Origin of the sequence: Bordetella flabilis (genome assembly GCF_001676725.1) — a bacterium.
GTDB lineage: Bacteria > Pseudomonadota > Gammaproteobacteria > Burkholderiales > Burkholderiaceae_B > Bordetella_C > Bordetella_C flabilis.
In genome coordinates this window covers 1,826,737-1,884,407 of sequence record NZ_CP016172.1, presented here as the reverse complement: position 1 = coordinate 1,884,407, position 57,671 = coordinate 1,826,737, and the positions used below count along the sequence as shown (strand labels likewise).

Annotated in this window: 45 protein-coding genes (2 of these 45 only partly in view); 24 read left to right on the top strand and 21 right to left on the bottom strand. The window is 66.7% G+C overall.

The window, feature by feature from the left end; genetic code table 11:
* The 7 genes from BAU07_RS08225 to BAU07_RS08195 all read left to right on the top strand — a co-directional run.
* Positions 1-608 carry the 3' portion of a 3-deoxy-7-phosphoheptulonate synthase gene (locus BAU07_RS08225; protein WP_066655900.1) on the top strand. 508 nt of this gene lie to the left of the window's left edge, so the window shows 608 of its 1,116 coding nt (coding positions 509-1,116); its start codon lies off the left edge, out of view; the stop codon is at positions 606-608.
* Positions 609-708: 100 nt separating this feature from the next.
* Complete coding sequence (locus tag BAU07_RS08220) at positions 709-1,227, top strand: DinB family protein (protein WP_066655899.1); 519 nt, start codon at positions 709-711, stop codon at positions 1,225-1,227.
* Between the two features lie 159 nt (positions 1,228-1,386).
* On the top strand, positions 1,387-1,668 hold the full coding sequence (locus BAU07_RS08215) for a UxaA family hydrolase (protein WP_066665063.1): 282 nt from the start codon (positions 1,387-1,389) through the stop codon (positions 1,666-1,668).
* A 40-nt stretch (positions 1,669-1,708) separates the two neighbouring features.
* Positions 1,709-2,884, top strand: coding sequence for a UxaA family hydrolase (locus BAU07_RS08210; RefSeq protein WP_066655897.1), 1,176 nt, complete (start codon positions 1,709-1,711; stop codon positions 2,882-2,884).
* A 109-nt stretch (positions 2,885-2,993) separates the two neighbouring features.
* Complete coding sequence (locus BAU07_RS08205) at positions 2,994-4,013, top strand: Bug family tripartite tricarboxylate transporter substrate binding protein (RefSeq protein WP_066655895.1); 1,020 nt, start codon at positions 2,994-2,996, stop codon at positions 4,011-4,013.
* A gap of 118 nt (positions 4,014-4,131) precedes the next feature.
* Positions 4,132-5,061, top strand: a complete 930-nt coding sequence (locus BAU07_RS08200; RefSeq protein WP_066655893.1) for a hydroxyacid dehydrogenase — start codon at positions 4,132-4,134, stop codon at positions 5,059-5,061.
* A 22-nt stretch (positions 5,062-5,083) separates the two neighbouring features.
* Positions 5,084-6,091, top strand: a complete 1,008-nt coding sequence (locus BAU07_RS08195) for an Ldh family oxidoreductase (RefSeq protein WP_066655883.1) — start codon at positions 5,084-5,086, stop codon at positions 6,089-6,091.
* 46 nt (positions 6,092-6,137) lie between these two features.
* Here the strand turns inward: BAU07_RS08195 and BAU07_RS08190 are convergent, their stop codons facing one another.
* Positions 6,138-6,971, bottom strand: coding sequence for a ferritin-like domain-containing protein (locus tag BAU07_RS08190; RefSeq protein WP_066665061.1), 834 nt, complete (start codon positions 6,969-6,971; stop codon positions 6,138-6,140).
* 58 nt (positions 6,972-7,029) lie between these two features.
* On the opposite strand from BAU07_RS08190, the gene BAU07_RS08185 reads away from it, so the two are divergent.
* The 8 genes from BAU07_RS08185 to BAU07_RS08150 all read left to right on the top strand — a co-directional run bounded on the left by BAU07_RS08185 (position 7,030) and on the right by BAU07_RS08150 (position 16,885).
* Entirely contained in the window at positions 7,030-8,169 is a 1,140-nt protein-coding gene (locus BAU07_RS08185; protein WP_066655880.1) for a GNAT family N-acetyltransferase, read from the top strand.
* Positions 8,170-8,289: 120 nt separating this feature from the next.
* Positions 8,290-9,921, top strand: a complete 1,632-nt coding sequence (locus BAU07_RS08180) for a methyl-accepting chemotaxis protein (RefSeq protein ID WP_066665060.1) — start codon at positions 8,290-8,292, stop codon at positions 9,919-9,921.
* An 11-nt stretch (positions 9,922-9,932) separates the two neighbouring features.
* Positions 9,933-10,457: a chemotaxis protein CheW gene (locus tag BAU07_RS08175; protein WP_066665059.1), complete on the top strand. Its 525-nt coding sequence runs from the start codon at positions 9,933-9,935 to the stop codon at positions 10,455-10,457.
* On the top strand, positions 10,454-11,752 hold the full coding sequence (locus BAU07_RS08170; RefSeq protein WP_066655877.1) for a CheR family methyltransferase: 1,299 nt from the start codon (positions 10,454-10,456) through the stop codon (positions 11,750-11,752). The genes BAU07_RS08175 and BAU07_RS08170 overlap by 4 nt, the downstream gene beginning before the upstream one ends.
* Positions 11,745-12,401: a chemotaxis protein CheW gene (locus BAU07_RS08165; RefSeq protein ID WP_066655874.1), complete on the top strand. Its 657-nt coding sequence runs from the start codon at positions 11,745-11,747 to the stop codon at positions 12,399-12,401. The genes BAU07_RS08170 and BAU07_RS08165 overlap by 8 nt, the downstream gene beginning before the upstream one ends.
* Positions 12,402-12,432: 31 nt before the next feature.
* Positions 12,433-14,820, top strand: coding sequence for a hybrid sensor histidine kinase/response regulator (locus BAU07_RS08160; protein WP_066655871.1), 2,388 nt, complete (start codon positions 12,433-12,435; stop codon positions 14,818-14,820).
* Positions 14,817-15,842: a chemotaxis response regulator protein-glutamate methylesterase gene (cheB, locus tag BAU07_RS08155; protein ID WP_066655868.1), complete on the top strand. Its 1,026-nt coding sequence runs from the start codon at positions 14,817-14,819 to the stop codon at positions 15,840-15,842. Before BAU07_RS08160 ends, cheB begins: the two co-directional genes overlap by 4 nt.
* 17 nt (positions 15,843-15,859) lie before the next feature.
* Positions 15,860-16,885, top strand: a complete 1,026-nt coding sequence (locus BAU07_RS08150; RefSeq protein WP_066655865.1) for a response regulator — start codon at positions 15,860-15,862, stop codon at positions 16,883-16,885.
* Between the two features lie 20 nt (positions 16,886-16,905).
* On the opposite strand, the gene BAU07_RS08145 is transcribed toward BAU07_RS08150, so the two are convergent.
* From BAU07_RS08145 to manD, 3 genes are all read right to left on the bottom strand, one after another.
* The gene (locus tag BAU07_RS08145) at positions 16,906-17,634 is read right to left on the bottom strand and encodes a GntR family transcriptional regulator (protein ID WP_066655863.1); all 729 of its coding nucleotides are present in this window, start codon (positions 17,632-17,634) and stop codon (positions 16,906-16,908) included.
* A 61-nt stretch (positions 17,635-17,695) separates the two neighbouring features.
* Positions 17,696-19,045, bottom strand: coding sequence for an MFS transporter (locus BAU07_RS08140; RefSeq protein WP_066655861.1), 1,350 nt, complete (start codon positions 19,043-19,045; stop codon positions 17,696-17,698).
* Positions 19,046-19,091: 46 nt separating this feature from the next.
* The gene (manD, locus tag BAU07_RS08135) at positions 19,092-20,300 is read right to left on the bottom strand and encodes a D-mannonate dehydratase ManD (RefSeq protein WP_066655852.1); all 1,209 of its coding nucleotides are present in this window, start codon (positions 20,298-20,300) and stop codon (positions 19,092-19,094) included.
* A gap of 188 nt (positions 20,301-20,488) precedes the next feature.
* Here manD and BAU07_RS08130 point away from each other — a divergent pair, with 188 nt between their 5' ends.
* Positions 20,489-21,955 carry a mannitol dehydrogenase family protein gene (locus BAU07_RS08130; protein WP_066655840.1) on the top strand — a complete coding sequence of 489 codons (1,467 nt, stop codon included), beginning with the start codon at positions 20,489-20,491 and terminating at the stop codon, positions 21,953-21,955.
* A 5-nt stretch (positions 21,956-21,960) separates the two neighbouring features.
* Here BAU07_RS08130 and BAU07_RS08125 read toward each other — a convergent pair whose 3' ends face one another.
* Together BAU07_RS08125 and BAU07_RS08120 are read right to left on the bottom strand one after the other, a co-directional pair.
* Positions 21,961-22,440: a cyanophycin metabolism-associated DUF1854 family protein gene (locus BAU07_RS08125; RefSeq protein WP_066655838.1), complete on the bottom strand. Its 480-nt coding sequence runs from the start codon at positions 22,438-22,440 to the stop codon at positions 21,961-21,963.
* Positions 22,441-22,491: 51 nt separating this feature from the next.
* Positions 22,492-24,798 carry a cyanophycin metabolism-associated ABC transporter gene (locus BAU07_RS08120; RefSeq protein ID WP_066655837.1) on the bottom strand — a complete coding sequence of 769 codons (2,307 nt, stop codon included), beginning with the start codon at positions 24,796-24,798 and terminating at the stop codon, positions 22,492-22,494.
* Positions 24,799-25,069: 271 nt separating this feature from the next.
* On the opposite strand from BAU07_RS08120, the gene cphA (BAU07_RS08115) reads away from it, so the two are divergent.
* The 4 genes from cphA (BAU07_RS08115) to BAU07_RS08100 all read left to right on the top strand — a co-directional run bounded on the left by cphA (BAU07_RS08115) (position 25,070) and on the right by BAU07_RS08100 (position 31,114).
* Positions 25,070-27,685: a cyanophycin synthetase gene (cphA, locus tag BAU07_RS08115; protein ID WP_066655836.1), complete on the top strand. Its 2,616-nt coding sequence runs from the start codon at positions 25,070-25,072 to the stop codon at positions 27,683-27,685.
* A 57-nt stretch (positions 27,686-27,742) separates the two neighbouring features.
* Positions 27,743-30,331 carry a cyanophycin synthetase gene (cphA, locus tag BAU07_RS08110; protein WP_066655835.1) on the top strand — a complete coding sequence of 863 codons (2,589 nt, stop codon included), beginning with the start codon at positions 27,743-27,745 and terminating at the stop codon, positions 30,329-30,331.
* 223 nt (positions 30,332-30,554) lie between these two features.
* The gene (locus BAU07_RS08105) at positions 30,555-30,716 is read left to right on the top strand and encodes a DUF1328 domain-containing protein (RefSeq protein ID WP_066655834.1); all 162 of its coding nucleotides are present in this window, start codon (positions 30,555-30,557) and stop codon (positions 30,714-30,716) included.
* Positions 30,717-30,763: 47 nt separating this feature from the next.
* Positions 30,764-31,114: a BON domain-containing protein gene (locus BAU07_RS08100; protein ID WP_066655827.1), complete on the top strand. Its 351-nt coding sequence runs from the start codon at positions 30,764-30,766 to the stop codon at positions 31,112-31,114.
* A 53-nt stretch (positions 31,115-31,167) separates the two neighbouring features.
* Here the strand turns inward: BAU07_RS08100 and BAU07_RS08095 are convergent, their stop codons facing one another.
* From BAU07_RS08095 to BAU07_RS08050, 10 genes are all read right to left on the bottom strand, one after another.
* Complete coding sequence (locus BAU07_RS08095) at positions 31,168-32,040, bottom strand: PhzF family phenazine biosynthesis protein (RefSeq protein ID WP_066655820.1); 873 nt, start codon at positions 32,038-32,040, stop codon at positions 31,168-31,170.
* Between the two features lie 17 nt (positions 32,041-32,057).
* A complete protein-coding gene (locus BAU07_RS08090; protein WP_066655819.1) occupies positions 32,058-33,449 on the bottom strand; it encodes a 4Fe-4S binding protein in 1,392 nt (463 codons plus the stop codon).
* 30 nt (positions 33,450-33,479) lie between these two features.
* Positions 33,480-34,361: an FTR1 family iron permease gene (locus tag BAU07_RS08085; RefSeq protein ID WP_066655817.1), complete on the bottom strand. Its 882-nt coding sequence runs from the start codon at positions 34,359-34,361 to the stop codon at positions 33,480-33,482.
* Between the two features lie 24 nt (positions 34,362-34,385).
* The gene (locus BAU07_RS08080; RefSeq protein WP_066655811.1) at positions 34,386-34,733 is read right to left on the bottom strand and encodes a cupredoxin domain-containing protein; all 348 of its coding nucleotides are present in this window, start codon (positions 34,731-34,733) and stop codon (positions 34,386-34,388) included.
* A complete protein-coding gene (locus BAU07_RS08075; RefSeq protein ID WP_066655804.1) occupies positions 34,733-35,269 on the bottom strand; it encodes an iron transporter in 537 nt (178 codons plus the stop codon). Before BAU07_RS08075 ends, BAU07_RS08080 begins: the two co-directional genes overlap by 1 nt.
* A 303-nt stretch (positions 35,270-35,572) precedes the next feature.
* Positions 35,573-36,133 carry a polyhydroxyalkanoate synthesis repressor PhaR gene (gene phaR / locus BAU07_RS08070; protein ID WP_066655802.1) on the bottom strand — a complete coding sequence of 187 codons (561 nt, stop codon included), beginning with the start codon at positions 36,131-36,133 and terminating at the stop codon, positions 35,573-35,575.
* A 133-nt stretch (positions 36,134-36,266) separates the two neighbouring features.
* Complete coding sequence (gene phbB / locus BAU07_RS08065; RefSeq protein ID WP_066655800.1) at positions 36,267-37,004, bottom strand: acetoacetyl-CoA reductase; 738 nt, start codon at positions 37,002-37,004, stop codon at positions 36,267-36,269.
* A 109-nt stretch (positions 37,005-37,113) separates the two neighbouring features.
* A complete protein-coding gene (gene phaC, locus BAU07_RS08060) occupies positions 37,114-38,754 on the bottom strand; it encodes a class I poly(R)-hydroxyalkanoic acid synthase (protein WP_066655798.1) in 1,641 nt (546 codons plus the stop codon).
* 113 nt (positions 38,755-38,867) lie between these two features.
* The gene (gene pgeF / locus BAU07_RS08055; RefSeq protein ID WP_066655796.1) at positions 38,868-39,641 is read right to left on the bottom strand and encodes a peptidoglycan editing factor PgeF; all 774 of its coding nucleotides are present in this window, start codon (positions 39,639-39,641) and stop codon (positions 38,868-38,870) included.
* Between the two features lie 22 nt (positions 39,642-39,663).
* On the bottom strand, positions 39,664-40,620 hold the full coding sequence (locus BAU07_RS08050) for an RluA family pseudouridine synthase (protein WP_066655784.1): 957 nt from the start codon (positions 40,618-40,620) through the stop codon (positions 39,664-39,666).
* Between the two features lie 114 nt (positions 40,621-40,734).
* Here BAU07_RS08050 and BAU07_RS08045 point away from each other — a divergent pair, with 114 nt between their 5' ends.
* Positions 40,735-41,523: an outer membrane protein assembly factor BamD gene (locus tag BAU07_RS08045; protein ID WP_066665057.1), complete on the top strand. Its 789-nt coding sequence runs from the start codon at positions 40,735-40,737 to the stop codon at positions 41,521-41,523.
* Positions 41,524-41,632: 109 nt separating this feature from the next.
* Here the strand turns inward: BAU07_RS08045 and BAU07_RS08040 are convergent, their stop codons facing one another.
* Positions 41,633-43,741 carry an ATP-dependent DNA helicase gene (locus BAU07_RS08040; RefSeq protein ID WP_066655773.1) on the bottom strand — a complete coding sequence of 703 codons (2,109 nt, stop codon included), beginning with the start codon at positions 43,739-43,741 and terminating at the stop codon, positions 41,633-41,635.
* Between the two features lie 155 nt (positions 43,742-43,896).
* Between BAU07_RS08040 and tex the strand changes: the two genes are divergently transcribed.
* Positions 43,897-46,293 carry an RNA-binding transcriptional accessory protein Tex gene (tex, locus tag BAU07_RS08035; RefSeq protein WP_066655770.1) on the top strand — a complete coding sequence of 799 codons (2,397 nt, stop codon included), beginning with the start codon at positions 43,897-43,899 and terminating at the stop codon, positions 46,291-46,293.
* A gap of 40 nt (positions 46,294-46,333) precedes the next feature.
* Here tex and BAU07_RS08030 read toward each other — a convergent pair whose 3' ends face one another.
* Positions 46,334-51,142, bottom strand: coding sequence for an NEL-type E3 ubiquitin ligase domain-containing protein (locus tag BAU07_RS08030; protein WP_157122112.1), 4,809 nt, complete (start codon positions 51,140-51,142; stop codon positions 46,334-46,336).
* Between the two features lie 346 nt (positions 51,143-51,488).
* On the opposite strand from BAU07_RS08030, the gene BAU07_RS08025 reads away from it, so the two are divergent.
* On the top strand, positions 51,489-51,965 hold the full coding sequence (locus BAU07_RS08025) for a (2Fe-2S)-binding protein (protein WP_066655765.1): 477 nt from the start codon (positions 51,489-51,491) through the stop codon (positions 51,963-51,965).
* A gap of 2 nt (positions 51,966-51,967) precedes the next feature.
* The gene (locus BAU07_RS08020) at positions 51,968-54,208 is read left to right on the top strand and encodes a xanthine dehydrogenase family protein molybdopterin-binding subunit (RefSeq protein ID WP_066655763.1); all 2,241 of its coding nucleotides are present in this window, start codon (positions 51,968-51,970) and stop codon (positions 54,206-54,208) included.
* 295 nt (positions 54,209-54,503) lie between these two features.
* Here BAU07_RS08020 and BAU07_RS08015 read toward each other — a convergent pair whose 3' ends face one another.
* The 3 genes from BAU07_RS08015 to lpdA all read right to left on the bottom strand — a co-directional run.
* Entirely contained in the window at positions 54,504-55,847 is a 1,344-nt protein-coding gene (locus tag BAU07_RS08015; RefSeq protein WP_066655758.1) for a tryptophan--tRNA ligase, read from the bottom strand.
* 131 nt (positions 55,848-55,978) lie between these two features.
* The gene (gene zapE, locus BAU07_RS08010; protein ID WP_066655755.1) at positions 55,979-57,070 is read right to left on the bottom strand and encodes a cell division protein ZapE; all 1,092 of its coding nucleotides are present in this window, start codon (positions 57,068-57,070) and stop codon (positions 55,979-55,981) included.
* A gap of 144 nt (positions 57,071-57,214) precedes the next feature.
* Positions 57,215-57,671: the 3' end of a dihydrolipoyl dehydrogenase gene (gene lpdA, locus BAU07_RS08005; protein ID WP_066655753.1), read on the bottom strand. 971 nt of this gene lie beyond the right edge of the window; the window shows 457 of its 1,428 coding nt (coding positions 972-1,428); its start codon lies off the right edge, out of view; its stop codon occupies positions 57,215-57,217.

Below are 57,671 nucleotides of genomic sequence, written 5' to 3'. Positions count from 1 at the left end.
CCCAGTTCATCGCCGACCTTATCGCCTGGGGCGCCATAGGCGCCCGCACCACGGAAAGCCAGAGCCATCGGCAACTGTCTTCGGGCCTGAGCTGTCCGCTGGGCTTCAAGAACGGCACGGACGGCGGCGTGCAGATCGCCGCCGACGCCATCGTCGCCGCACGCGCTCCGCATGCCTTCATGGGAATGACGAAGATGGGCATGGCCGCCATTTTCGAGACGCGTGGAAACGACGATACGCACGTGATCCTGCGCGGCGGCAAGCAAGGTCCCAACTACGATGCCGCCAGCATCGATGCATGCGCGACGATCCTTGCCCGCGCGGGGCTGCGCCAACAGGTCATGGTGGATTGCTCGCACGCCAATTCGAACAAGTCGCACAGCCGGCAGGCCGATGTGGCGGCCGATCTGGCAAGCCAGATCGCCGGCGGCGACCGTCGCATCATCGGCGTGATGATAGAAAGCCATCTGGAAGAAGGCCGGCAGGACCTGACCCCCGGCGCGCCCTTGCGCCGCGGCGTCTCCATTACGGATGCCTGCCTGGGTTGGGCGCAGACGGAACCTGTGCTGCGTCAGCTGGCGCAGGCGGTGCGAACCCGGCGCGGCTGACAGTTTTTCTACAGCTTGGCGGCGTATGCTGGCTGGCAGGTGGTGCGCCGGCCGACGCAGGCCGCGCGTCACCGGATGCCATCATTCAGGAATGACCGCCATGCTGCCTCCCGCCGCCGCCCGCACGCTCGCCGACTATAAAAAGTGGGCAAACCAGGAAACCTTCGCGATCGTGACGGCATTGCCGCCCGAAGAGATATACAAGGAACGTCCGACGCTGTTCAAGAATATCGCGCACACCCTGAACCACACCTATGTGGTCGATTGCATCTGGCAGGCTCATATCGAAGGCCGCCCGCATGGCCTGCCGGCCCTGAATGTGGTCACGCATCCGGAAATCGAGGCGTTGTGGGCCGCCCAGCAGGAAATGGACGAATGGTATGTCGCCTGGGCCGGGGCGCAGACCGACGCCACGCTGGCGCGGGAACAGGACTTCGCGCTGATCGGCGGTAACGCCGGCCGCATGTCCCTGGGCGAAATGCTGCTGCACGTCGTGAACCACGGCACCTACCACCGCGGCTTCGTGGCCGACCTGCTGACGCAGATACCGGCGCGCCGCCCCAGCGTCGACCTGCCCGTCTACAAGCGGGTCCGCGGCCAGGCGCCGGTCCGTCCCTGAAGGAACGCCGCTTCCCAGCGCGGCCAAAGTGCAATCAACGCAGTCATATATATGATTTGGTTGACATGGATGAAATTCGAAAATAAGATGGCGCGTAAGTTCAACAGCGGGCACGGCGACAGGACGCATCCGGCCATGCCGCCCACCAGGAGGAAACAGATGATTCATGCCGTATTGCACGACGCAAAGGACACGGTTGCCGTGGCCGTGGTGGAAGGCATCACAGCCGGCACAGACCTGAACGCCTGGATCATGGATGAAGACAAGATCATCCAGGTCAAGGCCAAGCAGGACATACCGATCGGGCACAAGGTCGCGATGAAGGACATGAAAACCGGCGACACCGTTTTCAAGTACGGCGTCGACATCGGCAAGGTGGTGGCCGATATCCAGGCCGGCCAGCACGCCCACGTCCACAACATCAAGACCAAGCGCTGGTAAGCGCTCCTCTTCCCCTATTCACGCGCCCAAGGAAAAATTCATGGCTGTCGTTTCCGCATCCACCACCTTCCGCGGCTATCGCCGCGACAACGGCCGCGTCGGCGTACGCAATCACGTCATCGTGCTGCCCGTGGACGATATCTCGAACGCCGCGGCCGAAGCGGTCGCCAACAATATCAAGGGCACCATGGCCCTGCCCCACCCCTATGGCCGACTGCAGTTCGGTGAAGACCTGGAACTGCATTTCCGCACGCTGATCGGCACCGGTTGCAATCCCAATGTCGCCGCCGTCGTTGTGATCGGCATCGAGGAAGGCTGGACCAAGCGGATCGTCGACGCCATTGCGACCACGGGCAAGCCGGTCGCCGGGTTCTCGATCGAACTGCACGGCGACCTGGACACCATCATGCGCGCGTCCAAGGCGGCGAAGGAATTCGTCCACTACGCCACCGCGCTGGAGCGCACGGAATGCCCCATCAGCGACCTGTGGGTATCCACCAAGTGCGGCGAGTCGGACACGACCTCCGGCTGTGGCGCCAACCCGACCGTGGGCAATGCCTTTGACAAGCTGTATCCGCTGGGCACCACGCTGGTGTTCGGCGAGACGTCCGAGATCACGGGCGGCGAGGACATCGTGGCGGCGCGCTGCGCCAACGATGCCGTGCGCGAACGCTTCATGTTCATGTTCGATCGCTACCAGAAGATGATCGACCGCTGGAAAACCAGCGATCTCTCGGAGTCCCAGCCCACCAAGGGGAATATTGCCGGCGGCCTGACCACCATCGAAGAAAAGGCCATGGGCAACATCCAGAAGATCGGCAAGAAGTGCAAGGTCGATGGCGTCATCGACAAAGCCGAAACACCCGATCATCCGGGACTGTGGTTCATGGACTCGTCTTCGGCAGCGGCCGAAATGGTCACGCTGTGCGCGGCTTCCGGCTATGTCGTCCACTTCTTCCCCACGGGACAGGGCAACGTCATCGGCAACCCCATCCTTCCGGTCATCAAGATTTGCGCCAACCCGCGCACGGTACGGACGATGTCTGAACACATCGACGTCGATACCTGCGGACTGCTGCAGCGCGACATGGACCTGGACCAGGCCGGCGATAAGCTGCTCGAATGCATGCTCGCCACGGCCAACGGACGCTGGACTTCGGCCGAGGCCCTGGGCCATCGCGAATTCGTGCTGACCCGGCTGTTCGAAAGCGCCTGACACCCCACGCTCGCGATACCTGGCGCACCGGCCCATAGATGGCCGGGCGCCATCCCGACACCGCCGCCAAGCGCGGCAGTGTCGATCACGCATTGGAGGAGACACCCCCATGAAGCGCATATCCACGGATCTGCCGATTTCGGCCGGCCGCCGTTCCACGCTGGGCGCCCTGGGCGCGGCCAGTATCGCCATGTTGACGCCCATGTCGCGGGCGCTCGCGCAGGGCGGCAAATGGCCCGACAAGCCCATCAACTACGTGGTTCCCTTCCCGCCCGGCGGCCTGACCGACGTCGCGGCCAGGCAAGTCGCGAAGTCGGTGACGTCCGCCGAGGGCTGGAACATCGTCGTGGAGAACAAGCCTGGCGGCAGCGCCAACATCGGCGCGGCCTACGTCGCACGCGCGGCGGCGGACGGCTATACCTGGCTGGCGATCACCATGTCGCACGCCGCGAACGCCACCTTGTTCAAGGGCAAGGCGGGATACGACCTGATGACAGACCTGGTGCCGCTGGCCGGGCTGGCGTCTTCGTCGATGATGATCGTCGTCAACGCCAAGAGCGATATCAAGACGCTGGACGATCTGACCCGCGCGGCCAAGGCCAAGCCAGGCTCCCTGTCGGCGGGTTCTAGCGGCAACGGGACGCCGCCGCACCTCACGCTGGCCCTGTACCAGCAGCTGACGGATACCAAGCTCCTGCATGTCCCTTACAAGGGCGGCGCGCCCTCGCTCACCGACCTGATCGGCGGCCAGCTGGACGTAATTTTCTCCAACTACCCCGAATCGCTTGCGTATGTGAAGAGCGGGCAGTTGCGCGCCCTGGCCGTGACCACCAAGCAGCGCAGTTCGGACCTGCCCGACGTGCCGACCGTGGCGGAGGCCGGCTTGCCGGGCCTGATCGTGGAAAACTTCACCGGTGTCATGGCGCCCGCGGATACGCCGCCCGAGCTGGTCGCGCGCATCGGCCAGGCCATCGAAAAGCAGATGAGCCAGCCCGAGATGCAGAAAACCCTCAGCCAGTTGGGCTTCACTGCCCAACCCCGTGGACCTGCCGAGTTCAAGAAATACCTGGCGGGAGAAGTCTCGCGCTGGGCCAAAACCATACAGCAGGCCAACATACAGGTCGGCTGAAGACAAGCACGTCACCTGAAGCCTGGCGAAGTAGAGCCAGGACGAGTACAGCTAGCGCAGTACGGGTCGGCGAAGTCGCCGACCAGTCCCACCTTGCCCAGACCAGCGAGCCGCACCGATGCACATCGTCATTTCAGAATTCATGGACACCGCCGCCGTTGACCTTCTGCGGCGGGATTTCGAAGTGCGCTACGAGCCGGACCTGGTGGACCGGCGCGCCGAATTGCTGCAGGCCGTCGCCGGAGCGGATGCGCTCATCGTGCGCAATCGGACCCGCGTGGATGCCGACGTGCTGGCGGCAGGGCCGATGCTGAAGGCGGTCGGCAGGCTAGGCGTGGGATTGGACAACATCGATGTCGCGGGGTGCAAGGCGCGGGGCATTCATGTGCTCCCCGCCACGGGCGCCAATGCCCGGGCCGTCGCCGAATACGTGGTGGCCACCGTCCTCATGTTGACACGCGGCGCGTATCACAGCAGCAACTCGGTCGCCGACGGCGACTGGCCCCGAACGGCGCTTTCCAATGGCCGCGAGGTCAACGCCCGGACATTGGGTATCGTCGGCTACGGCGGCATCGGGCGGTTGACGGCGCGACTGGCGCGCGGCCTGGACATGCGTGTCGTGGCTTATGATCCCATGCTTGCCGACGACGATCCGGTATGGCGCGAAACCGGCGTCGAGCCCGCCCCGATGGAGCGTTTGCTCGCGCAGTCGGACGCCGTCACACTCCATATTCCCTTGACAGAGGGTACGCGCAATCTGTTCGATGCCAGCCGCATCGGGGCCATGAAAGATGGCGCCGTACTGGTCAACACGGCGCGCGGCGGCATCGTGGATGAAGCGGCCCTGGCCCAGGCGTTGCGCAGCGGCAAGCTGGGCGGCGCGGCCCTGGACGTCTTCGGCGAAGAACCGCTGCCCGCCGGCAGTCCGCTGGCAGGCGCGCCGAACCTGATTTTGACGCCGCACGTCGCGGGACTGAGCCAGGAGGCCAATACCAGGGTCTCGGACATGGTCGCGCAACGGGTGGCGGAAACACTGAAGCAAGGCTGACCAGCCGACACCGGGAACAAAGATGGCGATTATCCAACTCGATGCTCTGTATGAATTGGCAGTGGCCGCGCTGCAAGGCGCGGGTGCCAGCCCCGACATGGCCCGCGACACCGCGCGGGCATTGATCCATGCCGAAGGCCAGGGCATCGCTTCGCATGGCGTCTCGCGCGTGCCCTTCTATGCCACGCATCTGCGCAACGGACGCGCCGACGGCAGGGCCGTGCCGCGTGTGGCGCGTGAACGCGGCGGCGCCGTGCTGGTGGACGCCAACGACGGACTGGCATTCTCGGCGTGCGCGCTGGCGATCGAGCAAGCGATGACGCGTGCCCGCACGCACGGCGTGGCCTTCGCCGGCGTGTGCAACAGCCATCATTTCGGCGTCGCGGCCTATCACCTGGACGCCGTGGCGCGCGCCGGCATGGTGGGATTGGCCATGGGCAACTCGCCGGCCGCCATGCCCGCCTGGGGCGGCAAGCGCGCACTGTTCGGCACCAATCCCATCGCTGCCGCGTTTCCGCGTCGCGACGGACTGCCCCTGGTCATCGACCTGTCGCTGTCGGAAGTCGCGCGCGGCAAACTCATGGTGGCGGCCCGCGAAGGCAAGGACATTCCCTTGGGCTGGGCGCTGGATGCCGACGGCCAACCCACCACGGATCCCAAGGCCGGGCTGGCGGGCAGCATGCTGCCCATGGGTGGCGCCAAGGGCGCCATGCTGGCGCTGGTCGTCGAACTACTGGCGTGCGCACTGACTGGTGCGCACTTCGGCTTCGAAGCGGATTCGTTCTTCACCGAGGAAGGCAACCGCGCGCGCATCGGACAAGCCTTCCTGGTGCTGGATCCGGACGCGGTCGCGGGACGCGATGTCTACCTGGAACGCGTGGAAACGCTGGTGGCCGCCATGCTGGCCGATACCGGCGTGCGCCTGCCGGGGCAACGCCGTGCGGGGCTGGAGGAAAAAGCCCGGGCACAAGGGGTGAATGTGCCCGACGCCCTGCTCGCGGAAATGAACCAATTGGCCAAACGGACGTAGGGACGGGCCGCGGGGCGTTGTTATAGGGGCGAGCGGGCTACCTTCGTCACGGCCGGGGCGGCGCCACCAGCGCCGCCAGTTCGTCCTCATCGAAGCCTGCGGCACGCCGTGCCTCCAGATTGAACGGCCCGCGCTGGCGCGGCGCAGCGTATTGCGCCGCGAGTTCGGCATGCCAGGCCACGCCCTCCTTGCCGCGCATATCACACAGGTGACGCCACCAGCGATTGCCGATGGCCACGTGCCCGATCTCATCGCGCAGGATGATGTCCAGGATGGCCGCGCCGGCGTCGTCGCCCACGGCGGCGAGCTTATTGCGGATCTGCGGCGACGCATCGAGGCCCCGCGCCTCCAGGATGCGGGGGACCAGCGTCAAGCGGGCTGGCAGGTCGTCCTGGGTTTTTTCCGCCATCTCCCACAGCCCGTTGTGTGCCGGGAAATCGCCATAGGCGTACCCCAGCGTCGCCAGGTGCGCGTTCAGCAGGGCGAAATGACCGGCCTCTTCCCGGGCGACGCGCACCCAGTCGCGATAGAAAGCCTGAGGCATGCCGGCGAATCGCCAGACGATGTCCAGGGCCAGGTTGATGGCATTGAATTCGATGTGCGCCAGCGCATGGATCAGGGCCGCCCGGCCGGCCGGCGTGCCGACCGGCCGGGGCTTGAGCCCGGCGGGCGACACCAGATCGGGGCGTACGGGCCGGCCGGGAAGCCCGGGCGGCGCGTCGAGGGCTGCATCGCCGTCCACGGCGATGTCCGGCGACAGTGCCTCGACGGCGAGCAGCTTGTCGGACCAGGACGTGAGCGCCAATGCCCGCAGGGCCTGGCGTCGCAGTTCGAGGGTTTCGGCCGCAGGGGCCGAAACGCGTGGCGCAGCATCGTTCATCGCGCAAGCGTACTTGAAAACCGCCTCGCCTATACTGCATGCCTCCGCACCGATCACCATGACCGCCGCCCCACGCCTGCAAGTCCTCGAATCGCTGAGCGAACTGGATCCGGCCCGCTGGAACGCACTGGCCGGCAACCAGCCCTTCCTGCAGCATTCCTTTTTGTCCGCGCTGCACGATACCGGCTGTGCTGCGCCCGGCACGGGTTGGGCGCCGTATTTCCTCAGCCTGTGGCGCGGCGATGCCCTGGCCGGCGCAATGCCGCTCTACGTGAAGTCGCATTCGCGCGGCGAATACGTGTTCGACTACATCTGGGCGGACGCCTTCGAGCGACATGGCCTGCACTACTACCCGAAGCTGCTGTCCGCGGTGCCCTTCACGCCGGTCACCGGGCCGCGCCTGTTGGCCGCCTCCCATGAAGACCGCGTCGTGCTGGCGCGCGGCGCCATCGAGCTCACGCGGCGCCTGAAGCTGTCCTCGCTGCACGTCCTGTTCCCTTCGGCCGACGATATGCCCGCCCTGCAGGAAGCGGGCTATATGGTCAGGCATGGCGTCCAGTTCCATTGGGAGAACCAGGGATATCGCGATTTCGAAGCCTTCCTGGGCGCGCTGAACCACGACAAACGCAAGAAATTGCGCCAAGACCGCAAGCGCGTGGCCGCCGCCGGCATCAGCTTTCGATGGCTGCGCGGCCCGGACATCGACGACGAGGCGTTGCGTTTCTTCCACGATTGCTATGTGGACACCTATCGCAATCACGGGTCGGCGCCCTACCTGAACCTGGATTTCTTCCGGCGTGCGCACGGGGCCCAGCCGGATGCCTTCGTGCTGATTCTTGCCGGCCGCCAGGACGAGCCCATTGCGGCCGCGCTGAACGTGACGGACGGCACGGCGCTGTACGGACGTCACTGGGGCGCGCGCGTCTTCGTGCCGGGGCTGCATTTCGAGACCTGCTATGTGCAAGGCATCGAGTACTGCCTCGCCCATGGGCTGTCCCGCTTCGAAGGCGGCGCGCAGGGGGAACACAAGATGGCTCGCGGCCTGTTGCCCACGCCGACCTGCTCGGCACACTGGATCGCCGACCGCCGCTTTGCCGGCGCCATCGCCGATTTCCTCGACCGGGAAGGCGCGGCGGTTGGCGATTATCGCGAGGAATTGGCGACCCATACGCCCTTCAAGGCGGACGGCCACGACTGAGGCGCGGGCGCCACGCCAGGCACCCGTACCGTGGTTCCGGGCACGCACTGCTTGAAAAGCGGCATGGCGGCAGCGTATTGTGTCGGCTCCCCATCCATCCGACATCGTCCCATCGCCAAAATGAAGAACCAGTCCTTGAAGCGGCGGATTCATGCCAGTTTCGCGGCCGTGCTGGCCATCATGCTGCTTATGGTGATCGTCGATTATGTGCGGCTGCTGGCGATCGAGCGCGACGCGCAGAGCATGAGAGCCGATTCCCTGCCCGGCCTGCGCTACAGCAACGACATGCGGGAGGCCTGGCGCGATGCCTACCAGGCGCTCGAAGATGGACTAATGGGGCAATCACAGCGGCCTGGCGGCGACAGCGCGGCGACGCTGCGTTCCATCGTGGGGCGCGCGCAGGCCCAGCTCGACACCCAGATGCGCGGCTATGAGGCCACTGCCTTCATCCACGACGACCAGGCCACGTACGATGACTTCAAGCGCCAACTGGCGACCTACCGCCAGATCGAGGACACCGTGCTCACGGCAAGCCAGAACGGCGACGTGCCCCGGGCGCTGTCCATCGTACGCGACCAGTTGGCGCCGGTGTTCCAGGCAGGCCGCGCGATCACCGACAAGATGGTCATGGAGAACCGCCAGCGTGCCGATGCGGCGATCGACAGGATTCTGCAGGCACTGCGACACGCGGAAGGCATCATGCTGACCGGGCTGGTCTTTGCGCTGCTGGCCGCGGTGTTGTGCGGCTACCTGCTCATGCGCGCCATCACACGGCCCATGCGAGGCATCGTGGACGGTTTGGCGGCGTTCGGCGCGGGCGATTTCTCCCAGCGGCTGGACCTGGGCAGGCGCGACGAGTTCAATGCCATCGAGGCGGGCTTCAACCGCATGGCCGACGAATTGACGGACCTGGTCGGCAAATCGCAGCGCTCGGCCATCCAGGTCGCCACGTCGGTCACGCAGATCGCCGCGACCTCCAAGGAACAGCAGGCCACCGCATCCGAAGTGGCCGCGACCACCACCGAGATCGGTGCGACCTCCCGCGAAATCGCGGCCACTTCGCGCGACCTGGTGCGCACCATGAACGAGGTCTCCGGAGCGGCGGACCAGACGGCTGCCCTGGCCGACGAAGGCCACCACGACCTGGCGCGCATGGAAAGCACCATGCGCACCGTCGTGGACGCGGCCGGCTCGGTCAATGCAAAACTGGCGGTCTTGAACGAAAAGGCCGGCAACATCAACCAGGTCGTGACGACCATCAACAAGGTCGCCGACCAGACCAACCTCCTGTCGCTGAACGCCGCCATCGAGGCGGAGAAAGCCGGCGAATATGGACGCGGATTCGTCGTGGTCGCCACCGAGATACGCCGCCTGGCGGACCAGACCGCGGTGGCCACCTACGATATCGAGCAGATCGTGCGCGAGATCCAGTCCTCCGTGGCGGCCGGCGTCATGGGCATGGACAAGTTCTCCGAAGAGGTTCGGCGTGGCATGTCGGAGATGCAGCAGGTCGGTGAGCAACTGGCCCAGATCATCGAGCACGTGCAGACCCTGGCGCCGCGCGTGCAAATGGTCAACGAGGGCATGCAGGCGCAGGCCACCGGCGCCGAACAGATCAACCAGGCGCTGACGCAGTTGGCCGACGCGACGCAGCAGACGGTGGAATCGCTGCGCCAGTCCAGCGTGGCCATCGACGACCTGAACGCGGTCGCCGGGGAGCTGCGCGGCAGCGTGAGCCGTTTCCGCGTGTGATGGGCGACGCCATGGCCTCGCCCGGGCCGCGGGCGCGCACCTCGGGCACACGCACTCGCCGGCTGTTCCTGCGTTTCGATATCGGCACGGAGCGCTATGCCCTGGCGGCGTCCGACATCGTACGGATCCTGCCGCTGATGCCCCTGAAGCGCCTTCCGGCCGCGCCTGCCTGGGTGGCCGGCATTCTCCTGTATGGGGGCGAGCCGGTTCCGGTGGTCGACTTATCGGCGCTGGCCACCGCCCAGGCGGCGGCTGTACAGGCAAGTACGCGGCTTGCGGTAGTCGCCTACCGACCGACGCCTGGTGCCGCGGGACGGCATCTGGGCTTGCTGCTGGAGCACGCCACGGAAACCGTGCATTACGATACCGAAGAGTTCCAGTCCTATGGGCTCGACAACCGCGATGCGCCTTACCTGGGCCCGGTGCTTGCCGACGCCCGCGGGATGGTGCAATGCGTGCGCATCGCGGACCTGTTGCCCGCATCGGTGCGCGAGCGCTTGTTCCAGGATGCCGAGCAGGCGGGGGCTGCGCCATGACGGCAACGGACTTCAGCGGGCTGCTCAAGCGAACGATGGGGCTGGATGCGGATTCCATCGGTGCGGCCGCGGTCGCGCGGGCGGTGCGCCAGCGCGCCATGGCGTGCACCCGGGGCGATGAGGCGGCCTATTGGGAACTCCTGGCAGGCTCGGCGCGCGAACAGCAGGAATTGATCGAGACCGTCGTCGTACCGGAAACGTCCTTCTTCCGGCATGCGGAATCCATGGACACCCTGGCGCAGTTGGCGCGCCAGCGCGTGGCGCAGGGCAAGGCGCTGCGCATTCTCAGCCTGCCCTGTTCCAGCGGCGAAGAGCCCTACACGATCGCCATGGCCTTGCTCGACGCCGGTGTCGACCCGGAACGCTACACCGTGCTGGGCCTGGACATCAGCGCACGCTTGGTGGCCCGCGCCGAACAGGGCGTCTACGGCCGCAATGCCTTTCGCGGCGACGAGCTGGGATTCCGGGCGCGGCATTTCACCGAGACGCCGCAGGGCTATTCTGTCGCGCCGCGCGTGCGGGCCCATGTGCGGTTCCAGACTGGCAACCTTCTGGACCCGGCGCTTGCGTTGCCCTCGGATGCACATGATTTCGTGTTCTGCCGGAATCTGCTTATCTACTTCGACGATCCCACGCAGCAAGCAGCGGTGCGGGTGCTGCGGCGGCTTTGCCGCGCCGACGGAGTGATCTTCGTCGGACCCGCCGAGGCCAGCCTGTTGACGCGCCTGGGCATGCGTCAGATCGACGCGCCGCGCGCCTTCGCCTTCCATAACGCTACGGTGGAATCGGTCGAACCGGCTGCCGCGCCGGGCCGGGCGCCCGGCGGCCCCGCCAAGGCCAGGGCGGACAGGGCCGGGCCGCCGTCCAGCCGCCGGCCCTTCATGGTGGTGGACCGCGGCAACGCCCCGCGCGCCACTGCCTCCGCGGCGCCGCGCGCGCCCGCCCGTGCGGGGCCGCCTGCTGCTCCGCCTGCGGCAAGCGAGACCTCGCAGGCGTTCGCAGCGATACAGTCGCTGGCGGATGCAGGGCGCCTGGACGAAGCGCGCGTCGCGGCCGAGGCGCACATCCAGGCGCACGGCGCATCGGCCGACGCCTATTATCTGTTGGCCCTGCTCGACGATGCCGCCGGCCTGCCGGCAGCCGCGGAAGCCGCCTACCGCAAGACCCTGTACCTGGACCCCGGGCACCGGCAGGCCCTGCTGCATCTGGCCTCGCTGCTGGAGACGCGCGGCGACAGCGCCTACGCCGGACAACTGAGAGCGCGCGCGGCGCGCCGCGAGAACAGCGATGCATGAGCCCGCTCCCGCGCCCATCGACGACTGCTGGAATCGCATCGGCATCCGGGGGGACCGCTCCTGTGAGCGCCTGCAGACTCACATCCATTGCCGGCACTGCCCGGTGTATGCCGCATCGGCCAGAACCCTGCTGACCCGGGTCGCTCCCACCCTGCAGCAGGCCGCCTCCATTGCCGACCCGGCGGCCACGCCGGAGCCGGAAGCGACCTTGCCCGTGCTGGTGTTCCGCCTGCATGCGGAGTGGCTGGCCCTGCCCACCGCAGCGCTTGCGGAAGTCACGCCCTTGCGTCCGGTGCACGCGCTGCCGCGCCGCGCGGGCATGGTGCTGGGCGTATGCAATGTCCGCGGGCGCCTGCTTCCCTGCGTCTCCCTGGCGGTCCTGCTGGACCTCCCGCCCGCCACCCCGGATGACCCGCGCGACAAACCAACGCCCCGCATGCTCGTCATGGGCGGAGGCAGTGGCGCCCTGGTCGTCCCGGTGGACGACATCGACGGTATCCGGGCCGTGTCCCTGTCGGGCATCGGGCCGCTGCCCCGCACCGTGTCGGGAACGCATTACGTGCGCGGTGTCATCCGGCACGCCGAACGCACCGTCGGCCTGCTGGACGACGCCCGCCTCGTGCAGGCGATCGAAGGGAGACTGGGATGAAAGCCCGTCGGCAAGCACAGGAGGCGGCGACATGACTCCGGACAACATGCGTGACGCGTCGCTGGTCGACCTGTACAAGATGGAGGTACGCGGCCAGGTGCAGGTGCTCGACAGCGGCTTGCTGGCCCTGGAACGCGATCCCACGGAGGCAGCGCATCTCGCGGCCTGCATGCGCGCCGCGCATTCGCTCAAGGGCGCCGCCCGCATTGTCGGCCTGGAAGCGCCGGTACGGGTCGCGCATGCCATGGAAGACCGCCTGGTCGAGGCCCAGGCCGGCCGCACCCTGGATGCCGGCGCCGTCGACATGCTGTTGCGCGGCACCGATCTGTTGCGCAACATGCCGGGGGAAGACCCGCAGGCGGACGCTGCCGCCGCCGAGGCCTTCGTGGCCTCGCTTGCCGTGCCGGCTCATGGCTCCCCTGCGCCGCGGCCGGACACACCCGCCGCGCCGGTTCCCCCTGCCACATCCCGGGCGGCCGCATCGCCTGGCCCAGCGGCCGCCCGGGAAGGCCCGCATCCCGAGGCCGCCGCATCGCCGTTCACCGGGGTCCCGGAGCAGCCGCCCGCGCCGCGCCATGCGATATCCGCCGAGACCCCGGAGCCCGCGCGCCTTGCGCGCGCCACGGACGCGCCAGGCAACGTGTCCGACGCCGCGTCAGCGCGCGCGCAAGGAGCCGGCGAGGCCCGTGCGCTGCGCGTCACGGCACGCACGCTGGACGAACTGCTGGGGCTGTCCAGCGAAACCCTGGTAGAAGCCCATCGGCTCACACCCTTCGCCAACTCCCTGCTGCCGCTCAAGCGCATGCATGACCATCTGGCGGCGCTGCTGGAGAGCCTGCAGCACCGGGCGGCCGGCACGGCACTGGAAGACGGCATCGCCCAGGCGCGCCAGCAGGCCGGCGCGTGCCAGCGGATACTGGCGGACCGCATGGCCCAGGCCGACCAGTTCGGCTGGCGCATCGGGGACCTGGGCCAGCGCCTGTACGACACGGCGCTGGCCTGCCGCATGCGCCCTTTCGGCGACGCCGTGTCGAGCCTGCCGCGCATGGTGCGCGACCTTGCACGCACCCTGGGCAAGCAGGCGCACCTCGATATCCAGGGCACGGCCACGCGGGTCGACCGTGACATCCTGGAGCGCCTGGATGCCCCGCTGACCCACCTGCTGCGCAACGCCCTGGACCACGGCATCGAGACGCCCGCTGAACGGCGGGCGGCGGGCAAGCCGGAACAAGGCACCATCACCCTGGAAGCGCGCCATAGCGCCGGCATGTTGCGCGTGGAGGTCAGCGACGATGGCCGTGGCATCGACCAGGTGCGCTTGCGGAACGAGATTGTCCAGCGTGGCCTGGCCGCGCAGCAGACCGTGGAGACGCTCAGCGAAACCGAGGTGCTGGCCTTCCTGTTTCTGCCCGGCTTCACCACGCGGGCCGCCGTCACGGAAATTTCCGGACGCGGGGTCGGGCTGGATGTGGTCCACGACATGGCGCGCCAGCTGCGCGGCGCGGTCCGCGTGCACCAGCGCAGCGGCGCGGGCACGCGGTTCACGCTGGAGCTGCCGCTGTCGCTGTCCGTGGTGCGCAGCCTCATCGTCGACATCGGCGGCGAGCGCTACGCCTTTCCACTGGCCTATGTATCGCGCGCGCTGCGCCTGCCGCGCACAGCCATCGAGCAGTTGGAAGGGCGCCAGCATTTCCCGCACGACGGCCGGCAGGTCGGTCTGGTCGGCGCCAGCCAGGTACTGCAGTATGCGAACCCGGCCGCCTTGGCCGACCCGGTTCCGGTCGTGTTGCTGGACGATCACCAGGGGCGCAATTACGGCGTCGCGGTGGACCGCTTCGTCGCCGAGCAGACCCTGGTGGTGCAGCCGCTGGATCCCCGTCTGGGCAAGCTGCAGGACGTACAGGCCGGCGCGATCATGGAGGACGGCACGCCCGTGCTGATCCTGGACGTCGAGGATATGATCCGCACCATCGAAAAACTGGTGGCCAGCGGAGGCCTGCAGCGCGTCGGCGCCGATGCGGCCCCCATGGCACCGGCACGGCGCAAACGCGTCCTGGTGGTCGACGACTCCCTGACGGTGCGCGAGCTGGAACGCAAGCTGCTCGTCAACCGCGGCTATGACGTGGCCGTGGCGGTCGACGGCATGGACGGGTGGAACATGGTGCGTGCCCAGGATTTCGACCTGATCGTCACCGACGTGGACATGCCGCGCATGGACGGCATCGAGCTGGTCACGCTCATCCGCAAGGACCCCCGCTTGCAATCCATGCATGTCATGGTAGTGTCCTACAAGGACAGGCCGGAAGACCGCCAGCGCGGGCTGGATGCCGGCGCGGACTATTATCTGGGCAAAAGCAGCTTCCACGACGATGCGCTGCTGGAGGCCGTCGCGGATCTCATCGGGCAGGCAGGTACGTGAAAATAGGCATCGTCAACGATAAACCCGCCGCAGTGGAAGCGCTGCGCAAGGTCCTGGCGCTGGACGCGGATCTCAGCGTGGCTTGGGTCGCCTCCAATGGCGCGGAAGCGGTGGAGCGATGCGCCGCCGCGCGGCCCGATGTAGTGCTCATGGAGCTGGCCATGCCAGTCATGGACGGCGCGGAAGCGACGCGTCGCATCATGGCGGCCTCACCATGCGCCATCATCATCGCCGCCACCGACGTCGACGGCCAGACCGCCCATGTGTTCGATGCGATGGGCTACGGCGCACTCGATGCCATCGAAGTTCCCGCGCCCACGGGGGCCGACCTGGCCGCGCACGCCGCGCCGCTGTTGCGCAAGATCCGCAATGCGGGCTGGCTGATCGGCGCCTACGACCGGCCCCGGCGCACGCCCCGGCAGGGTCGCGCGCCGGCTGGCGTGACGTCGCACAAGCAGTTGGTCGTCATCGGGGCCAGCGCCGGCGGCCCCCCTTCCCTGGCCCTGCTGCTCAAGGGCCTGCCCCTGGACTTCCCGGCCGGCATCGTCCTGGTACAGCATGTGGACGCCAGCTTTGCGCAGGACATGGCGCGCTGGCTGGACGAACAGGTCGCCATGCCGGTGCGGCTGGCCATGCCCGGGGACACGCCGCTCGGCGGCACCGTGCTGCTGGCGGGCACCGATGACCATCTCGTCATGCAGGGCGACGGCACGCTGACCTACACGCGGGAGCCGCTTGAAGGCCTGTACCGGCCCTCGATCGACGTGTTCTTCAAGAGCGTGGCCGAATTCTGGCGCGGGGACGCCGTGGGCGTCCTGTTGACAGGCATGGGCAGGGATGGCGCCCAGGGCTTGAAAACCATGCGCGAGCGCGGCTTCCTGACCATCGCGCAGGACCGCGCCAGCAGTGCGGTTTATGGCATGCCGAAAGCGGCTGCCGAACTGGACGCGGCCGTCGAAATCACGCCGTTGGAACGCATCGCGGAGCGACTGGCGATACGATTCGCGCATATGCCGACTTGACGGCCAAAGGAAACAGCATGGAACCTGTCATCGACTATACGGCGGGCCTCGACAACAAGCCGCAGAACGCGATGGTGCTGCTGGTCGACGACCAGGTCATGGTCGGCGAAGCCATACGTCGTGCATTGGCCCATGAGCCGAACCTGGACTTTCACTTCTGCCCCGACCCGCAGGAGGCGCTGAACGTCGCCACGCAGACGCGGCCCACCGTCATCCTGCAGGACCTGGTGCTCCCCGGCGTGGACGGATTGACGCTGGTGCGCGCCTATCGCGCCAACCCCGCCACGCGCGACATTCCGATCATCGTGCTGTCCTCCAAGGAAGATGCAGCCGTCAAGAGCGCCGCCTTCAGCGCCGGCGCCAACGACTACCTGGTGAAGCTGCCCGACACCATCGAACTGGTCGCGCGCATCCGCTATCACTCCCGCTCCTACCAGGCCATGCAGCAGCGCGACGAAGCGTACCGGGCGCTGCGCGAGAGCCAGCAGCAATTGATGGAAATCAACCTGGAGCTGCGCCGGCTCACCAATTCCGACGGACTGACGGGCCTGGCCAACCGCCGCTACTTCGACAGCTACCTGAGCGCCGAATGGAAACGCGCCATGCGCGAGCAGACCGAGATCAGCATGCTGATGATCGACGTGGACCATTTCAAGAGCTACAACGACGCCTACGGCCACATGGCGGGCGACGAGGTACTCAAGAAGGTGGCCCATACCATCGGCAGCTGCTGCGACAGGTCCACCGACTTGTCGGCGCGCTTCGGCGGGGAGGAGTTCACCGTCGTCCTGCCTGGCACCTCGTCGGCGGGCACCCGGCTGGTGGCGGAGAAGATACGTCGCTCCATCGAAGGACTGCACATCCCTCACCGCGATTCATCGACATCCGAGTGGCTGACGGTCAGCGTGGGGATCGCCACCCTGGTGCCGGACCGGCTGGACCGGTACACGCAGATCATCGACGCGGCGGACCGCGGCCTCTACAACGCCAAGCGCCACGGTCGCAATCGCGTCATGGGACAGAACGATCCCGATCCCGCCTGAAGCGTCGTTCGTGCGGCGCCTTACACGTCCTCCGCGCCGAACCAATCCGGATTGCGCGCGCGTATCGGCGCGTACGACATGGTCAGTTCCCGCAGATGGTGCTGCATGGCGGCTTGCGCGGCCTGCGGATCGCCGGCATGCAGGGCCTGGAATATCGCCTCGTGCTGCGCGATCAACATCGGCAGGGGCGAGACCTCGCCCAGGCTAAGATAACGCACCCTGTCCATATTCGCCTTGATGTTCTCGATGGTCTGCCATACCGAGGGACAGTCCGCGGCGCCGGCGATCGCCTGGTGAAACGCGTCGTCCAGGTCGAGGAAGGCGGCCGTATCGTTGTCCCGCGCGGCGCGGCGCTGCAGCGCCAGCTGCTCGGCCATGGCGTCGAGCTGCGCAGCCGTGACGTGTTGCGCCGCGCGCGCCGCCACGGCGACTTCGACCGCTTCGCGGATGAAACGCCCATCCTCCACGCGCTTGGGCGAAATGCGCATCACGAAGGTGCCGCGCTGCGGCAACACCTGCACCAGGCCGGCCTCGCCCAATTTGATGAAGGCTTCGCGCACCGGTTGGCGCGATACACCGAATCGCTCGGAGATGTCCTTTTCCGACAGCGGCGACCCGGGCGGGAAGATGCCCTTGACGATGGCTTCGCGCAACGCGCGGTAGATCTGCTGGTTGACCGGCGCGAGGGTCCCGGCCAAGGCGGGCAGCAAAGCCAGCCCGCCGTTCGATGTCTTGCGCGCGGTCACCATGTCACTGTCCCATCCACCTGTACCGTGGCGGAGTATATCGTTGCGCTTGCGCCAGCCCTCTTCAGCGCTGGCCCCAGTCATGCAGGTCGGTGCCGCCGCGGCCTACCGGGGCCGTCTCCGGCAGCAGGCGCAATGCCAGCAGCGATGCCACCCCGAGCACCAGCATATAGACCGCCAGCCCCGCGTAGTGGCCGCCGCTCAGTTGGATGATCTTGACCGCCAACAGGCCGAGGATGCCGCTGCCGATCAACGAGCCGATCTGCCATATCAGGGCGATGCCGCTGCATCGCACGCGCGTCGGAAACAGCTCCGGGAACATCGAGGCCTGGGGTGAATAGGACAAGGCGTGGCCCACCGACAGGACCAGGATCATGGCCAGGTGGGTCAACAGCCGGCTGCCCGAATCCAGCATCAGGAAGAACGGCACCACCATGATGATCTGCACGACCGCGCCTGCCATATACACCGGGCGGCGGCCGAATTTGTCCGAAAGCCAGCCGGCCAACGGGATGGTGCACAGCTCGATGCCGACGGCCAGCAGGATGCTTTGCAGCAGCCACGCATCGTTGAGGTGGTTGGCCTTGCCGTAGGCCAGCACGATGGTGCTGTACATGGCGAAGGCGCATGCCTCGACCAGCTTGGCGAACACGCCCTTGGTGATGATGCCGGGGTAGGCCCGCAGGACTTCCACCACCGGCCGCGACTCCACCGCGCGGGTCTTGCGGATCTCGTCGAACACCGGCGATTCGTCGATGCGCAAGCGCACATACAGGCCGATGATGACCAGCAGCAGGCTAAGCAGGAAGGGGATGCGCCACCCCCATGCCAGCATCTGGGTTTCCGTGAGCGTGGAGGTCAGCAGCGCGAACAGGCCCGCCGGGAGCAGGAACCCCGCCGGGGCGCCCAATTGCACCCAGCTCGCGTAGAAACCGCGGCGCTGGCGCGGCGCATACTCGGCCGTCATCAGCACGGCCCCGGCCTGTTCGCCGCCCACGCCGAAACCCTGCAGGATGCGGATCAGGACCAGGGCCAGCGGCGCCCAGAAGCCGATCTCGTCATACGTCGGCATCAGGCCGATGACGAAAGTGCCCAACCCGACGATCAGGATGGTCACGACCAGCGCCTTCTTGCGGCCCAGCCGGTCACCGAAGTGCCCGAACACCACGCCGCCAATCGGCCGCGCGAGAAAGCCCACCGCATAGGTGGCGAATGCCGCGAACGTCCCCACCATGGGGTCCGAACTCGGAAAGAACAGCTTGCCGAAGAACAACACCGCCGCCGTGGCATAGACGAAAAAGTCGTAGTACTCGGCCGCGGTGCCGATGGTCGACGCCACGGCGGCACGCCGCAGCATGGTGGTCGGCGCGTTCGTAGGCGCGGGCTGGACGGCCGCGCTGCGTAGGGTGCTCATGTCTGCTCCACTGGATAGATCGTTATGGGTCAGGGCCGCAGCCCACCTACCAATTCCACAGCGTGCCGTCTTCCAGCCGCGCCACCGGCAGATAGGCCGGCTCATAGGGGTAGCGGGCCGCCAGTTTTTCGTCGATATCCACGCCCAGTCCGGGCGCATCGCCCGGGTGCATGCTGCCTTGCCGGAATTCCCAGGCATGGGGAAATACATCCAGGGCGGCCTGCGGGTAGCCCATGTATTCCTGCACCCCGAAATTGGGCACCCACAGGTCGAAGTGCAGCGCCGCGCCCATGCAGACCGGCGACAGGTCCGACGGCCCGTGGGCGCCCGTCCTCACCTGGTACATCGAGGCGAAATCGGCGATGCGGCGCATATGCGTGATGCCGCCGGCATGGGTGACCGTGGTGCGGATGTAGTCGATCAGTTGTTCCTCTATCAACTGCTTGCAGTCCCAGATACTGTTGAAAATCTCCCCCACCGCGATGGGCGTCACGGTGTGCTGGCGGATCAGGCGAAAAGCCTCCTGGTTCTCCGCTGGCGTGGGATCTTCCATCCAGAACAGGCGATAAGGCTCCAGGGCCTTGCCCAGCCGGGCGGCCTCGATAGGCGTGAGCCGATGATGCACGTCATGCAGCAGGTGGGTTTCGAAGCCGAACCGGTCGCGCACCGCCTCGAACAGCCGTGGGATGAAGTCCAGGTACTTTTCGCTGGACCAGGACTCCTCTTGGGGCCAACCCTTGGTCGCGGGTTCGTACGCCCCTCCACCCTTGGTGACCCCATAGACCGATTGCATGCCGGGCACGCCGCACTGGATGCGTATGGCCTGGAAACCTTGGTCGATATGCTCCGCATACTTGTCCAGCGCTTCCGGCAGATCGCGGCCCGTGGCGTGGCCATAGACCATCACACGCTCGCGCGAAGCGCCGCCCAGCAGTTGGTAGAGCGGCATGCCCGCCATCTTTCCCTTGATGTCCCACAGCGCCATGTCGACCGCCGCGATGGCCGACATCGTCACGGGCCCGCGTCGCCAGTACGCCCCCTTGTAGAGGTACTGCCACGTGTCTTCGATGTTGCGCGGGTCACGTCCGATCAGGACTGGGCAGACATGATCCTTCAGGTACGACGCGACGGCGAGTTCGCGCCCGTTCAGCGTGGCATCGCCGATGCCGTACACGCCCTGGTCCGTGACCACTTTCAAGGTAACGAAATTGCGGCCGGGGCACGTGACGATGACCTCGGCATGGATAATTTTCATAGGCGCTCCGCTGGGCACCGGCGCGGATACGACTTGCCGCACCGAGGGCCTGGATACTACCATACCAGTTCAACGCCCACACTGGGACGGGACAATCCGCGCCCAGCAGGGCACGAGCCGATATAGTGTTGTATCGCCGGGCTCCGCCTGGTCCCTGATCGCCGTACCCGCCGAACCTTACCCGCCAAATGAACGCTCCCCTGCCCCGCCTGAACCTGGAACGACTGCCACACCTGCGCGATCACCTGCCCGCACTGCCGTGGAAGGAGCCCGGCATCGGCATCGTGCACCTGGGGCTGGGCAATTTCCACCGGGCCCACCAGGCCATGTACACGGAGGACGCCATGCTGGCCGCCGGCGGCGACTGGGGCATATGCGGCGTATCGCTGCGCCGCGCCGACACGCGCGACGCGCTGGCGCCGCAGGATTTCCTCTACAGCGTGCTGGTCCGCGACACGGACGGCGAGCGAGTCCGCGTCGCCCGCGCGCTGCGCGGCATCCTGGTCGCTCCGGAAGAACCGCAGGCCGTGCTCGCCGCCATGCGCGATCCCAAGGTAAGGATCGTCTCTCTTACCGTGACGGAGAAAGGCTATTGCCTGGACCCGAAGACCGGCGGACTGGATTTTTCGCATCCGCTCATCGCGCGCGACCTGAAGGACCCGGATCATCCGCAAAGCGTGCCGGGTTATCTGGTGGCGGCGCTGCGCACGCGCCGCGAGCATCCCTTTACGGTACTGTCCTGCGACAACCTGGCGCACAACGGCGTGGCCCTGCGCCGTGCGGTCGTGGATTACGCGCGCGCCCTTGATCCGGCGCTCGGCGCATGGATCGACAGCGAAGTGGCTTTTCCCTCCACCATGGTCGATCGCATCGTACCGGCCACCTCGGAGGCCGACCGCAAGGCCGCCGCCGCGGCGTTGGGATGCGCGGACGCCTGGCCCGTGCCCAGCGAGAGCTTCCGGCAGTGGGTCATCGAGGACAATTTCCCGGCGGGACGCCCGGCCTGGGAACAGGCCGGCGCCCTGCTGGTGAGCGACGTCACGCCCTATGAGGTCGGCAAGCTGCGCATGCTGAACGGCTGCCATTCCACCTTGGCCTACCTGGCGCTGCTGGCGGACATCGACACGGTCGACGCCGCCATCGCCAACGCGGACTTGCGCGCCCTGCTGCACCGCATGATGACCGACGACATCGCGCCCACGCTGACCGTGCCGGCGACCTTCGACCGGCTGTCCTATCGCGACCAATTGCTGACCCGCCTTGCCAACCCGGCGCTCAAGCATCGCTGCATACAGATCGCCATGGACGGCAGCCAGAAGCTGCCTCCCCGGCTGCTGGGCACGGTGTCCGACCGCTTGCGGGACGGTTATGCCGTGCACCGCCTGGCGCTCGCCGTGGCCGCATGGATGCGGTTCCTCGGCGGCCGTTCCGAACGAGGCACGGCCTTGGAACTGAACGACCCCATGGCCGATCACCTGCGCGCACTGGTCAGCCAGGGTGAAGATGGACTCGTGGAGCGCCTGCTCGGCGTGCGGGAAATCTTTCCCCCGGCGCTGGCGGCGGACCTGCGCTTTGTCGCCAGCGTGCGATCGGCCTTCGCCGCGCTGGCGAAGGACGGGGCACTGGCGACGGCGCGTCGCTACGCCACGCGCTGAGGCCCCTACAGGAAACGGTCCAGCAGCTTGCGGCTGTGCTTGTCCAGCGCGCGCATGTCCGGCAACAGGTAGTGCACGCCGTGGTTGTCGGCGATCAACAGCGCGTGGGCCGCGAGCCGGCGAATATCTTCCTCGCCGCGCAGCAGGAAGGCCGTGGCGCCGCGATCCGTCTGTACTGTCCAGGTGCTCGGGGTGGCATAGCCCGACACCGACACGATGCGCTGGATGCGAGGCATGAAATCACGCGCGTTCAGCGCTTCCTGCAGCAAGCCGCGCATGGCCTGGGGCAAGTCGTCCATGCGGGCGATCCAGGTCACCTCGTGCCCGGACGGATCCACCAGCGAGCATCCGCCGTCGGGTGCTGAAATCGGAAACGCGCGCACCGGCGTGACGCCTTCGATGGCATGGCCGTCCGGGCCTACGTAGACCAGCCGTCCATAAGCGTTGCGATGCAACTGGAAGTCGGGCGCGGTAATCAAGGACATACGTCTCGGGATAGTCTTTGCGTTTCGGGACTCGTCGCCATCGCCGTGGACTCAGTTGCCGGCCAGCAGATCGTCGTCGCCGGCCGGGGCATCTTCGTCGCGTTCGGCGCTGTCGGCCTCGGCCTGCCTGGCCTGCGCCTGGTAAAGCTCATGATAGTGCCCGCCGGCGGCCATGAGCTGCTCGTGGTTGCCCTGTTCGACGATACGGCCACGGTCCAGCACCACCAGGCGGTCGGCCTTGCGCAGCGTGCTGAGCCGGTGCGCGATGGCGATGGTGGTGCGCCCGCGGACCAGATTGTCCAGTGCTTTCTGGATTTCCTTCTCCGTGGCGGTATCCACCGACGAGGTCGCCTCGTCCAGGATAAGAATGCGCGGGTCGATCAACAGGGCGCGCGCGATGGAGATGCGCTGGCGTTCGCCACCGGAAAGGGCCTGGCCGCGTTCGCCCACCAGGGAATCGTAGCCATGCGGCAGGCGGAGTATGAACTCATGGGCGTGCGCGGCACGCGCGGCCGCGACGATCTCGTCGCGGCTGGCTTCGGGTTTGCCATAGGCGATGTTCTCGGCGATGGTGCCGAAGAACAGGAAAGGCTCCTGCAGCACAAGGCCGATATTGCGCCGGTATTGCGCGATGGCCATTGACCGGATGTCGACGCCGTCCACCAGTATCGCCCCTTCCGACACATCGTAGAAGCGGCAGATCAGGTTGATCAACGTGCTCTTGCCCGACCCGCTGTGGCCAACCAGGCCTATCATCGTACCGGGTTCGATATCCAGGTCCAGTCCATGCATCACCGACCGGTTGCCATAGCGAAACCCCACATCGCGCAGGTGGATGCGGCCTTGCACGCGGTCCATGGCAACCGGCTTGCGCGGCTCCGGCACGCTCGATACATGGTCCAGAATATCGAAGATCCGCTTGGCGCCGGCGGCCGCCTTCTGGGTCACCGATACAATGCGGCTCATGGAATCCAGGCGCGTGTAGAAGCGCCCGATATACGACAGGAACGCGGCCAGCACGCCTACCGTGATCTCGCGGTGCGATACCTGCCAGATGCCGTAGACCCACACCACCAGCAAGCCGACCTCCGTCAACAAGGTCACCGTAGGCGAAAACAGCGCCCACACCTTGTTGACGCGGTCGTTGACGTCGAGGTTGCGCTGGTTGGCCTCGCGGAAGCGGCGCACCTCGCGCTTTTCCTGCGCGAAGGCCTTGACCACGCGGATACCGGGGATGGTATCGGCCAGCACATTGGTGATTTCCGACCATACCCGGTCCACTTTCTCGAAACCATGTCGCAGGTGATCGCGCACCGCATGGATCATCCAGCCGATGAAAGGCAGCGGCAACAGCGTGACCAGCGCCAGCCAAGGATTGATGGAGATCAGGATCGCGGCCGTCATCACGATCATCAGCACATCGGTGGCGAAGTCCAACAGATGCACCGACAGGAAAACGCAGATCCTGTCGGTCTCGCTGCCGATACGGGCAATCAGGTCCCCGGTGCGCTTGCCGCCGAAGTAGGCCAGCGACAGGTGCTGCATATGCTCATAGGTCGTGGTGCGCAGGTCCGCGCCGATGCGCTCGCTGACCCAGGCGAGGATATAGGTACGGCCCCACCCCAGCACCCAGGCCAGCAACGCCGAACCGAGCAGGCCCGACAGGTACAGCAGTACCTTGCTCTCGTCGATCGGCACGCCGTTCTGGAACGGGATCAGGACCTCGTCCATTAAGGGCATTGTCAGGTAAGGCGCCACCAGCGTCGCGGCCGTGGCCAGGACAGTCAGGATAAACCCCAGGGTCAACGGTACCTGGTACGGCACCGCGAAGCGCCACAGCCGCAGCAGGGCCCATGTGGAGGGCGGCTCCACGGGCGCCGGCACGCAACCTGGGCAGTGGTCCTGCTCTGGCGTAAGCGCGGCCAGGCAGTTGCCGCATACGCGCGCGGGCGCCGTTCCCGCGGGCGACAAGCCCAGCAGCACGTCCCGCTGGCGGTTATAGGCGTCGCGCAAGCGCAGCGCGGCGGGATTGCGGCCCAGGGTGTAGCGCCACAGCGCCAGCCGCCCTTGCGGGCCATGCAGCTCGAGCGCGCCCACTCCTGCATGGTCGGAGATCGCCATGCCCGTGCTGGCGTCGTACGGCCAGCGCCGCCATTGTTCATCGCCCGGTTCGCGCGCGACAATGGCCCGATCGGTCAGGAAAACAGCGCCATTGCGGAACTTCAGGGCGGCGTCCAGGTCTAGTGCCAGCGACGCAATGAGGGTTTCCCCGTCGGCCAGCTGGGCAAGCATATCGGCTCGCCACTCAGGCGGCAGCGCGCTTCCATCGGAAGCAGGGACTATGACGGGTTTCTTCATGGAAAACGTATTCAAAGCCGCGGCGGAACCGACAGGCCGGGTACCCGATTTCGGCGCGAGGCTGAAAACGTGTTCCTTCCTTACAACACAAGAGAGGCTATGGGTAGAATCCGCGTCGCCGCCCGCGGGTCGATATTTCTATAATCGGCGGCGTTCACAGAGCACCAGTGGCATTGGCGATACGCGCACCCGTGCCTGCGCACGGAATAACGACAACCGCACCGGCCCAGGAATATCTCCGTCCGCCATCGGATTTTCAGCAAATTAGAACATGAAAAAGAAAGACATTGAATTTCTCGATGTCGTGGCTTTGCGCGGCCCGAACATCTGGACGTATCGCCCGGTACTGCAGGCCTGGGTCGATATCGGGGAGCTGGAAGACTTCCCGTCCAATACCATCCCGGGATTCTACGAGCGGCTGTCGACGTGGCTGCCTACGCTGATCGAGCACCGCTGCAGCCCCGGCGTGCGCGGCGGTTTCCTGCAGCGCCTGCGCGAAGGCACATGGCCCGCGCATATCCTGGAACATGTCACCCTGGAACTGCAGAACCTGGCCGGGCTGCCGGGCGGCTTCGGCAAAGCACGCGAAACCGCCACGCGCGGCGTCTACAAGGTCATCGTTCGGGCCTGGCAGGAAGACGTCACGCGTGCTGCCCTCGCGGCGGGACGCGACCTGGTGATGGCCGCCATGGAAGACCGGCCGTACGACGTGGAAGACACCGTGGCGCGGCTGCGGCGCATGGTCGACCGGCACTGCCTGGGTCCCAGCACCGCATGCATCGTCGATGCCGCGGACGACCGCGATATCCCGGCCATCCGGCTCTTCGAGGGGAATCTGGTGCAGCTGGGCTATGGCGCCCGCCAGCGCCGCATCTGGACGGCGGAAACCGACCGCACCAGCGCCATCGCCGAGGGAATCTCGCGCGACAAGGACCTGACCAAGCGCCTGCTGGCCGAATGTGGCGTGCCGGTTCCCGAGGGACGTCTCGTCGAGTCGCCCGAAGAGGCCTGGGAAGTCGCGCAGGACATCGGCGTGCCGGTTGTGGTCAAGCCTTACGACGGCAATCATGGCCGCGGCGTCTTCACCAACCTGAACAGCCAGGAAGAGATCGCCTCGGCATATGCCGTGGCCGAGGAAGAAGGCAGCGGTGTCCTGGTGGAACGCTTCGTGGTGGGCAACGAGCATCGGCTGCTGGTGGTGGGCGGCCGCATGGTCGCCGCCGCACGCGGCGAGCCGGCATGGGTGGTCGGCGACGGCGAACACAGCATCGAAGACCTGATCGACCTGCAGATCAATACCGATCCGCGCCGGGGCCGGGGCGAGGACTGCCCCTTGAATCCCGTTCGGCTGGATTCGGCCGCACGGCTTGAAATCGCGCGGCAGGGCTATGAGGCCGCTTCCGTACCGGCCGCCGGACGCCGCGTGCTCATCCAGCGCAACGGCAACGTCGCGTTCGACGTGACCGACCGGGTGCATCCCGAAGTGTCCCATGCCGTGACGCTCGCTGCTCGCGTCGTCGGGCTGGACGTGGCTGGTGTGGATGTCGTGGCGGAGGACATCTCGCGTCCGCTGCAGGCGCAGCGCGGCGCCATCGTGGAGGTGAACGCCGGCCCCGGCCTGCTGATGCACCTGAAGCCGGCCGACGGCGAACCGCGTCCCGTGGGCCGCGCCATTGTCGACCATCTATTTCCCGAAGGCGAAGACGGCCGCATTCCCGTGGTCGGCGTCACGGGCACCAATGGCAAGACGGTGGTGGCGCGCCTGACCGCGCGCCTGCTGCGCCTGTGGGGCAAGCATGTCGGCCTGGCCTGCAGCGAAGGGCTGTACTTCAACGAGCGGCAGGTGCAACGCGGCGATTGCGCGGACTGGGCGAGCGGCCGGCGCGTCCTGATAAACCGTTCCGTGGACGCGGCGGTCATCGAGAACAGCACCGCCGTCATACTGGGCCAGGGCCTGGCCTACGATCGCTGCCAGGTTGGCGTGGTCACCAACCTCGACGATGGCGATCATCTGGGCGAATACGACATCCGCGATCTGGACGGCATGTACAACGTGCTGCGCACGCAGGTCGATGTGGTCCTGCCCACCGGCGCTGCCGTGCTCAATGCCCGCGACCAGCGCCTGGTCGAAATGGCCGGCCTGTGCGACGGCGATGTGGTCTTCTTCGGCCTGGACCCGCACCTGAGCGCCATCGCCTCGCATGTCGCGCTGGGCAAGCGCGCGGTGTACATCCAGGACGGCCATGTCGTGCTGGCGCACGGCAGCCGCCAGGAACGCCTGAGCGAGGTGGCCGCCATTCCGCTGACTCTGCAGGGCCGCGTCGATTTCCAGATCGAGAACGTGCTGGCCGCCGTAGGCGCCGCATGGGCGCTGGGTGTGCCGGCCGACATCATCCGCGTCGGCATCGAGACTTTCGACGTCGAACGCGCCGACGCGCCCTGGCAGTTCACCTTGGTCGAGCGCGGCCGGGCGACCGTGGTGGTGGACGGCGCGCACAATGCCGCCGCGCTGCGCGCGCTGATCGCGGCGGCGGAGCGCTTTCCCGCCAGCCGGCGCAGGGTCGTGTACGGCGCCGGCAAGGACCGGCGCGATGAAGATCTGTTGGAACAGGGACGCCTGCTCGGAGATGCCTTCGACCAGGTCGTACTGTACGACGATGCCACCGTGACGTCGCGCCGCCCTGCCGGCCAGGCGCGCGCGCTCTTGCGCGGCGGCGCGCAGGCGGGCGCCCGCGCCACGGCCATCGCCGACGAACCCGATCACGCCCTGGCCATCCAGACCATGCTGGACAGCATCCAGCCCGGCGACTTCGTCGTCGTGCAATGCGACGAAGGCAACACCGAGACCACCCTGCACTTGCTGCACCGGTGGATCGAGCAGAACTGACGATAACGCCCGCCACCCCGTTCCCGAACGGCATACGCGGCTGACAGGAATACCCGCATGGAAGTCTCCCGCATACGCGCACTGCGCGGCCCGAACCTGTGGAGCCGCAACACCGCCATCGAAGCCATCGTCGCCTGCGACGATGTCGAATGCGCCATCGAACGTATGCCCGAGCTGGAGCCGCGCCTGCGCCAGCGCTTTCCGCAATTGGGGTTGCTGCGTCCCGAGGGGCACCAGGCCACCTTGTCGACGGCCCACGTGCTGGAGCAGGTGGCTCTGGCCCTGCAGGCGCACGCCGGCTGCCCGGTCGCATTCAGCCGGACCGCAGCGACGGTAGAGCCGGGTATCTTCCAGGTCGTCGTGGAATACAGCGAAGAATCCGTAGGCAGGCTGGCGCTGGACCTGGCCGGAGCGTTGTGCCAGGCGGCTCGCGACGATACGCCATTCGACCTGGCCGACGCCCTGCACCGGCTGCGCGAACTCGACGAAGACCTGCGGCTCGGTCCCAGCACCGGCTCCATCGTCCATGCCGCTGTCGCGCGCAATATCCCGTATCGCCGGCTGACAGAAGGCAGCATGGTGCAGTTCGGCTGGGGCTCGCGGCAGCGCCGCATCCAGGCCGCCGAAACCGACATGACCGGGGCCATCGCCGAATCCATCGCGCAGGACAAGGACCTGACCAAAATGCTGCTGGACGCGGCAGGCGTGCCGGTGCCGCGCGGCCGTACCGCGGACACCGCCGAGGACGCCTGGGCAGCGGCCCAGGAACTGGGCGGCCCCGTCGTCGTCAAGCCGCGCGACGGCAGCCAGGGGCGCGGGGTGGCCGTCAACATCGAGACCCGTGAACGCATTGTCGCCGCGTATGCCGCGGCGGCCGACATCAGTCGCGATGTCATCGTGGAGCGGTATATCCCCGGGCACGACTTCCGCCTGCTGGTGGTGGGCGACACCCTCGTTGCCGCGGCACGCCGGGACCCGCCCCAGATATCCGGCGACGGCGTCCATACCGTGCGCGAACTGGTGGAGCAGGTCAACGCGGATCCCCTGCGCGGCGACGGCCATGCCACCGCCCTCACCAAGATCCGGATCGACGACATCGCGCTCGCCACGCTCGGCAAGCAAGGCTTGCAAGTGGACTCGGTGCCACCGGCCGGCGCGCGCGTGGTTCTACGCAACAACGCCAACCTCAGCACCGGCGGCTCGGCCACGGACGTCACGGACGAGGTCCACCCCGAACTGGCGGCCCGCGCAGTGACCGCTGCGCGCATGATCGGGCTGGACTTGTGCGGCGTGGACGTCGTCGCCGAGACCGTGCACCTGCCCCTGGAGGAACAACACGGCGCCATCGTCGAGGTCAACGCCGCCCCCGGCCTGCGCATGCACCTGAACCCGTCGTTCGGCAAAGGGCGCGCCGTGGGCGAGGCCATCATCGCCAACATGTTCGCCGAAGGCGAGGACGGCCGCATTCCGCTGGTGGCCGTGGCCGGCACAAACGGCAAGACCACAACAGTGCGCCTGATCGCACATATCCTGGGACAGGACGGCAAGCGCGTCGGCATGACGAATTCGGACGGCGTCTATATCGGTGCGCGCCGAATCGACACGGGCGATTGCAGCGGCCCGCGCAGCGCGCGCAGCGTGCTGCTGCACCCGGACGTCGACGCGGCCGTGCTGGAAACCGCGCGCGGCGGCATCCTGCGCGAAGGCCTTGCGTTCGACCGCTGCAACGTCGCCGTCGTGACCAATATCGGCATGGGCGACCACCTGGGCCTGGGCTACATCAGCACGGTCGAGGACCTCGCCGTCGTCAAGCGCGTCATCGTGCAGTACGTGCATCCCAGCGGCGCCGCGGTCCTGAACGCGGCCGACCCCATCGTCGCCGATATGGCGGCCAGTTGCCCCGGCGACATCGTGTTCTTCGCTCAGGACGGCCACCATCCCCGCATGACGACGCATCGGGCGCAGGGCAACCGGGTCGTGTACCGCGACGGGGACAGGATCGTGGCGGCACGCCGCGGCCGAACCCATACCATCGCGCTGGCCGATATCCCGCTCACGCGCGAAGGCCACATCGGCTTCCAGGTGGAAAACGCCATGGCGGCGATCGGCGCCGCGTGGGCCCTGAACATCCCCTGGCCCCTCATCCGGCAGGGCCTGAAAACCTTCGTCAGCGACGCGGCGACCGCGCCCGGACGCTTCAACGTATTCGACTACGGCGGCGCGACCGTTATCGCGGACTATGGCCACAACCCGGACGCCATCACGGCGCTGGTGCAGGCCATCAATGGCATGCCGGCCAGGCGCCGCGCCGTCGTGATCAGCGGCGCGGGCGACCGGCGCGACGAGGACATCCGGCGCCAGACCGAAATCCTGGGCGATGCCTTCGACGATGTACTGCTGTACGAAGACCAATGCCAGCGCGGGCGTGCCGATGGCGAAGTGCTGGCCTTGCTGCGTGAAGGGCTGCGCCAGGCCAGGCGCGCCAGCCATATCGCCGAGATTCGCGGCGAATTCCTCGCCATCGACACGGCATTGGCGCGCCTGCAAGCCGGCGACCTTTGCCTGATCCTGGTAGACCAGGTTGAGGAAGCGCTCGCGCATATCGCCGCGCGCGTCGCGACCGTACCTGGGACGCCACAGTTGTAACGCTGAGCCGCTCCAGGTTGCGCATCTGTAACAGCGGTGCCGCCATGCGGCTCGCAGGCTCAGCCATGGCCTCGGAGTTACATTTCCGCACATCGACGTTTGACCCTGCCCCGGCTGGGCACGTAGCTTGGTGATAACCCGTACGCCTGGGCATATTGCCCCGGCGTTCAGGTATACGCCGGGGGCGCCATGGTCCCCGACGCTTTTCCATCGGGAGGCAACCATGCTGCATTACGCCGTCGTCTTTTTCGTTATCGCGATCATCGCGGCCGTCCTTGGCTTCGGTGGTATCGCCGCGGGCGCCGCGGGCATCGCGAAGATCCTGTTTTTCGTGTTCCTGGTCCTTGCCCTGCTTTCCATCCTGGGCGGCATGTTCCGACGATAGCGTCAGGCGCCGCCGCCCCGTATTCCCCGCACAAGGAGAGAAATAAGATGCACACTCGCCAAATCATCGCCGCCGCCGTTATCGGCCTGAGCACTGCCGTCGGCTCGGCCGCCTATGCGGCCGACAACGACACCGGCAGCGGCAAACCCAAACAGTCCGTCGGCGAATACACCTCGGACGCCGTCGTCACCACCAAGGTGAAGGCCGCCATCGTCGCCGAAAAGTCGCTGAGCGCCCTGGATATCGCCGTGGAGACGAACAACGGCGTGGTCACCTTGACCGGCACGGTCGCCACCGCTGCGCAAAGCGACAACGCCACCCATGTGGCGCGCGGTATCGAAGGGGTCAAGCAGGTCAAGAACAACCTGAAGGTCGATCCCAGCAAGAGCAAGAAGTAGCCACTGCAGGACAGGCGCCCGCCACCCGGCGCGCGCCTGTCTTCCTGCCTGCTTCAGGGCAGGCGGAACGTGCCGTCGCCCAGCTCCAGCACCTGGCCCGCCACGCGGATTTCGCGTTCCGTCGACACATCCAGCGTCAACACGCAAGGACGTCCCGTTTGCTCGCCCTGCTGCACACGGGCGCGCGCAGGCAAGGGCCGGCCCTTTGCGATATACCAGCCGCCCAGGTTGGCGCAGGCCGATCCGGTGCCCGGGTCTTCCACGACGCCTCCGCCTGGCTTGACGAAGAAATAGCGCGCGATCACGCGGTCGGCGCCGTCGTTATCCTGGCCGTCGAACGCGAACACATAGGCAATGCGACGGCCCGCCTTGCTGGGCTCCCAGGCATCGAGGCTGGCGCTGTCCGGGCGCGCGCGCCGCACGGCTTCGGCGGTCCGCAGGGGCACCAGAAGTTGATGGGCGCCCGTGTCTACCCAGATCGGTTCGGCCAACAGGTCGTCCGCAGACAATCCCAAATGTGCGGCCAGCTGCGTCGCCGGCAGCATGCAGGCACGCGTCTCCGGCGCTCGTCCGCCCGGCGCGGACAAGGTCCATGTATTCCCTTGCGCGACCACCGGGACCAGGCCGGCCTGCGTCTCCAGCGTCAGGCTGTCGCCGACGCCGGTCAGGGCCCGCACCACATGGGACGTGCCCAGGGTTGGATGTCCGGCAAACGGCATTTCGTAGCCGGGCGTGAAGATACGCACCCGTGCCGTCGCATCGCGCGATGGCAGGATGAAGCAGGTCTCGGACAGGTTGAATTGCAACGCAAGCGCCTGCATTTCCGCATCGTCGAGCCCGCGTCCGTCTTCGAAGACGCACAAGGGGTTGCCGCCGAAAAGCGTTTCGGCAAAGACATTCAGAAGGCGATAGCGGTAGATTCTCATGCGGCAGGCCTGCGCCCTTACCAGGTTACGAAGAACAGTACCCAGGCCGCGCAGAACGGCACCAGGCCCGCGGTAAACAACATCCATGCCGCCACCCGGCGCGCCGGGGACGCCGCGCGCGGCCCCATCACCCGCCACGCCAGGCGCAACGTCCAGGCCAGCGCCAAAGTTAGCAGCGTGAACCGAACCGGATTGGCCCATGCCGCGCGCACGCCTTCGTGCTTGAGCAAGGTTATGGTGGTAGCCGACAGCCCCAGGAAGACACCGATGCCGGCCGCCGGAATCAGGGCCTGCGCCAGTTTGTGCAAGCCGGCACCGCCCCACGGCGTGCGGCCTTCCGGCGCCGGCGAGCCGAGGACGCGGTCGGCGAACCACAGCGCCAGGTAAATGGCGCCGCCCACCACCACCGTGGTGGCCCCGATGAAGAACAGGATGCAGGCGCCGTCCAGCCAGGAAAAGCTGTCGTTGACAGCGGGGTAATGGGTCAGGATGAACCAGGGCGCATTGTCGAGCAGCGGCCAGGTGATGTCGCGCTCGATGAGCCAGGTGGCCGCGGCCTGCTTCAGGGTGACGAACCAGGGACTGGCGCTCCACAGGAAAGCGCCCATGGCGATGCCCATCATGCCGAACACCACGAGGGCTGTCTGCCACGCATCGCCAGACGCCACGTGCACGATTTCGGCTTCGGGGGAACGCGGCGTCAGCGCGATGGCGCCGCGATAGCCGCTGCAACGACCGCACATATGGCAATCGCCCGCGCCTTTCATATGGCGCAAGGGCACAAGTGGCGCACAATTCACCGGCTGGATGCGGATGACCGGATGCCGCCACGCTTCCTCATCGACCTTGAAGTGCCAGGGCGCCAGCTTGGCGAGGAGGTTGAACACGCCGTTGACCGGGCACAGGTACTTGCACCACACCCGTTTGCTGCGCCCGTAACGCCACCCCACCACCATGGCGGCGGCGGTCGAGCCGCCCAGCACCGCCAGCACCGCCAATGGATACTGGTACACGCTGACGAGCTGACCGTAGACCGTCGTCAGGGCGAAGGCGACGAAAGGCCAGCCGCCCCAGCGCATCCAGCGCGGGATCGCGTGGCCCTGGCCGCGCTCGCTGGCCCATTCGGTCAGCATGCCTTCCGGACAGAACAAGCCGCACCACGCGCGGCCCATGATGGGCATGGAGACCAGTACGAACGGCCACCATACGCCCCAGAAGGCGAATTGCGCCACGATGGTGAGGTTGTTGAACACCGACGCCGAATTGTCGGGCAGCGGCATCACCGCCGGCACGATCAGCAGGAACAGATATAAAGCAACGATGCCCCATTGCAGCTTGCGCAGCAAAGGGGCATGGTCACGCAGGAAATCAGCCACGCGGGTCGTCGCCCGCGCCACTGCTACAGCCATGGCTTCAAACCTTCCTCAACAACATGGGCCTCAGCGGACATGGGCGGACGCGGCCTTCTCGCCCTGCGTGGCTGCCGTTACGCCCGACCGCGCCGCCGGGCCGGAACCCACCCGGCGCAACAGCGCCCACACCACCAGCCAGTAGGCCACCCACGCCAGCACGGACGTCAGCGCGGGGTAGGCGCGATATCCCGCGAAATCGGCCAGGATCTTGCCCACGCCGCTGCTATCGTCCAGCAGCCAACTGCTGTCCCAGAGGGGATCGACCAGCGGCGACAACACGCCCAGCGAAATCAGATGGTCCAACCCTCCGACCAGCAGCGAACCGGCCAACAGCAGCAGCAGGATCTCCGTGACACGGAAGAAACGCCGCCAGGTGATCAGCTTGCCGCCCAACTGCAATAGCCAGAATGTCAGGAGGGCGACCACGAAGCCCGCCAGCCCAGCCAGCGCCAGCATCCAGGCACTGCTGCCGTCCGCGCCGGCCGACACCGTACCATAGAGAAACACCACCGTCTCGCTGCCTTCGCGCGCCACGGCAATCATGACGAGCACCAGCAGCCCCCACCAGCTGTCGCGCTGCACGGAACTGCGCGCGCCGCTTTCGAGTTCGCCCTTCAAGCTGCGGCCGTGCTTTTTCATCCATACGACCATCTGCACGACCAGGACGCACGCGACCAGCGCCATGCCCGCCTGGAACCATTCCTGCCCATCGTCGGAAAGCCAGGACGAGACACCCAGCAACACCAGGGCCAGGAGCAACGCCAAGCCCAGCCCAGCCGCCACACCGCCCCACAGATAGGGCAGCCCACGCCGCCCTTGGGGTGAAGCGCGCAGCCACGAATACAGAATGCCCACGACCAGCAGGGCTTCCACCGATTCGCGCCAGACAATAAAAGAAACCTGTTCCATGACACCGCGGACGCGTACGCGCCCTTATTCCTTGGGTTTGACGACCAGCGTGCCCTTCACGTCCTGATGGAAGTCATCGAAGAAGGGATACTCCCCGGGACGCGATATCGTGATGACGACAAAGGACTTCACGCCCGGCCCCAGCACTTTTTCCTTGCGCAGCGGGATGCTTTCGAACTCCACGGGCTCGTGGCTTTCGTTGCTGAGCTCGATCTTGAAGCGGCCTGCCGGCACCTCGAGCCGTGTTGGCTCGAAAGTGCCGTCCGGCTTGAAGGTGAGCTGGAAGGTCGGCAGCTCGTCGGCCAGCGCGGTGCCGGCGACGCCCAGCATGGACAGCGCCGCCGCCAGCAGCCATGCCCGTGCGCGAGCCATCAGTAGCCACCTTTCTTGCCGGTTCCGGCATAGACGAACTCATAGTTCAATTCGAAGGGCTGGAACCAGGGGCCGACGCCGGTTTCCTTGTCGATGTGGCGACCGAAGTGGCTGTGCTGGTCCGCCGTGGGCGGCATGATGGTGTACTTCAGCTTGTACTTGCCTGGGCCTTCCAGCTTGACGTTATCGCCGTAGTGCGGACCGTCGTTCGCCACCATGGGCATCAACATGCCCTTCTGCACGTTCTGGCTGCCTTCCTTCTGCAATTCGAACTTGACGACCAGGTAAGGCATCCACTCGCCTTCCGGGAAACCGGTGGGATTGTCGGCCGTCGCATGGATGTCGGCTTCCAGATGGATGTCCGAATCCTTCGCCGGTCGCATCACGCCAGGGGGGTCCATTTCGATGGGCTGCAGATACACCGCGCCGATTTCCATGCCGCCTTTTTCGACGGGTTTCCCTATCGGGTATTCGGCAGCGGCCGCCACGCCGCAGAATGCAAGGCTGGCTGCGAGCGCCAAGGCCTGTTTGATCATCGAACTCTTCCTTTCAAGCGGACATCCGCCGTGTGACGCGACTGTAAAGTCGAAAGCATAGGGAAAAGGGAAGCCGAATGCAAACAAGAACTGTTTTCATGCGGAGGAAAGTTCGATCCCTCCGCGCCCGTGGGCGGCCGGCTTCCCGACACACCGGCATTGCTCGCGCGGCGCCGGCGTCCAGCTATGGACCTGCGCGCCCGGCCTTGGTTCCCGCCGGGCACAACGCCGCGCCACGCGGTGCGGCCCTGCCCTGAATGGCTGCAACGGCCGTATGGCTGCAACGGTGCCGGCCTGCTGCCCCTACTTGCGGGTGCCCTGGTTCGCGCCGGGAAAGGGAAACGTGGAGAACATCGTGCGGGTCTGGTCCTGCATTTTGTCCTGCATCTGCACGAACAGGTTTTTGCTCTGTTCGATGTAGCTGTTCATCATGTTCTGCATCATGGGGGCCTGGCCATTCATGAATTGCGTCCAGGCTTCGGGGCCGAACTGGCTGCCGTAGAGTCCCTTGGACTGTTCGGCCATGCGTTCCTGGATCTCCATGAAGGCCTGGATGTTCTTCTCCAGGTAGGAGCCCATGATGCCCTGCATGGCGTGGCCGTAGAAGCGGATGATCTGGGACAACATGTTCGACGAGAACATGGGAACGCCACCGCCCTCTTCCTCCAGGATGATCTGCAGCAGGATGCTGCGGGTCAGGTCTTCGCCGCTCTTGGCGTCCACGACCTGGAAGGATTCGCTGGCCAGCACCAGTTGCTTGACATCCGCCAGCGTGATGTACGTGCTGGTCTGCGTATCGTACAGGCGGCGATTCGGATACTTCTTGATCAGGCGTGTGCTCGCACCTGCTTGGGCTTGCGTCATGGTTGTCCCCTGCTGGGTCGGTCGTGTTGTACTTATGTGCGTGACATCGGTTGGCAGGCCGCGGCGGCGCCTGCGGCGGTGTATATGTTAGTCCTGTTGGCGTCCCGGCCGCCGCCCGGCCCGGCGCCTGGCTTCAACTCATGTGGAGCCCGCCATTCAGGGAAAAATCCGCGCCGGTGGCAAAGCCCGACTGGTCGGAAGCCAGCCAGGAGATGATCGAGGCGATTTCCTCCGGCGCGCCGAGACGCCGGACCGGGATGGTCGCGACGATTTTCTCCAATACATCCGGGCGGATGGCACGAACCATATCGGTCCCGATATAGCCGGGCGATACGGTATTCACCGTCACGCCCTTGCTGGCGACTTCCTGCGCCAGCGCCATTGTGAAACCGTGTATGCCCGCTTTGGCGGTGGAATAGTTGGTCTGTCCGAACTGGCCCTTCTGGCCGTTCACCGAACTGATGTTGATGATGCGGCCCCACTGCTGGTCGACCATGTGCTCCAGCACCTGCTTGGTCACGTTGAACAGGCTGTTGAGATTGGTGTCGATGACCGCGCGCCAGTCGTCGAGCGACATCTTGCGGAACAGGCCATCCCGCGTGATGCCGGCATTGTTCACCAGGACGTCGACCGGACCGTAGTCCTTGCGTACTTTCTCGAAGGCGTGCAGGGTCGAGTCCCAATCCGAGACGTTCCCCACCGAAGCGTAAAAGGTGTAGCCCTGCGCGGCCTGCTCGTCGAGCCACTGCTGGTAATTGCGGCTGGGCCCGCATCCCGCCACCACACGGAACCCGTCCTTGGCCAGCCGTTGGCAGATCGAAGTGCCTATGCCGCCCATGCCGCCTGTCACGTAAGCCAGTTTCCCGCTCATCGCCATTCTCCTGTTGGTGCCGCAACACCCAAATGATCCATCCCGCCTTGGCGCTACGCCCGGCCTGCCATATCGCAGGAAATCGCGCGGGCAACGCCCTTTTTGCCGGTCAGATCGACCTGACCTTCACATAACGTCCCGGCGCCGGCTCGATCGGCGCGTATTGCGCGTTGCCGCCTTGCTTGGGAGCCTTTACCCGTTTGCCCGCATGGCGCGCCAGCCATGCCGTCCAGTCCGGCCACCAACTGCCGGGGTGGTCCTGCGCCAGTTCCATCCAGGCGGTCGGGTCGCCAGGCAGGCGCGCCGGAGGATCGTCGTCCGGACCGCCTATGGTCCAATAACTGCGCCGCTTCTTCGCCGGCGGGTTGATGACCCCCGCGATATGGCCCGACGCGCCCAGCACGAAACGCCGGGGACCGCGCAAAAGCTGCGTGGACGCATAGGCCGACGTCCACGGCACGATATGGTCGTCGCGCGAGCCGAACACGTAGGCCGGCATGTCCAGCCGCGTCAGGTCCAGCGGCACGCCGCCCACCTGGCAGCGTCCCGGCACCTTCAGATTGTTTTCCAGGTACGTATTGCGGAAATACCAGGCGAAAAACGGCCCGGGAAGATTGGTGCTGTCCGCATTCCAGAACAACAGATCGAAGGCCGGCGGCGTGCGCCCTTTCAGATAATTCTCAACGACATAGTTCCACACCAGCTCGTTGGGACGCAGGAAGGAAAAGGTCGTGGCCAGCTCCCGCCCGGACATCAGGCCGCCGGCGCCCAATTGCCGTTCGCGCAGCAGCGCATGCGTTTCGTCGACAAAGACCTGCAGCACCCCTGTATCGCGGAAGTCCAGCAAGGCCGTCAGCAAGGTCAGCGCCGCCACCGGTTTTTCGCCGCGTGCATCGGCCAGGGCAAGGGCCGATGCGAGCAGCGTACCGCCCACGCAGAACCCCAGCGCGTTGACCTGCGGTTGTCCGGTGATCTCGCCCGCGACGCGCAAGGCCGGCAGTATCGCGTCGTCAAGGTAATCCGGCCAACCGGCGCGGTCCACGCCGTCGTCGTCGGCAGGCACCGGGTTGCGCCAGGACATCATGAACACCGTATGGCCGGCATCCACCGCGTGACGCACGAAGGAGTTGGCCGGCTGCAAGTCCAGGATATAGAACTTGTTGATGTTCGGCGGCACGATGACCAGGGGACGTGCATGGACCGTCGGCGTCGTTGGCGTGTACTGGATCAACTGGAATAGCGGATTCTCGAAAACCACCTGTCCCGGCGTGACCGCCACGTTCACGCCGATCTCGAACTGGCTTTCGTCGGTCTGTGTGATACGCCCCTTGCGCAGATCGTTCATCAGGTTGGCCAGTCCGTCGGCCAGGGTCTTGCCGGCCGAGTCCGCGATGGCCGCCTGGGCCTCCGGGTTCAGCGCCAGGAAGTTCGATGGCGCGAGCGCGTCAACCCACTGCGTAATGGAAAAGCGCAGGCGCGACCGCAGTGCATCGCTGACGTCCGCCGCATCGACCATGCGCAACATGGCGCGCGCCGAAAGCAGATAGGCATGCGCCAGCACCAGGTGCGGCGTGCTGCGGCCCCAGGCTTCGCCGGCGAAGCGCTTGTCCGCCGGCGGTCCCAGGCGTCCCTCGCGCGCATCCTCGGCCAACTGCAGCCAGTCGCGCGAGAATTCGGCCTGGATCTGTGCCAGCACATCCGGCGCGACACCCACCGGAACGGGCCATGCTGCGGATGGATGGGCAGTCACCTCGACACCTTGTTATGGCTTCTTTGGAAAAGATGGTGCATTGCGGGCATGACGGTGTCAATGCGGGTAATCAGGGGGCGCGGGCCGCGCGGCGCACCGCCGCGTGCAGGCCATCATGCGGCGTGCAACCATGCCAGCAGCGCCATGCGTCCGGTTTGTCCATCGCGACGGTACGAGAAGAATCGCCCCGGGTCCGATACGGTGCACAGGCCGCTCCGGTGGACGACAGCCACGCCGGCGCGCCGCAGGCGCAAAGCCGCGAGGCCCGGCAAGTCGGCCAGCCACTTGCCCGCTTGCCCCGGGCGTGCATGAAACAGCGCTTGCGCCTGCGGTCCGTCGCCAGCGAAGGCATCCAGGACGTCCTGGCCCACCTCGAACATCGCGGGGCCGATCCCGGGGCCGATCCAGGCGTGCCAGGCGGCGCCGTCCGCGCATTTGCGGCGCAGCGCCGCCACGGTATTTTCCAGCACCCCTGCCGCCAGGCCGCGCCATCCGGCATGCGCGGCCCCCAACGCGCGGCCGTCTGCGTCGACGATGAGCACCGGCAGGCAATCGGCGGCCATGATGGCCAGGGGCCGCCCTGGCGTCATCGTTACCGCGGCGTCGGCGGCCGGTTCGTCTTCCAGGGGCCCGTCGGCATCCACGACGCGGTCGCCGTGCACCTGCCGCAACCATAGCGGCGGGCGGGGCAGCGCCGCCTGCAGGCGACGGCGGTTCTCGGCGACCGCGTCCGGCTGGTCTCCGGCGCGCAGGCCGAGGTTCAGGGTATCGTGCGGCGCGACGCCGACACCGCCGGCCCGCGTGGTGCAGAAGTAGCGCACGCCGGGCCATCGCGGCCCGGTCACGACCGGCAAGGAGCCGTCGGGGGTATCCAAAGACACGAACATCGCAACATCCTGGGTCAACACATCACTCCCATGCGATCGCCTGGCCGACCGCCACCATGTCGTCAGGCGGGGGCGCCTCGAAGGCCAGCGGACCGCTGCCCCCCGGGTCGTCGAAACGCAGCGCCCGCGCGTGCAGCATCTGGCGCGTGGCGCCGGCCAGTGGCTTGCCGCCGTAGAGCGTATCACCGAGCAGGGGATGGCCCAGGCTCGCAAGGTGGACGCGAATCTGGTGGGTCCGCCCCGTCTCCAGGCGGCACATGACGCGCGACACCCGTGCGCCGTCCGCCAGGCCGGCGGCTTCAGGGGTGTAGTGGGTCACGGCGTGCTTGGGTGCGACCGGGCGCTCCACGCTCATGCGCACCGGCACGCGCGCGTCACGCCCCACGGGGCGGTCCACGGTGCCCGGAGCCGCTACCCGGCCGTGCACCAGCGCGACGTATTCCCGCCCCATGGTCCGGGCCTGGAGTTGCCGCACCAGATGCGTCTGCGCTTCTTCCGTACGGGCCACCACCATCAGGCCGGACGTGTCCTTGTCCAGCCGGTGCACGATGCCGGCGCGGGCGACGCCGCGCAGCTCGGGATAGCGGAACAACAGGCCATTGAGCAGCGTGCCTTGCCAATTGCCCGCGCCGGGATGCGTCACCAGGCCTGCGGGCTTGTCGACGACGATCCACTGCGGATTGTCGTCGACCACGCCGAAATCGATCGGCTCGGGGGCAAACGCCAGGGCATCCGGGGCGGGCTGCTCCCATACCGTGATCAGGTCCCCGGGGCCGACGGGCTGCCGCACCTTGGCTGCCGCCCCGTTCACCTGCACGTAACCGGCTTCGATCCAGCCCTGCAGGCGGCTGCGCGAATGGCTGGCCAGCAAGCCGGAAAGCACCTTATCCAACCGATCGGCCCGGACGGTTTCCGGCACGCGCAGGACCTGCGGTTCGTCATCGGAAGGAAGATCCGCGCTCGCGGCTATATCGGACATGGAGACAAATCATATAATCGACGCAGCCATGCTAACACCAAGGAAATTTCCCTCGTGACTCACCGCGTCCCCGTCCCTTCGTTTTTCGCGTCCCCTTTCGGGTCGGTCGCACGCCTGTGCCTTGCGCTGGCCCTGACATTGGCGGTCGCCGCCTGCGGCACCAGCGGCGCCAAGTACGACAAGACCGCGGGCTGGAGCGCCGAACAGCTCTACGCCGATGCCAAGATGGAGATGGACGCCGGCAACTGGAAAGATGCCCGCGACCGCCTGACCGCGGTCGAAAGCCGCTACCCCTTCGGCATCTACGCCCAGCAGGCCCTGATGAACCTGGCCTATGTGAACTGGAAGGACGGCGAGAACGAGCAGGCGCTTGCCGCCATCGACCGTTTCCAGCAGCTGTACCCCAACCATCCCGGCACGGACTACATGCTGTACCTCAAGGGGCTGATCAACTTCACCCCGGCCAGCGCGTTCATGACCAACCTCACCGGCCAGGATCCCAGCGAGCGCGATCCCAAAGGGCTGCGTGCCTCCTATGACGCCTTCAACGAACTCATCAAGCGTTTTCCGGACAGCAAGTACACCGCGGACGCCAAGCTGCGCGTGGCCTGGCTGGTGAATGCGATCGCCATGAACGAAGTCCACGTCGCACGCTACTACTACGAGCGCGGCGCCTACGTGGCCGCGGCCAACCGCGCCCAGACCGTCATCACGGATTTCCAGAGCGCCGAGGCCTCCGAAGAAGCCCTGTACATCCTGTACAAATCCTACGAGAAGCTGAACATGCCGCAGCTAGAGAAGGATGCCAAGCGGGTGCTGGACACCAACTTCCCGCAGAGCAAGTATCCGTCGCAGGGCTTCGCGCAGGACAAGAACTGGTGGGATCCCTGGGGCTGGCTGTAGGCCGTGACGCCGGGCTGGACGCCTCCTGAGGGAGGTCGCTTCCTGCTGACGCCTCCTGCGGGAGGCGTTTCTCTTTTGAAGCCCTGCCCGCCGCGCCTGCCTTGCGCGATCAGACAGGCGTGGGCAGGGACTGGGCCGCTTCGTCGGTCTTGCGTGCCAGGAAGGCCACGGCCTCGTCCAGCTCGCGGGTCCTCGCAAAGGGCGGCAGGCCACGCCAAAGGCGCTTGCCGTAGCCTTTTTCCACCAGGCGCACATCGCCCACCATCAGTACCCCCCAGTCCGCCATCGTGCGGATGAGCCGTCCCGCGCCCTGTTTCAGGGCGATGGCAGCTTCGGGCAACTGGTATTCCGCGAAAGGATTGCCTCCGCGCGCCCGGCACTCCCGCAGGCGGGCCTCGATGACCGGGTCGTCGGGGGGCGCGAAAGGCAATTTGTCGATGGCCACCAAGGTCAAGGCATTGCCGGGCAGGTCGATGCCTTCCCAGAAGCTGGCGCTGCCGACCAGCACCGGATGCGTCAAGGTGCGGAAGCGTTCCAGCAGATCGCGCCGCGTGCCCTCGCCCTGCCGCAGCAGCGGCCAGTCGACGCCGGCGTCATCGAAGGCATCGGCCAGCAATTCCGCGAAGCGGTCCACCGCCCGCAGCGTCGTGCACAGCACCAGCGCGCCGCCTGGACTGGCGTGCAGCAGCGCCATCAAGGTATCGACGAAGCGCTGCGCGAATTGCGGCGCCTGCGGCTCCGGCAGGCCCTTGGGCACGAACAGCAGCCCCTGGCTGCCGTAATCGAACGGAGACTCCCAATGGCCCGTTTCGGCTTCGGCCAGGCCCAGCTGCCGCGTGAAATGACCGAAATCGCCATGCACCGACAGCGTGGCCGAGGTCAGCACCCAGGCTTGCCCCGGCTTGCGGTATTTCGAGAACGCCTGGGCCACCGACAAGGGTGCGGAATGCAGCCGGACGTGATGCACGCCATGCTCGATCCAGCGCACGGCAGGACCCGTGGCCTGCAGCAAGGGCGGCGGAGCGGCGGGCCGGTCCTGTCCTTCGGCAGCGCCCGCGACCCACGCCGCGATGACTGTTTCGTCCGATTGCGCCTCCGAGGCGGTGGACGTCACGCTGCCCGAGGTCTCCGGCGCGGCCACCCAACGCTTGAGCCGCAGCAGGATATCGGCGCCCTGTCGCGCTGTGGCCGCCAGGTCGGGATGTTTTTCCGCAACCTGCGTCAGGCAGCGGGTCACCATCTGCACCGCCTCGTTCAGCGCCGCCAGCGCGGCATGCACCGTATCGCTGTCCGGAATGGCTTCGAAGGTCGCCTTGCGGCCCGGCATCTTCTCGATGGCCGCACACGCCAGCCGCAGCTCGCGCGCGGCATGCTCGAGCTTGCGGGCCGTTTCGCCCCAGTTGGTTGCCTCGCGCGCGTAGGCGAGTCCCGCTGCCTCTGCCGCCCGACCGAAATCCAGCAACTGGTGCGTCGACAGGCTGGTGCCCAGGAACCGGGTCGCCGTGTCCGGCAACTGGTGCGCTTCGTCGAAGATCACCGTGTCGGCTTCCGGAAGCAGGTCCGTCACCCCCTCTTCGCGTAGCACCAGGTCAGCCATGAAAAGCGCGTGGTTGACCACCACCACATCCGCTTCCTGCGCCTGCCGGCGCGCCTTCACCACGAAACAGTCGCGTATGCGCGGGCACTCCTGCCCCAGGCAGTTCTCGCGCGTGGAGGTGGCGCGTTGCCAGATATCCGCGTCCTCCGGAACCTGGGCGAGATCGGCGCGGTCGCCCGTCTTGCTGTGCAGGGCGAATTTCTGGATATGTCGCAACTGGCTGATTTCCGCACGCGACTTCAGCGCACGGTCGTCCCCCGACAGGCGATCGAGGTGATAGTGGCAAAGATAGTTGCCGCGCCCCTTGAGCAGCGCCACGGACACCGGCACCGCCAGCGCCGCGCGCACGCGCGGCAGATCCCGGTTGAACAGCTGGTCCTGCAGCGTGCGGGTGCCCGTGGAGATCAGGACCTTGCCACCGCCCAGGAACGCGGGGACCAGATAGGCCCAGGTCTTGCCGATCCCGGTGCCCGCCTCCGCCACCAGCGTCGAGCGGGTGGCGATGGTCTTTTCAATGGCCTGCGCCAGCTCTACCTGGGCCTGGCGCAGGCGATAGCCGGGCGACGCTTTTGCAAGCGGACCGTCTTCGGCGAAATACTCGGCGAGCTCCAGGTGCAACATGGGAAACGGGGTAGCGGGACAGCCTTGAATCATACCGGTTGCAGCGGCCCCGGCCGGTAAACAGGGACAACTTCGTCCGGGTGCCGTTTTTTCGCATCCGCCCCTTGTGGCAAAATCCGGCGCTTGTTTTTCTTTTTCTTCGTCGCCCTATCGAGATGCCAGAGACTTCCGCAACCACGTCCACCGCCGCACCGGCCGTCGATCACGCCCGTATCGTCGCCCAACTTGCCACCGAACTCGGCGCGCGGCCATCCCAGATCGCATCCGCGGTCGAACTGCTGGACGACGGAGCCACCGTACCCTTCATCGCGCGCTATCGCAAGGAGGCCACCGGCGGGCTGGACGATACCGTCCTGCGCAACCTGGAAGTGCGGCTGGGCTATTTGCGCGAACTGGAGGAACGGCGCTGCGCCATCCTCGATTCCATTGCGCAACAGGGCAAGCTGACGCCCGAGCTGCAGAAGGAAATCGCCGCGGCCGACACCAAGCAGCGCCTGGAAGACCTCTATACGCCGTACAAGCCCAAGCGCCGCACGCGCGCGCAGATCGCCCGCGAGGCCGGCCTGGAGCCGCTGGCCGACGCGATCCTGGCCGAAACCGGCTGCGACCCGGCCGTGCTCGCCGGGCAATACCTGAACGCCGAAGCGTCCATCAACGACACCAAGGCTGCGCTGGACGGCGCGCGCGACATCCTCGCCGAGCGTTACGCCGAGAACGCCGACGTGCTGGCCGACATGCGCGAATACCTCTGGTCCACCGGGCTGCTCTATTCCAAGGTGGCCGAAGGCAAGGAAACGGAAGGCGCGAACTTCCGCGACTGGTTCGATTTCAACGAACCTCTGCGTACCCTGCCTTCGCACCGCGTCCTGGCACTCTTGCGCGGCCGCCAGCAAGGAGTGCTGGAGCTGCGCCTGGGCCTCGAAGCCGAACTCGAAGCGCAAACGCCCCATCCCTGCGTGGCGCGCATCGCCAACCTGCTGAAGCTGGGCCCGGGGCTGTTCGATATCGATGCGGGCCCGCGCGCGCGCTGGTTGGCCGAGGTCTGCCGCTGGACCTGGCGCGTCAAGTTGCTGTCCGCGTTCGAAAGCGAACTGGTCGCCCGCCTGCGCGAAAGCGCCGAAATGGAAGCCATCCGCGTGTTCTCGGCCAACCTCAAGGACCTGCTGCTCGCGGCGCCGGCGGGACCGCGCGCGGTGCTGGGCCTGGACCCGGGCATCCGTACCGGCGTCAAGGTAGCCGCCATCGACCAGACCGGCAAAGTGGTGCAGACCGCCACCGTGTATCCCTTCGAACCACGGCGCGACCGCGAAGGCGCCATCGCGGCGCTGGCCGCGATCGCCGCGAAGCACAAGATCGAACTGGTGGCGATCGGCAACGGCACGGCATCGCGCGAAACGGAGAAACTGGTCGGCGAACTGATGACGCGTTATCCCGACCTGGGGCTGACGCGGGTCGTCGTATCGGAAGCGGGGGCGTCGGTCTATTCCGCTTCCGAACTGGCGGCTCTGGAATTCCCGGAGCTGGATGTCAGCCTGCGCGGCGCGGTTTCCATCGCGCGACGCCTGCAGGACCCGCTGGCTGAACTGGTCAAGATCGAACCCAAGGCCATCGGCGTCGGCCAATACCAGCACGACGTCAACCAGCGCGAACTGGCGCGCTCGCTCGATGCCGTCATCGAGGATTGCGTGAACGCCGTCGGCGTCGACGTCAACACCGCGTCCGCCCCGCTGCTGGCGCGGGTGTCCGGACTCAACACCTTGCTGGCCAAGAATATCGTGGCCTGGCGCGACGAGAACGGTGCCTTCGCTTCGCGCGAAGCCCTGCGCAAGGTATCCCGCTTCGGCGACAAGGCCTTCGAGCAGGCGGCCGGCTTCCTGCGCATCCGCAATGGCGACAATCCGCTGGACGCGTCGTCGGTCCACCCGGAAGCCTATCCGGTCGTGGAACGCATCCTGGCCCGGATCCAGGCCGATGTCCGTCAGGTCATGGGGCAGCGCGAAGCCCTGAAAGGCGTCTCGCCGGCCGAATTCACCGACGATCGCTTCGGCCTGCCGACCGTGCGCGACATATTTTCCGAACTCGAGAAGCCCGGCCGCGATCCGCGCCCGGAATTCAAGACGGCGCAGTTCAAGGAAGGCGTGGAAACGCTGAACGATCTGCACGAGGGCATGATCCTGGAAGGCGTGGTGACGAACGTCGCGAACTTCGGCGCCTTCGTCGACATCGGCGTGCACCAGGATGGCCTGGTGCATATCTCGGCGTTGTCGGAGAAATTCGTCAAGGACCCGCGCGACGTCGTCCGCGTGGGCCAGACGGTGCAAGTCAAAGTGCTGGAGGTCGATGTGGCGCGCAAGCGTGTCGCCCTGACCATGCGCCTGAACGACACCGCCACGCCCGCACGGCGCGCCGGTGGCGGCCCGGACGCGCGTGGCGGCAACGCGCCGCGCGGCGGCGATCGCGGCCGGCGGCCCGGCCAGGACAACCGCAGCCCTGCCCCCGGTGGCGCGATGGCCGACGCCATGGCGCAGGTCCTCGCCAAGCTCAAGCGCTGACACAGCGGCACCGCCGCGCGCGCCCGTCGCGGGCTGGCCCTTACGCCGGCGCGCCCGCCGCGGGCGGCGGCTCCAGCAAGGCGCGGCTCAGCGGAGCCAGTACGCTGTACTGGATCTCGCGCTGGATGACCGGCCCCAGGTCTTTACGGGCATCCTCCAGCACCCGGACGGCCGTCGCATCCAGGGCGAGCTTGGCCAACTCCTCCTGCATGCGTCGTTCGAACTCCGAGTCCAGCAGTTGATGCATCTTCTCGTGGGCCGCTGCATATCGCTCGGGGTCCTTGCGTTTGAGCAATGTCTGCCAAGGCTCGTAGTCCAGGACCAGGAATTGGTCGAATTCCTCGCGTTCCCGGGCCAGTACGGTTTGACGTGCCTGCACCACATCGTGGGGCTTGACGCCCGATATCTCGTAGAAGCGCATGGCGGGCGCCACCGTGGTCAGTCCCAACTCATTGCGCAGACGCACCACGTAAGCCAGGTACACCTCGACCTGGTCCGCATAGGCCAGCGTGGCCTCCTTTTGCCGCGCGATCTCGGTCAGCACATTCAGGCGGAACATTTGCCGGGCCAGATCCAAGGCCTCATCGATGCGGTCGTCGTACAGCCCTTGCCGGATATCGTCATTGCGGCACAGCGTCTGCAGCGCGTTCCACGTCAAAACGACGCGGTCCTCGCAAGACTCCGTCGCGCCCCGGCATATGGTCAGCGTATCGGCGAGCAGGGCCTTGCGCTCCGGCTTGGACAATTCCACCAGCCAATCCGCCACCTGGGTGCGGAAGGCCATGTCCTTGTAGCTCAGCGTATGGGCCAGGCGGCCCAGGAAAGCAGTCAACGCCGCGCCTTTGCCCGATCCGGCGAGTTCGTGTTCGATGGCGTCCCAGCGTCCCATCTCCGCTTCCGGCCGTCCACGCAGCCAATAGCGCGCCGCATGGGCCAGGCCGGAGGATCCGGGTTCGGGATCGGCATCCGACCCTGCGATATAGATGTAGGGTCCGATGCCGGGCTGCGTTGCGGGCGCGATGTTCTCGGCCGGAATGGGATTGCCGTTGAGATGGATTACGCACATGCGCAGCGTCATGATGTTGCGCGGCAGCGTGGTGATGAGGTTCCTCTGCGCGTCCAGTAACGTGAGACCCCGGGGAAGGTCATCGGGCAGGCGGCGCAGACGATTGCGGGGCGCCTCGAGGGTCTCCAGGCGGCGCGGCAGACGGGCAGGAAGTTCCTCCAGCATATTCAGGCCGACCAGCAGCTCTTGCAGGCTTTCCGGCAGCACGGGCAAGGACGCGAGCTGGTTCGCGGACACGTCCAGTTCCACCAGCCCGGCCGGCAGGGTGCCGGGCAATCGGGAGAGGCGATTCTGCGCGAGGCGCAGGAACTGCAGGCTCGCAGGCAGCCGTACGGGTATGTGGGTCAGTTCGTTGTTGGATGCGTCGATCTCCCGCAGCTTTGGAGGAAGATTCTCAGGCAACACCCGCACATTGTTCCGGTAGATCAACAAGTGCTCCAAGGCGCGGGGAAGCGCGGGCAAGGCGGTCAAGCCGTTACGCCCGATCTCCAGCCTCTGCAGACCCGACGGAAACACCAGCGCCGCGCGGCCCAGGGAATTGTTCGCGACATTCAGCTCTATCAGCCCTTTCGGCAGATTCGCCGGGAGCGCCGTCATTTCCGTACCCTCGGCATGAAGGACCTTCAAGCCGGGCGGAAGATTGCGCCAGTCGGTAATCGGGTTATGCGAGAGCGCCAGCGACGTGATGTCGGCCGGCAGCGGCGGAACGCTGTCCAGGCCCCGCCGCGACAGATTGATCCGACTATGCCAACTGCCCGCTTCGTTCCATAGCAGACTCTTGAGCGTCCATTTGTCCAAGCCGCCATAGCAACGCATTTCCCGTAACTGCGTCCGCAGATAACTCACCGCCAGATCACGCAGGGTCACGACTGGCGTGTATCGCGCCGCCTGGCCTTGCGCCTGCGTTCCGGCGTCCGGTTGGCGGGAGGTCCAGGCGGACCACGCCTGCTCCAGGCTGGCATCGAGGGCCGGCTCGCCCGCGGCGAGCAGGGTCTCGAAGGGCTCTTCATTCTGCAGCAGCCCCGTCATATTGTTGTAGACCGCCGCCAGCTCCGTGGCTGCGTCGTCCGTCGTGCCGAAGCGCAGCGCCTCAAGGTCCAGATGCCATGTCGTGCCGCGCACAGGCCGGCCCAGCGACGGCCTGGCCTGCGCCGCATTGCTCGCATCCCGCAGCTCTATCTGTGGAACTTGGCCAAGCAGTTCATGGTGGGCAGCCAAGGCGCGCAGGATCGCGCCGCCGCGCCGATGGGTGGCCAGGCGGTCCAGCAAGGCCTGCAATATCTCGACCTTGCCGGGGGCGGCGTTGCGTATCGCGCCCACCAGCGCATTGCGGAACCGCGCCATTTGCGCGACGCTGGGCGTCACGCCCCCTTCCCCGGCGGCTGCCCCGGCCGGCTTCGTGCGATTGAACAGCGAAAACCGCGATTGACCCGAGAGGGCAGGCGCTTCGGCCTGTAGCCACAACTTCTTGTCCGCGTCGTAGCGCAGCCGCTGCGGGATAAGGTCCGGTTGGGATCCTTCCTGCGCAACGACCCGCCAGATCGGCCTGCCCGTGGTCGATGCCGCACGGTCCTTTTCCAGTTGGATGTACTCGCCACCTAGATGGACATAATGCGCGGCGTCCAGCGCGATAGTCCCATCCGGGCCAGGCCGCCGCCCCGCCATCGCCTGCAGGATATCCGGAGAACGGACGCGGAAGCGTTCCAGGGTCTCCACCGGCATGCTGCGATATAGCCAGCCCGCGCTGTCGGCGGCCAGCAGCGCGCCCAGCCTGTTCCCGGTAACCGTATCGACCCTGGTGAAGGTCGCCGCGCCGTTGCCGTAAGGAAGCAGGGCAAGCTCACCGCCTTCCAGGTTGCGCGCCTTTGTCATGCGGATAGGCCCGATGGCCGTCCCTGTCCGCGACGCCGCCGCACCGGCTCCAGGCACGCGCCACACACCGTCCGCGACGGTCGCGCGCGATGCGGTCGCGACGATACGGTCCAGCATATCGGCAAGTCCGGGCGACGTGGCGCGCACCGCCGTGGCGATCCGCTGGATATCGACGGGCCGCGCACGGCCCCAAGCTCGAGCAACCGTGCCGCCCAGGCTCGCCCGGATACCGTCGCGCAACGCCGGTACGCGGCCGGGCAATGCCCGCAGGCCGTTCAGCGCTTGCCTGGCTGCGATCCCGCCGAGCCTGCCGCCGAAGGCAGCCAGGGGCGCGCCTGCCCTGGCCACCGCGGTGCTGAAGCGGAATCCCGCCCCGACCAGGGGCAGCAAGGACAATACATCCAGGCCGCCCGCGAAGACCGCCATGCCGATATCCCCCCGCTGCAGGGCGACCACCATCGCGCGAAACGGGATGAGGTTCAACAGGGTATCGATCATTCCCTCGCGCGGGGTCAGACCGCGTGCCGCTTCACGCCCCGCCTCGATCTCGGCTTCAAGCGCGACCGGCAGCCAGTCCCGGAGGGCGCCGTACTGGCCGCTGCCCATCTCCTCCATGACGACACGGGACGTCCACGGTTCGCCGCCCGTCCTCAGTCGGGCGCGTGTTTCCGCATCTTCGAATACCGCATCGCGGTCGCGCTTCAGCACCTCCTCGATCGCCCCGTCCGTGGACAGGGCATGAACGGCGCCTGTCCGGCTCGAGACGAAGCAGCGGCGCTCCGTGTCCGCCGCACCGATGGTGACGACGAACCCATGCGCCGGCAGGTCCCTGTACGGCACGCGGGCCCGCATCACGCCGCCCACGGCGGCGCCTATCCGGTGCTTATAGAAGCGCATCCGCGCGCGAGAAATGGTCACCCTGGCGTTCGCCAGGTCTATCCCCGCATCGCCGGCATGCATGGACAGGCGTGCGGCAAGCCAGCGGGCGAGCGATGCGGACATCGCCTGCTTGTGCGCATCGAAGCGCCTGCCGAACTCCTGGTCGAGTGAATCCGGCAGTTGCGCCAGTATTCCAGCGATATGCGCCTCGGATGGCGTACCGCCGTCCAGCAGCTTCATTTTGCGCAGATCGTCCGCCGTCAGACGATCCCGATTGAAATAGTGCTCGCCGGCTTTCCAGTCGAGCACCAGCGCGGGCGTGAACATGGCCACGCCGGGATAGGCGTACTTTCCATCGCTTCCGGCGAGCTTCGCATCGGGATCGATGCCATGCTGGCGCAGTATTTCGTGGGCGAGTTCGCTACGGACGGGCAGCGGCGGCGCGGCCGCAAGCTCGCCGAGGGCCTCGTACAACTCGATCTCGGCCTCGAACACCGATCGCGCGAAGGCGGCCGCCTCCTCGGCGATCTTGCCCTCGTCGCCCGCGGCCCACGCCGCTTCGTCCAGCTTGCCCTCCAGCCTCGCCATGCTGACCAGCACACCATATGGATCGCCCGACAGGGCGTGGTCGATGATGGTCTGCCGGCCCAGGGCCATCACGGCATCGGCGTCGTGTCCCTCCAGGTCCAGGCCCAGCTCGAGCGCGGCCTGCTCCCCCACCCTGAATATCATTCGGCGCCGCATATCGCGCGCGATGTCCTCCGGCATGGCCTTGGGGCGTGGGAGCGGGACGTCCTGTGCGGAGCGCGGCAACAGCACCAGCAGTTGCAGGGCCTCCGATAGCGTCAAGGCGCCGGACGCGGCGGCCAGGCTTTGCGGGGCGGACGCCGGTCGCACATCGGTGAACTGCCTAGCCGCGGAATTGACGATGTTCTCCGCGTCGGGGGCCGCCTCGCCGTCCGCCGGCCGGTCCCCCTGTTCGAGCATCGGCGTGAAGGCATGGCCGCCGGCGCTCGCGACTGTCGTACTCAATTTTGAACCTCGGTGTAGGAAAGCGGCGCAATGCGCCGTATGAAGGCACGTAAGTCCGTGTACGAAAAAAGTAGTTCCGCCTGCCGCGATACTGAATGGAAGCTGGCAAGCCGCCATGCTTCACGGGGACGGTGGCCCACGCCGGGGCAACGCCGAAGGGCGGGCTCACGGGCCGGATTACCGCTATTCAACAATGCATACGGAATATTGCGGGCGGCGGTGCTTCAGAGTAAGGTCAGCCGGGGCCTCCCGGACGAACGGCATCCCCATAGGCGCATGCGGCACGGAGGGCGCCGCGCCGGCGCATCGGCCACGCCGGCGCAACGACAGCAATAAAGGAAGAGACATGGCGACATATCATTTGAATGTGAACGGCAAGGACGTCAACGTGGAGGCGGACAGCGACGCGCCGCTGTTGTACGTCCTGCGCGACAACCTCGGTCTGCACGGCCCGAAGTTCGGCTGTGGACTGGGCCAGTGCGGCGCCTGTACGGTGCACATGGACGGCAAGGCGGTGCGCTCCTGCGTCGTGCCGGTCGCGTCCGTGGCGACGGCACGCATCGTCACGCTCGAAGGGCTGGGCACGATAGACCACCCCCATCCCGTGCAGGATGCCTTCATCAGGGAACAGGCGGTGCAGTGCGGCTATTGCATCAACGGGATGATCATGCAGGCAACCGCCTTCCTGGCAGAGACCCCGGAGCCCAGCGAAGACCAGATCCGCACGGCGCTCGACGCCAACCTGTGCCGCTGCGGCACCCACACCCGCATCGTCAAGGCGGTGCAGCGCGCCGCGTCCAACCTCGCGGCCAAAGGAGCCTGACCATGCAGCGTCGTGATTTCCTGAAGGCCGGTGGCCTGGTGGTTGCCTTTACACTGCCCGCGCTGTCGTCCGTCGCGCTGGGGCAAGCGGCGCAAGGCGTGCCGGGCGCCGCCGCGCCATCCGCGAAGGACATGCGCAGCGACGAAGTCGACGCATGGCTGGTGGTGGACGCGCGCGGCCGCGTCACGGTCTACAGTGGCAAGGTCGACCTCGGCACGGGCACGCGTACCGCGCTGGCACAACTGGTCGCCGAGGAACTGGACGTCGACTTCGGCGCCATCGACATGGTCATGGGGGACACGCAGCTGACCCTGGACCAAGGGCAGACCGCCGGCAGCCTCACGATTTCCAATGGCGGCGCCAAGCTGCGCCAGGCCGCCGCCTGTGCGCGCCAGGCTCTGCTGGCCGCGGCGGCGCGAGAATTGTCGGCCGACCCGGCGCGCCTGTCCGTGGCGCGGGGCGTGGTTTCGGCGGGACCCGGCGGCCCCACGGTGACCTACGCGGCCCTGGTCGCCAGGCAGCCGCTGGACCTGAAGCTGGACCCCAAGGTCAAGCTGAAGGATCCGCGGGATTACACCCTGATCGGCAAGTCCATTGCTCGGGTCGATATTCCCGGCAAGGTGACGGGACAGTTCACGTACATGCAGGACTTTACGCTTCCCGGCATGCTGCACGCGCGCGTGGTGCGTCCGCCGTCGATTGGCGCCACGCTGCAGGAGGTGGACGAAACCTCCGTGCGCGGCATAGACGGCTTCGTATCCGTCGTTCGCAAGGACAACTTCGTCGCGGTCGTGGGCAAAACGGAATGGTCGGCGATCAAGGCGGCCAGGACGCTGAAAACCCGCTGGCAGGAGCGTGACCAATTCCCCGATCAGGCAACGCTGTTCCAATACTGGCGTGGGTTGCCGCGCGGCAAGGACGACCCGGTCGTGCAGGCGGGCGATGCCGATGGCGCCCTGGCCGGGGCGGCCACGCGCATCCAGGCCACGTACGACTTCCCCGTGCATACGCACGGCTCCATCGGGCCTTCGTGCGCGGTGGCCGACTTCCGCGATGGCCATTGCACCATCTGGTCCCCTTCGCAGGCCACCCATTCCCTGCAAAGCGAAATCGCGGGGGTCCTCGGCGTGGAGAAATCCGTGGTGCGCCTGATTTATCTGGACGGCTCCGGCTGCTATGGCCGCAATGGCCACGAGGATTGTTCCGCGGATGCCGCGCTCGTCTCCCAGTTGGCCAAGGCGCCGGTGCGCGTCCAGTGGATGCGGGCGGACGAACACGGATGGGATCCCAAAAGTCCCCCGATGACGGTCGACATGCAGGCAGGGCTGGACGCTTCCGGCATGCCGGTGGCGTGGAAGACCGAATTCTTCATTGCCCAGACCCACGGCACGCTGGACGAATTTCCCCTGCTGGCGGCGGTGCTCTCGGGCGTCAAGCGCACGGGGTACTACACCGGCAACATCTCCAAGAATTCCGACGTGCTGTACGCTTTTCCGAACGTGAAGACGGAAGTCCGCCGGATGAAAGATACGGCTTTCCGCACCTCGCACCTGCGCACACCGGGCCGCATGCAGAACACCTTTGCCAACGAGTCGTTCTTCGACGAAGTCGCGGCAGCCGGACGCGCGGATCCCTTGCAACTGCGCATGAAGTACCTCAAGGACCCGCGCTCGCTCGCCGTGCTGGAAGACGTGGCGCGGCTCTCGGAGTGGCAGCAGCGGCCGTCACCGGCGGTGCAGTCCGGCGACGTACTGCGGGGCCGGGGCGTGGCCTTCGTCCGCTACGACAACGACCGCACCTACGTCGCGCTGGTTGCCCAGGTGGAGGTCGACAAGCGCAACGGGGGCATCCGGGTGACCGACGTCTGGTGCAGCCACGATTGCGGCCAGGTGGTGAACCCCGACGGGGCGCGCAACCAGATCGAAGGCGGCATCGTCCAGACCATCAGCCGGACCCTGATGGAGCAGGTTCATTTCGATCGCCAGAAGGTCACCAGCCTCGATTGGAGCAGCTATCCCATCCTGCGCTTTACGCAAGTGCCCAGGATCGTCGTGAACCTGATCGACCGGCCGGAGATGCCAGCGTGGGGCGCGGGGGAAATGGCACCGACGGTCGTACCGGCGGCGATCTCCAATGCGGTGTTCGACGCAATTGGCGTGCGCCTGCGCTCGGTACCCTTCCTGCCGGAAAAGGTACTGGCCAGCATCAAGGGCGCCACAAGCGGTGCACCCGCCCGGGCATAGAAACTGTCCGGTCATCGCGTATCCGCGCCACCGCGGTCTCGTAACCGTCGCCCACTTTGCGCTGGAGCACGGTACGCCAAACGGCGCGGCGGATCCGGAGACTGCCGTACTCATATCTGCAACCCGCTGTGAAATGGGAGCGCGGTGCGCGCGGCGGCGCGAAGCCGGCACCCGGGTGGGCAATATGGAAGGGACGTGAGTCGGCGCCGGAAGCCGAAGGTTCCAGCGCTATGCGCGGTGCGGGATACGGTGCGGAATTTCGGGCGGCGATCGGAGCCAGCGTTCGCCGCCGATGTCAGCCGGCGAACGTGTCCAGGGCGGCCCGTGTCCTGGCAAGCGCCGCTTCCTGCCGCGCCGCCTCGCCGCAATCCGGTCCATGCGCAACCGGCGTTTCATCCAGCAGCGCGACGTAGGCCATGCCCTGGGCCCGCAGCGACACGGGCTCGGACTGCAGGCGGCGCATCACCGCGCCGGCCTCCTTCGGGTCGGCATACGGCACGGAAATCAACAGCTCTTCCCCGTCAGCGGCCAGCAGCCGGAAGCGGAAGCTGCCCGCTTCGTCGCGGAAACTAACGAAGCGCGCCGCCCGCGACGCGGTTTTTTTCGCGCTTGCCCCCGCGGCCTTTGCCGTGCCCAGGCGGCGCAGCCCGACGGCCTCGCGCAGCCGCGCGATGAACGGCACGGCGATCTTGCGCGCCTTTTCAGCGCCGGCCAGCAGGATATCCTCGATACGCTCCGGCTTGGCCATCAACTCCATATACCGGGCACGCATGCCGGCCAGGTCCCGCTCCAGGAGCTCGCACAGCGCCTGCTTGGCATCGCCCCATCCCATGCCGCTTTCCAGTGCGGCACGGAAATCGCCAGCTTCCTTCGCGGAGGCGAACGCGCGGTAAAGCATGTACAGATGGGCGTTCTCGGCGTCCTTCGGTTCGCCGGGCTGCCGCGAATCCGTGACAATGCGCATGACCGCCGTCCGCAGGGCAGCCGCCCCACCTTCGAACAGCGGGATCGTGTTGTTGTAGCTCTTGGACATCTTGCGCCCGTCCAGGCCAGGCAAGGTCGCGACCTCTTCCGCGATCACCACCTCCGGCAATACGAAGTAGTCGCTGCCGTACAGGTGATTGAATCGCTGGGCGATGTCCCGCGCCATCTCCAGGTGCTGGATCTGGTCGCGTCCCACGGGCACCTTGTGCGCGTTGAACAGCAGGATATCCGCGGCCATCAGCACCGGGTAGGAAAACAGCCCCATGCTGATGCCGTCATCCGGATCCACACCCTTGGCCGTGTTCTGGTCCACGGACGCCTTGTATGCGTGCGCGCGGTTCATCAGTCCCTTGGGCGTCACGCAGGTAAGCAGCCAGCACAGCTCCGGAATCTCCGGGATATCGGACTGGCGGTAGAACGTCACGCGCTCGGGATCCAGTCCGGCCGCCAGCCACGTCGCGGCGAGTTCCAGCCGGGAGCGGGCGACCCGGGCCGAGTCGTCGGTCTTGATCAGCGCATGGTAGTCCGCCAGGAAGAAGAACGCGTCCACCCCCGGCTGTGCGCTGGCCTGGATGGCGGGACGGATGGCACCGGCGTAGTTGCCCAGATGGGGCGTGCCGGAGGTCGTGATGCCGGTAAGGACACGGGTGTTCATGGCGATAAGACGAAAAACGGAAGCGGGAAGTTTAACTTGCGCGCGCGACACCGGGTGGCCGATGTCCGGGAGTCGGCGCGGCGTCGCGCTGCGCGAGCGGCAACGGTCCCGGGTATCACGGACGCCGGGCGTTACAGGGCGACCGTATCGCGCCGCGAGGATTCCAGGTATTCCTTGGACTGCATCTCCAGGATACGCGACACCGTCCGGTGGAATTCATTGGCCAGAGCGCCCTCGGTGTACAGCATTTCAGGCGGGACCTGGGCCGACATGATCAACTTGACGCGATGGTCGTAGAACACATCCACGAGCCAGGTGAAGCGGCGGGCCTCGGAGGCGTTGCGCGGCGCCATCTGCGGCACCTCCGAGAGAATCACCGCCTGGAAGCGGCTGGCCAGCTCCAGGTAATCGTTCTGCGACCGCGGCCCGCCGCACAAGGTGGCGAAATCGAACCACACCACACTGCCTGCCAGCGCCTTCGCGTGCAGTTCGCGGTGTTCGATGCGCAGCACCGGGGTTTCCCTGGGCCGGTCTGCCAGGCGGTCGAAAGCGGCCTCCAGCGCGGCTTCGGCCTCCTGTCCCAAGGGGCAATGGTAGGCCTGCACCTGCTCCAGGCTGCGGCGCCGGTAGTCCACGCCTGCATCCACGTTCAGGACATCCATGCGCGCCTGGATCAGCTCGATGGCCGGCAGGATACGCTCGCGGTACAAGGCGTCCGGATACAGCGTGGAAGGTTCGTAATTGGACGTCATGACGAACGAGGTGCCGTATTCGAACAGCTTGAGCAGCAGCCGGTGCAGGATCATCGCATCGGCCACGTCGGATACGTGGAACTCGTCGAAGCAGATCAGGCGATAACGCTTCGCTACCCGCCGCGCGACTTCATCCAGCGGATCCTGCATGCCTTTGACTTCCTGCATCTCGCGGTGCACGCTGCGCATGAACTCATGGAAATGCACGCGCGTCTTGCGCCGCACCGGCACCGTCGCATAGAAGGCGTCCATCAGGAAGCTCTTGCCCCGCCCCACGCCACCCCACAGGTAAACGCCGCGCGGCACGTCCGGGCGGTTCAAAAGCTTCTTCAAGGCATTGGAGCGCATGGCCTTGAAGCCGACCCAGTCGTCGTAATAGCGTTGCAGGCGATCGACCGCACGCTCCTGCGCTTCATCCGAGCGATAGCCTCGCTCGGACAGGGCATGGTCGTAATATTCGCGGACATTCATGGGTCGTTCCCACGTCGAAACCAAAGAAAAGGGCGGATTGTCGCAATCCGCCCCGCAGATCCGGCGCCGTCATCATGGGCGCCTGCGCCCGGTCCATCCACCCGCGCCCCGGGCGTGCGCCACGGCGGATAGCCGGCGCGGACCTTAGAAGTTCAGGGTCCGCTTGTCCACCGCGAGCGCCGCTTCCTTGACCGCTTCCGACAAGGTCGGATGGGCATGGCAGATACGCGCGATATCCTCGGCCGCGCCGCGGAATTCCATGATGGTCACGGCTTCGGAGATCAGTTCCGATGCCATCGGCCCCACGATATGCACGCCCAGCACCTCGTCGGTCTTGGCGTCGGCGATGACCTTGGCGAAGCCGGTCGTATCGCCCAGCGCCCGGGCCCGGCCGTTGGCCAGGAAGGGGAAGCTGCCGGCCTTGTACTCGCGGCCTTCGGCCTTCAGTTGCTGCTCCGTCTTGCCGACCCAGGCGATTTCGGGCGACGTGTAGATGACCCAGGGTACCGTGTCGAAGTTGACATGGCCATGCTGGCCGGCGATGCGCTCGGCCACCGCCACGCCCTCTTCTTCGGCCTTGTGCGCGAGCATGGGCCCGCGC

What these genes read in the sequence shown, in the direction of transcription:
- BAU07_RS08220 (WP_066655899.1), top strand. Translation starts at nt 709, where the DNA reads ATGCTGCCTCCCGCCGCCGCCCGCACGCTCGCCGACTATAAAAAGTGG.
- BAU07_RS08215 (WP_066665063.1), top strand. Translation starts at nt 1,387, where the DNA reads ATGATTCATGCCGTATTGCACGACGCAAAGGACACGGTTGCCGTGGCC.
- BAU07_RS08210 (WP_066655897.1), top strand. Translation starts at nt 1,709, where the DNA reads ATGGCTGTCGTTTCCGCATCCACCACCTTCCGCGGCTATCGCCGCGAC.
- BAU07_RS08205 (WP_066655895.1), top strand. Translation starts at nt 2,994, where the DNA reads ATGAAGCGCATATCCACGGATCTGCCGATTTCGGCCGGCCGCCGTTCC.
- BAU07_RS08200 (WP_066655893.1), top strand. Translation starts at nt 4,132, where the DNA reads ATGCACATCGTCATTTCAGAATTCATGGACACCGCCGCCGTTGACCTT.
- BAU07_RS08195 (WP_066655883.1), top strand. Translation starts at nt 5,084, where the DNA reads ATGGCGATTATCCAACTCGATGCTCTGTATGAATTGGCAGTGGCCGCG.
- BAU07_RS08190 (WP_066665061.1), bottom strand. Translation starts at nt 6,971, where the DNA reads ATGAACGATGCTGCGCCACGCGTTTCGGCCCCTGCGGCCGAAACCCTC.
- BAU07_RS08185 (WP_066655880.1), top strand. Translation starts at nt 7,030, where the DNA reads ATGACCGCCGCCCCACGCCTGCAAGTCCTCGAATCGCTGAGCGAACTG.
- BAU07_RS08180 (WP_066665060.1), top strand. Translation starts at nt 8,290, where the DNA reads ATGAAGAACCAGTCCTTGAAGCGGCGGATTCATGCCAGTTTCGCGGCC.
- BAU07_RS08175 (WP_066665059.1), top strand. Translation starts at nt 9,933, where the DNA reads ATGGCCTCGCCCGGGCCGCGGGCGCGCACCTCGGGCACACGCACTCGC.
- BAU07_RS08170 (WP_066655877.1), top strand. Translation starts at nt 10,454, where the DNA reads ATGACGGCAACGGACTTCAGCGGGCTGCTCAAGCGAACGATGGGGCTG.
- BAU07_RS08165 (WP_066655874.1), top strand. Translation starts at nt 11,745, where the DNA reads ATGCATGAGCCCGCTCCCGCGCCCATCGACGACTGCTGGAATCGCATC.
- BAU07_RS08160 (WP_066655871.1), top strand. Translation starts at nt 12,433, where the DNA reads ATGACTCCGGACAACATGCGTGACGCGTCGCTGGTCGACCTGTACAAG.
- BAU07_RS08150 (WP_066655865.1), top strand. Translation starts at nt 15,860, where the DNA reads ATGGAACCTGTCATCGACTATACGGCGGGCCTCGACAACAAGCCGCAG.
- BAU07_RS08145 (WP_066655863.1), bottom strand. Translation starts at nt 17,634, where the DNA reads ATGGTGACCGCGCGCAAGACATCGAACGGCGGGCTGGCTTTGCTGCCC.
- BAU07_RS08140 (WP_066655861.1), bottom strand. Translation starts at nt 19,045, where the DNA reads ATGAGCACCCTACGCAGCGCGGCCGTCCAGCCCGCGCCTACGAACGCG.
- manD (WP_066655852.1), bottom strand. Translation starts at nt 20,300, where the DNA reads ATGAAAATTATCCATGCCGAGGTCATCGTCACGTGCCCCGGCCGCAAT.
- BAU07_RS08130 (WP_066655840.1), top strand. Translation starts at nt 20,489, where the DNA reads ATGAACGCTCCCCTGCCCCGCCTGAACCTGGAACGACTGCCACACCTG.
- BAU07_RS08125 (WP_066655838.1), bottom strand. Translation starts at nt 22,440, where the DNA reads ATGTCCTTGATTACCGCGCCCGACTTCCAGTTGCATCGCAACGCTTAT.
- BAU07_RS08120 (WP_066655837.1), bottom strand. Translation starts at nt 24,798, where the DNA reads ATGAAGAAACCCGTCATAGTCCCTGCTTCCGATGGAAGCGCGCTGCCG.
- cphA (WP_066655836.1), top strand. Translation starts at nt 25,070, where the DNA reads ATGAAAAAGAAAGACATTGAATTTCTCGATGTCGTGGCTTTGCGCGGC.
- cphA (WP_066655835.1), top strand. Translation starts at nt 27,743, where the DNA reads ATGGAAGTCTCCCGCATACGCGCACTGCGCGGCCCGAACCTGTGGAGC.
- BAU07_RS08105 (WP_066655834.1), top strand. Translation starts at nt 30,555, where the DNA reads ATGCTGCATTACGCCGTCGTCTTTTTCGTTATCGCGATCATCGCGGCC.
- BAU07_RS08100 (WP_066655827.1), top strand. Translation starts at nt 30,764, where the DNA reads ATGCACACTCGCCAAATCATCGCCGCCGCCGTTATCGGCCTGAGCACT.
- BAU07_RS08095 (WP_066655820.1), bottom strand. Translation starts at nt 32,040, where the DNA reads ATGAGAATCTACCGCTATCGCCTTCTGAATGTCTTTGCCGAAACGCTT.
- BAU07_RS08090 (WP_066655819.1), bottom strand. Translation starts at nt 33,449, where the DNA reads ATGGCTGTAGCAGTGGCGCGGGCGACGACCCGCGTGGCTGATTTCCTG.
- BAU07_RS08085 (WP_066655817.1), bottom strand. Translation starts at nt 34,361, where the DNA reads ATGGAACAGGTTTCTTTTATTGTCTGGCGCGAATCGGTGGAAGCCCTG.
- BAU07_RS08080 (WP_066655811.1), bottom strand. Translation starts at nt 34,733, where the DNA reads ATGGCTCGCGCACGGGCATGGCTGCTGGCGGCGGCGCTGTCCATGCTG.
- BAU07_RS08075 (WP_066655804.1), bottom strand. Translation starts at nt 35,269, where the DNA reads ATGATCAAACAGGCCTTGGCGCTCGCAGCCAGCCTTGCATTCTGCGGC.
- phaR (WP_066655802.1), bottom strand. Translation starts at nt 36,133, where the DNA reads ATGACGCAAGCCCAAGCAGGTGCGAGCACACGCCTGATCAAGAAGTAT.
- phbB (WP_066655800.1), bottom strand. Translation starts at nt 37,004, where the DNA reads ATGAGCGGGAAACTGGCTTACGTGACAGGCGGCATGGGCGGCATAGGC.
- pgeF (WP_066655796.1), bottom strand. Translation starts at nt 39,641, where the DNA reads ATGTTCGTGTCTTTGGATACCCCCGACGGCTCCTTGCCGGTCGTGACC.
- BAU07_RS08050 (WP_066655784.1), bottom strand. Translation starts at nt 40,620, where the DNA reads ATGTCCGATATAGCCGCGAGCGCGGATCTTCCTTCCGATGACGAACCG.
- BAU07_RS08040 (WP_066655773.1), bottom strand. Translation starts at nt 43,741, where the DNA reads ATGTTGCACCTGGAGCTCGCCGAGTATTTCGCCGAAGACGGTCCGCTT.
- tex (WP_066655770.1), top strand. Translation starts at nt 43,897, where the DNA reads ATGCCAGAGACTTCCGCAACCACGTCCACCGCCGCACCGGCCGTCGAT.
- BAU07_RS08025 (WP_066655765.1), top strand. Translation starts at nt 51,489, where the DNA reads ATGGCGACATATCATTTGAATGTGAACGGCAAGGACGTCAACGTGGAG.
- BAU07_RS08020 (WP_066655763.1), top strand. Translation starts at nt 51,968, where the DNA reads ATGCAGCGTCGTGATTTCCTGAAGGCCGGTGGCCTGGTGGTTGCCTTT.
- BAU07_RS08015 (WP_066655758.1), bottom strand. Translation starts at nt 55,847, where the DNA reads ATGAACACCCGTGTCCTTACCGGCATCACGACCTCCGGCACGCCCCAT.
- zapE (WP_066655755.1), bottom strand. Translation starts at nt 57,070, where the DNA reads ATGAATGTCCGCGAATATTACGACCATGCCCTGTCCGAGCGAGGCTAT.